Raw genomic sequence first — 55,954 nt, forward strand, 5'->3', positions numbered from 1 at the left:
GCGGACGCCCCTGAGTACTGGCACCGCCTGCGCGAGATGGCTCAACTTGTCGCGGAGTCCCCACATGTAGCCACCAAATGAGATGACCTCTAAGAACCCCTAACGGAAAGCCGCCGTGCCGCCCTCCGCTTCCTGGCGGCTCGGTCCGGCCGCGTATGCCAGCAGAGGGGTGATTGCCTGGGCATCCGCTCCCTCGCCGCCCCATGGAACGGCCAGTGGTCGCCCGTCGAAGACGGGCGGCCGCATGCGCCGTACAAGTCGCGGCCGCCCCGCAGCGGCGGCCCCGGGATCTCCCAGCGGCCGCGCATGCACTCCCGCCCCGCTCGAGGTCCGAGCACACCGCGTCCCAACCGCGGGCCCGGTCTCGCGGGTCGAACCGGTGGTCGCGTAGTCCGCCCGGGGTGTGGTCCACCGCGCTGAGGAACGAAAAGCGAGGGAGGAGTTCGGCGACGTGGTTGTCGTAGAGCGCGTTGCTCTTCACGGTATCGGCCGTCCGCAACACCGGATGGAGCTGAGCTCAAGCTCCGTCCGGTGCAGACGCGGATCATCACGGTGGCCGTCATCTGGGCCGCCTGCCGGCTCTCAGGAAGCTGTCTTCTTACCGCACTTGCTCGCTGCTCCGTCGCCGGGCGCATGGTGCCCGGCGCGTCGTCGGTAGGTCAGCCAGATGCCCAGCACTGCGAGGGCGCTCGCCGGCCAGGTCGAGATGCTCAGTGGGCCGGCGAGCAGCGGGTCGACGAGGTGGCCTGAGACGTCGTGGGTCAGCGGCAGTGCGAACTCGTTGAGTGACAGGTGCGCTGCGACGGCGGCCCACACCGACCCGGTGGACAGCCGGACGGTGGCGATCACTGTTCCGAGCAGCATGGCGGTCACTATGGCGACGGGTATGCCCAGCAGTACCGGGTGGCCGGGGTAGCTTCCGCCGAGCGCGGTCATCGGGACGTGCCACGCCCCCCAGATCGCGCCGCCGATCAGTAGGCCGCGGATCTTGCCATGGCGTAACAGCTGGGGCAGCAGGTAGCCCTGCCAGCCGAGTTCCTCGCCGAAGTACAGGGGAATGGACACCAGCGCGCTCAGCACGAGCGGCGTGATCGTGGCGGGCCCGGGCAGATGCGCGGGGGTGTACCAGCCGGCGAGCGTGGCCACGGTCAGGCCGGCGGCGGTGAGGGCGAGCGGGATCGTGAGCGCGATCGCGACGGAGTGGGCTTCGTGTCGCCATGGTGTGGTCCTGGCGAGTCCGAGGACACGCACGGCCTTGCGGGGCCCTCGGTGGCGCGCGGTGAGAGCGAAGGCGGTCAGCGCCGGCACCAGCATCATGAGGATCATGCACAGCGCCGCGAGCCACGGCGTCCCCTGCGTGGCGCTTGTCCGACGGAAGCCGTCGAGCCAGAGTGGGATCATGGTGATCCACGCACCGGCAAAGCTGATCGCCAGGAAGGGGACGAGACCGGGGGGCGAGCCTTCCGGGGTGTTCGTTGGTTTCATGGCCGTGACGCTACGAACGGCAGGGTCACCGGGGCGATCGTGCACGCTCACCAGCCAATGGTGTAGCGGGCTCCACTGCGCCGGGAAGCCGAGAAGGGGAAGACTGGCCGCCGTGAATGAGTTATCAATGGCGCGAGTGAGCGCGGCACGTTCGGCCCATGCCGCCGCATACTGCGCGATCGCGTTCGTCCGCGGATTGACCCTGGTCGTTCTGGTGCCCGTGCTGATGTACTCGGCCGTGCTCTGCCTGGTCGGTGTGGGTCTGCTCGTACTACCGCTCGAGCTCCGGCTGCTGCGCTGGCTGGCCGACGGCGAACGCGGTCGGCTGCAACGATGGACGGCAAGCACGGCACCGGCCGGACCGCACGCGCGAAGGCGCCTGATGGCAGTGCTGTCGGACCCGGCGACCGGCCGCGACCTGCGCTGGGCGCCCTGCATGATGGTCGCCGGCACCGTGCTCGGGTTCATCGGCGCGGCGCTGTTGCTGTTCCCGGCGGCCGTGCTCGTGCTCGTCGGCCTGTGGTGGCTGTTCCCCGCGGACGAGCCGGTCAGGCTGATGCTGGACGTCCCGGTCGACAGCTGGGGATCCGCGGTCTACGCCGGAGTGCCTCAGTTCTTGCTGAGCGTGCTGCTGGCCCTGTTCGGCCCGCCCCTGCTGGCCAGGCTGGACGCGTCTGTGAGCCGGTGGCTGCTCGCCCCCTCGGACGCCACGATCCTCGCCGAGCGGGTATCGACGCTGGACCGGACGCGCACTGGGGCGATCAACGCGCACGGCAACGAACTGCGCCGCATCGAACGAGACTTGCACGACGGAACCCAGGCGCGGCTGGTGTCCCTTGCCATGCAACTCGGGCTCGCCGAGCGGACGCTCGGCTCCGACCCTGCGGCGGTGGGCCCGCTGCTGGCCCGGGCACGGGAGGGCGCCGAGGAGGCGATGGCCGAGCTGCGCGACGTGCTGCGCTCCGTCTACCCGCCGATCCTCGCCGACCGGGGCCTCGCCGGCGCGGTCTCGGCGGTCGCCGCCCGCTGCCCGATACCCGCCACCGTGGAACTCGGCGAACTCGGCGACGTACCGGCGCAGGCGGAGGTCGCGGTGTACTTCGCCATCACCGAGGCGCTCACCAACGCGGCCAAGCACGGCCACGCCGGTTCCGTGTCGGTCACCCTGGCCAGGGCCGGCGGCACCGTCCGCGCGGAGATCACCGACGACGGCCGAGGCGGAGCAGTCGAGGGCCGCGGCACCGGGTTGCGCGGCATGCGGCAGCGCGTGGAGGCAGTTGACGGCGTATTGCAGGTGCAGAGCCCACCCGGCGGGCCCACAGTGATCACCGTGGAGTGCCCGTGCGAATCCTGATCGCCGAGGACAACGCACTGCTCGCGCAGGGACTTTCCGCGATGCTGGAGGCTCTGGGGAACGAGGTGCTCGCCACGACCGAGAACGCCGAATCCTTCGTGATGGCCGCTGTCGCCCACCGGCCGGACGTGGCCGTAGTGGACGTCCGCCTCCCCCCGTCCTTCACCGACGAGGGCATCAGGGCCGCGCTGCGCGCCAGGGAACGTATCCCTGGCCTCCCGATCCTGGTGCTCTCCCAGTACGTCGAGGACACCTACGCCCGAGAGCTACTCGCTGATGGCACCGGCGTCGGCTACCTGCTCAAGGACCGAGTCGCCCGCGTCGACGATTTTCTTGAGGCGCTGCACCGGGTGGCGGCCGGCGGCACGGCGCTGGACCCTGACGTGGTCCGGCAACTGCTCGTGACGCGCCGCAACCCCCTGGCCCGGCTCACCGAGCGCGAACGCGAAGTGCTCGCGATGATGGCTCAGGGATACGGGAACTCTGAGATCGCCGATCGTCTCGTGGTTACTGAGCGGGCCGTGCACAAGCACGTCGGGAACATTTTCGTGAAGCTCGACCTCCCACCTGAGGACAGCGGCCACCGGCGCGTCCTCGCAGTTCTCACCTACCTCGGCGCCCCTCAGCGCGAATCCTGACGGCCGGGATCAGCAGAGCCGTCTTGTCACCATTCCGTCGAGGGCCGCACTCGTCAGCCTGTTGCGGAGCCGTGCGCGTCGGCTGGAGGAGCGCGCAGGCGGTTGCGCAGGTCGGCGATATTCTCGGCAAGTCGGGCCGCGAGCAGTACGTTCAGACGCTTGAGGCGGGTGAGGGTGATTGCGCGCAGGCGGTCCGGTGGGATGCGGTCGAGGACGTCGAGGGCGCGTTGCGCGGCGGCGCCGGACGGCTGGTCGGAGGCCTCTGTGGACCGAAAGCCGACGGCGTGCCCCACCATCATGTAGGCCTCGGTGAGAATCGTCGGGTGGTAGCTGGAGTTCCGTCGGTGTCTCGGCGAGACGGCTGAGTGCCTGGAGCTGATCCGGTGTAATGGCAGCGAAGGGTTTTCCGGGAGAAGCGGGGCTCCTGTCAGCGTGCATCTTGTCAGCCGCTCACTGCACAGCGTCAGCGTGGGCTTCCGTCTGCCGATTCTCGTCCTCAAGTCGGCGGGCCCGAGAGGATCCCGTGACCAGCGGATTTCCCGATTCGCCGGTCACGAACTTGACCTTGACACGGTGACAAGGTTTTCACTTGGGCGCAGGAGGTGGTCCCGATCAACACGACCGACGTAACCCCGCAGAACACCCGTGTGACCAACGCCCTGGGCGCCGAGGACTCGTCGGTCCGGCTTCAGACGGCCCTGGCGGTCGGCTCGAACCCCGACCCTGGGGTCCTGGGGATGCTCGTCGAGCGGTGCGCGGTCGAGCCGGACTTCTTCGTACGAGACATGCTGTCCTGGGCGCTGACCCGCCTCCCACCGGAGATCACCTTGGCCCGGATCCGCCAGGAGCTCGACTCCGGGCGTACCCAGGCCCGCAGCCAGGCGCTGCACACACTCTCCAAGATCGGCGACAAGAGCGCGTGGGCCTGGATCACCCGCGACATGCTGCGGGACGCCGACGACGAGGTCGCGCGGACCGCGTGGCGCGTCGCGGTCGTCCTCGTGCCCGAGGACGAGGAGAAGGACCTGGCCGACGAACTGGTTCTGCAACTCGGCCGCGGCGACCGCACTGTGCAGCTGAGTCTGAGCCGGGCCTTGGTCGACCTCGGGGACGTGATCAAGCCCGCCCTGGAGAGGGCCGCGGAGAGCTCCGACCCGGCGGTGGCCGCGCACGCCCGTGCCACCGAGCTGCTCCGGCAGAACCCGGAGACCGGTTTCGACGCGGCCCTCGACGAGGCGAAGCGCGTGGTCGCACTCGGCCCTGAACGAGCTGCTGCCGCCGCCGCAGCTGCGTCGGCAGGCACCGAGACCTCGGAGACCGCCGAGCCCGCGGAGACGACCGAGCCGATGGAGGCCGCGAAGGCTGCAGAGGCCTCGGAGGGCACGGATTGCTGATCGGCGATGTGGCCCGCCGCTCCGGGGTGAGCACCCGGATGCTCCGGCACTACGACGCCCTGGGGTTGGTGCGGCCCACGGGCCGCACTGTCGGTGGCTACCGCGAGTACTCCGCCGAGGATGTCCGCAGGATCTTCCACGTGGAGAGCCTGCGGTCCCTCGGGCTCTCGCTCAAGCAGATCGGGCGCGTGCTGGAGGACCCGGCCTTCACGCCGTCCGCCCTGGTCAGCGACCTCATCCGGCGGACGGAGGACCGCCTGGCCCAGGAACAGGAGCTGCTCGAGCGGCTCCGTGCGATCGACGCGTCGGCGCCCACCGACTGGCAGGAAGTGCTGCGCATCGTCGAACTCATGCGGGAACTCAACTCGACCAGCGCCGCGCGCAGACAACAGGCCGTCCTGGCCCGGCCGGAGGACGTGGCGGTACCCGCCGAACTGCTGGCCGGGGCGGTCCTGACCGAATCCGACCCGCACGTCGCAGGCGCCCTTCGCTGGGCGCTCGCCCGATCGGGCGGCGACGGCGTGGCGACGCTGCGCGCCGGCATGCACTCGGAGGACGCCGACATCCGGCGGCGCGCGGTGCTGGCGATCGCCGAGATGCCCGAGGCTCCGGGTGCTACCGCGGTGCTCGCGGACGCCCTCGGGGACCCGGACACGACGGTGCGCAGGCACGCTGCTCTGGTTCTGGGCAGGCAGGGCGTGGCCGCGGCCGTGCCCACACTCGTCAGCATGGTGGTAGAGGGCTCCCACGACGTGGACGCGGCGGAGGTTCTGGGAACGCTGTCCCTGGACCCCGGGTACACGGACCGGATCACGACCGCCCTGATCGGTGAACTGGCCGCGCCCACAGCGGACTCCGCGACGCGGATCCGCATTACCCAGGCGCTGGTCGAACTCGCGGGCACCACCGCGCAGGAGATCCTGCGGCAACTGGCCCACGACGACGACAGCGCTGTCGCCCTCGTCGCCTCGGCCCTTGTCGGAGTTCTCAAGGAGCAGTCCCTAGAAGACCAGGCTGACGAGCATTCCTGAAAGCGCGATCTGAACGAGGCACCAGCCATGGCCTCTCAAGGCGCTTGACGACAGGCTCGCCTGGAAGGCAGACGGTGTCACGGGCACAGCTGGACGGCAGTGTGCGCACACCGCAGGTGCGTCCCTCACAGGCCGGGCCCTGATCGCACGTTGTTGTCGAAGACTTCCTCGACGGCGACTCGGCGGTCCGCCCTTGAGCGAGGACCGGGACCTCGAGGACGAATCGGCGAGAGCGGCACAGGTGAGGTGGTTGTGGTCGCGGATCGAGGGGGGAGACGCAGTTGGCCTGACACCCCAGGCAGAGGGACCGGCGCCCTACAGCAGTCCTCCCAGCGGCAGGACGCGCTCGGTGAGCTGTCCGCGCAACCGGTCTCCGGTGGTGTCGGCTTCGGCGAGCCAGTCGGCGGCGACCAGCAGTTCGGCGTGTTCGGCGATGTGGTCCGCAGGCAGGGCGGTGAACGCGGCGACCTGGTCCAGGAGCAGCCCGCCGTCCTCGGCGTGGCCGAGCCGTCCGTCGGGGCGGGTGTGGGCGGCGGTGTACAGGGCCAGGAGCCGGGCGGCCGCGGTGGCCTTTTTCTTGCGGACCTTCCGGTCACCCACGGCTTTCTGTGCCCAGCCGGAGATCCTCGCCCGGGTGGTCTTGCCGAAGGTGAACGGGCGGGGCTGCTCGGGCAGCAGCGTGGGGACGATGACCGCGACGGGGTCCTCGGAACGGGAGGCCATCACCTCGGCGACGGTGCCGGGCAGGCGCAGCCAGTCGGCCTCGACCAGCTGCTGAAGCACCCGCTCGGCATCGCCTGGGAGCCAGCCGCTGAGGTCCTGGCCGGTGACGTTCCCGCTGCCGGCGCGCGCGGCCCGCAGGGTGAGCATGAGCACCGCCAGGCGCACCTCGGCTTCCGGGTGCGGGGCGTGTGCTTGGACGTAGTCCAGTACGGTGCGGGCGTGCACGGCCTGTTGCCGGGTCAGCAGCCGTTCCACTACCGGCCCGTCGTCGTTCGCCGCGTCGCCGGTGGGCCGGCCACCACGGTTGGCGTGCATCTCGCGGGTGGTCTGCGCGGCCTTCCCGGCCCGGTGCGCCTCGTGACGCAGGGAGCCGTCGCCGCTGACGTCGGCCCACAGGCTGAAGGCGCGGGCCTTGCGCTCGTGGAGGGCGGCGAGGAGGGCGAGGTCGGGTTCGGTGCACTGCTGGTAGGCGCGGAAGGCGTCCCCGAGCTCGATGAGCTCCAGGCGCAGGACGTCGGGCTCGAGGTCGTGCGGCACGATCCGCTGCGCGATCTTCCCCCACCGCTTTGCCCGCCGGGACGGCCCGGCGGGTGAGACGGCGCGGGTTCGAGGGACCGATGCGGGGGCGGTGGCCGGGGAGGATGAAGCACCGGCGGGCGAGGGGCCGTGGTCGGAGAAGACCGCTGTCACACCGTTCCCCGCCGTGCCGCCGACCCGCTCCTGCTCCGTGGCCGGCGTTTGCGTCGCCTGGTCCGTGGCGGCCGGGGTGGTGCGGGCCGGCGGCACAGCGGTGTCCAGGACGCGGCAGTCGGGGGTGGCGGCCGCGCACCGCACGCACATCTCCGCGATCCTCCACAGCCTTCCGGCACGGTCTGCGTACACGGTCAGGGCCACCGGGCCGCCGCACCGCACTGTCCCCGCCGCCGGCCGCGTGCCGCCGTGCGGTCCGGCGGTGGGGTCGGAGGTGTGCCAGGCGCAGTCGGCGGCGCGGCAGGCGCACCACGCCCCGCCGTGTGGCCCACCGCCCGCGCGGATGTGGGCCAGGTGCAGGTTGACGTGTTCGACCGCGGCCTTGCGTCCCGCGGCGGCGCCGCCGGGGAATCGCTGATCGGGGCAGGCGGGGCGGGAGCAGGAGAGCCGGACTGTGCCGGCGGAAGGGCGGCCGTAGGGGTCCAGGCGCACCGTCCACACTCGTCCCGCGACGCGCTCCTGCTGTGTGCCGGCCTCCACCGCCATGTGCGTACCTTCCAGCGTTGCTCGATCCGATACCCCGGGCGGTTCCCATCATCGGGGATGCCGGCCGATCAGCCGCTGCAGAGCGGAAGATTCAGCCCGGCGCGCCCTGCTCGCACCGCAGAAGATCAGGATTCGGCTGGATCCGATTACGCCGGGTGGCTGGCTCGGCTTGGTAGTGCGTCGAGACGAAGCACCGGTCGAAGTGAGCGGGATCGTTCTCGTGGTGTTCAAGCGTTCGGAGAAGGCGGCGCGGCTGCTGTAGGAGGCGGCGGCCACCAGGCCGGCGCGGTTCCTGGGAGCGGAGCGGCATCGCGGCTCGGTCCTGTACCGGTGGGGCACCCAGCTCGGGGAGATCGTGCTCGCGCACACGGTGCGCGGCGAGATGGGGATGACGTTCCCCAGCCATGATCTGCTGCGCGAGCTGGCCGAAGACGCCGCGTCCCTGGCCGTGGTCGAGCCCGACTACTGGCTACCGAAAGACCCGGGACCTCTCCGCATTTTGAACAGCCGTCAATTTCCCTAACTGGCCGTTCTCTATCCGTTCGTGTGCTCGGTGTGGTTCGAACGGCGTCCTGGATCGGGTGAGTTGGTCGACGTGCAGGCATGAAGGAAGGGCCTCTTGGTAGCTCGCGGTTGTCGAATCCAGCGAGAAGCAAGAGGCCCTGTTGTCGAAGTGTCGCGTGGCTGTGGTTGCCGGGTCCAGTGGGTCCACTCCTGGGTGTGACTGTCTCGCCCATCGGTTCGGGAACGCGGCCGACCGGCCGGAGCGTCGGCCCCGGTACGGCTCGGACATGAGCGATGCCGAGTGGGCACTGGTGCGGGATCTGTTGCCGGACTGCTCGTCGCACTGTCACTACATGCGGCGCGGGCACCCGTTGGTGGGACGACCCGTCCAAGACCGTCCCACGCATGCCGCACCCCCGCTACACTCCCCACCATCACGCCGTTGACCAGGGGAAATACAGAAGTCCGGCTGGAGTACTAATGGACGAGTCCTCCCCGCCGACGCGGGGGTGTTCCGCCGTCATCTACGCCCTCACCCCCCTCGCCATGGTCCTCCCCGCCGACGCGGGGGTGTTCCGCGGACGCGGCTGGAATCGACGGCTACCGTGCGGTCCTCCCTGTCGGCGTACTTGTGAAAATGGCTCTGTCCGCAGTTCCGTGAATGATGTTGGAGCCGCGGCAGGCTGCCGCCGAATCGGTCTCACCTCTCGATCGCGCTGCCGAAGTGGCACGTCGTCTGCCTAGCCATCGGCCCGATGTTTCCCCCGTCACGGTGTGCGGTGCAGGCTGCTTGACGCCTTGTGGTGCCGGAGCGGTAGCGCGGGCGGGCGCCGGATTACCGATGAGGCGTTTACCTTCGGCAGGATGGGCGCATGACCGAGATCCGCACACCCCGTCTCCTCCTCCGCAGCTGGCATGACGACGACCTCGTGCCGATGGCGGACATCAACGCGGACCCACGGGTCATGCGCTGGATCGACGACGGCTCGGTGCGCGACCTGGCCCACACGGCCGAGGCCGTCGAGCGATGGGAGGAGGGGTGGGACGACGAGGGCTTCGGGCTCTTCGCGGTCGAGTTGCTGGCCTCGGGCGAACTGATTGGCTTCACGGGACTGTCCGTGCCCGAGTTCCTGCCGGAGGTGATGCCCGCCGTGGCGATCGGCTGGCGGCTCGGCTCACAGTTCTGGGGCCAGGGATATGCGTCCGAAGCCGCGCACGCCACGCTGGAGTTCGCGCTTCAGGACCGCGGCCTGGACCGCGTCATTAGCATCAGCCGGGTGGGGGACAACGCCTCCGAGAACATCATCCGCAAGCTCGGCATGGTGCCCGAGCGGGAGACGGTACACCCGGTGTACGGCTACCCTCTGCGCGTTCACGCCATCGATCTCACTGAGTTCCAGGCGTGAATCGGCCGAACCGTCGATCATCGCAAGACAGCCGACAAATGTCCCTACGTCCCCGAGGGCGTTGATCGCGACGGTACGGACACCGAGGACGGATGGCGTCTTCCCGTCGCTGACCTGCGCCTTCACGGAACTGCGGGTGGGGTTGCCGGTCAGCCCAGCGAGGCGCTCGCCGCACGTAGTTCGTCCAGGGCCGCCAGGGTGTACCCGGCGAGCTCGTCCTTGCCGTCACGGTCGCCCTCGGACCATTGGGCGAACCCCCGTTTGAAGGCGAGGACGCCCAGCTCGCCCGCTAGAGCCGCGGTCGGATCGGGTATGCCTCGGGCCACCAGAGCGGTCGTCATCGCGGCTGCGAGGCTGACGCTCTTGAGGGCGTCACGCTCCTGAAGTTCGGCGCTGGCGGCGACGGCCGCCTTCAGGCGAGGAGCGAGCTCGCGGTTCATGGGACCCATCGCGCTCGCGGCGCGCTCGAGACCGGCGGCGACCGCCTCGAGCGGGCTGGCGTCACCGGGCGCCTCGGCGATCCCCTCGGTCAGCAGTCGGCTCAGCGTCTCCTGTCCGGCCACCAGCAGCTCGCGCTTGTCGGGGAAGTGCCGGAAGAAGGTGCTCTTTGTGACTCCGGCGCGCTCGGCGATCTGCGCGACTGTCGTGGCGTCGTAGCCCTGCTCGGTGAACAGATCGACGGCAGCCACGACGAGGCGTTCGCGTGCGCCTGGTTGGCCCAGGCCGGTGATGACGGTGTGCCGGGAGGTGCGGGGGTCGGGGACGCCGGCGGTGTTGGCGAGGTGCGCCTGGAGTCGGCTGACTCGCTCCAGGGGCGGGCGGATGGCCATCCCGTAGACAAGTTCGTCGGTGCGGTTGCGTTCTTCGAGGCTGTGCAGCAGGGCCAGGCGGGCCTCTTAGAGGCGGCGTTCGGTGAGGGCGTTGAAGTAGCGGGCGGCGCAGGGGATGGCGACGGTGGTGGTCAGGCAGCGGGTGTCGACGCGGGAGCGGGGGTCGATGAGCGCGGCTTCGCCGACCAGTTCGCCGGCCGCCCGGAACCGGGTGATGGTGGGGATGCCGGGGCCGGTGCCCAGCGGGTAGCGGTCCTGGCGTACGACGCCCTCGAGGAGGATGTACACGTAGGGGTTGTCCGCGCCCATGGGCAGCAGTTCGTCGCGGGTGAAGGTGCGGCTGCGCAGGCCGGTCTGCAGCAGCGCGTGCCAGGTCTCGGCCGGCAGGCGGTGCAGGAAGCTTCCCTCGGGCTTGCCTTCGTGGGCGTGCAGGAGGTCGGTGGGCCGGGAGATGTCGAAGGCGGGAGGCATGGTCACTCCCCCGCCGCGGCCCGGCGGGCGGGGCGCGCGTCCGCGTAGGCGCCCTGGAGGGCGCGGTGGTGACGGCCCCTCAGGGTGGGCACGGTGTGGTGGCCGGGAGGGTAGGCCGGCACAGCGCCGTGAGAGCGGGCGATGCTCATCGTCTTCGTCCTTATGCGGTTGATCGGCCTGGGACCCCGCTGTGTCAGCGGGGTCCCAGGTGGTGGGTCCGTCGCCTCTCCGGGAGGTAGTACGTGCCCGGTGGTGTGGGCCGGGCGGGTGGAGATGACGTTGCATCGGCATCACGCTACCGCTCGCCATGAGCCGAGAGCTAGTCGCGTTTCCGAAGGCGCCGCGGGAACGATTCGCGCCACGTTGATCCCCTACCTGCGGGGGATTATGACGACCTGGCCGGGAGCGGAATCTATAAAACTGCTCTATCAATTTTCAGGAATCCCCGCATTTGGCATGCAGATATTCATGCGCAGACCTCAAAGCTACCTCCGGGCAAGGTCCGTGGGGCCTGCATGTAAACCGGCAGCAAAAACGGGAGGCCCCGGGGCACCACCCCCGGAACCTCCCGGAAAGGGTCCGGACCCACCAGGATCAGACCGGTGTCCAGTAAACACTATGGACCGCGTTAAGGTCACTCCCGATCCGGCGCCCTGTGGTCTCTACCGCTCCAACTAGCAGCGGAAACCCCCCACCTGCGGGGTTTTGACAGGGGCAGCACACCCTCGCCCAGCCCGTCAAGGCGGCGCTCCGCGACTCCGGAACCTTCGTCCCTTTTGTGCACCCGAGAGCGAGACGCACCCACCCTCCGAAGGCCGTGAGAGCGCTATCAAATGATAATCAACGCTCAAGAGTCAACAGATCCGGTCAAGGGGCGCCCGACCCGGTGCCGCCCAGTCGGTCACAGGTGCGATCATCGCATGGATACCCTGACCCGCCGTGATTGGCCTCTCAACAATCCACGGGCAGGCATCAGGGGAAATGCAAGGCGCATAGAAAATGAATCTCCCTCTCGCCCGCGACGGGATATCGAACACCAATCGGTGACCCAAGCGGCCATACATCCGAATGTCGACTGATCCACATTGTTGCCCGCCTCCTTCCGTTCGCCGGCAGCCACCCAGAACAGCCCGTGCACCCACAGCTGAAGCTCAGCTTTTGCCACGCCAGTTCCGTTGCACGGCAGACCAGTTGACGTCGGAAACTGCACGAACATGGTTGATCGAGCACAGAGAATGATCATATGAGCACAGCGGGTAACTTGCGTCACACTGCACGCCATCTGACCGCCAGCGTGCGCTCTCCGTGCATCCGGAGCGCCCCATGCCCCACCCCGTGCGCGGACCCTGCAACACGCTCCGGAGCACGCCGCCCCCGCTCCCCGGATCCTGGAACCGCCGCCACCAGGCGCCCGGGCCGTCAGACGTCCGGGACACGGCCGCCACCGCCGGAACATCAGCCCCGGATGTCGCCGTGGCCCGGGCGAAGCGGCGGGCCTCCCCCGCCGAGCCGGTGACCTGCCGCAGCTACAGCACGCCACCGGCTCCATGTGCGTCCGGGCAGGTACAGGCGCCGCCGGCCCGCCCGGTCAAGCACGGCGTCGCGGACCGGCCCCACGAGCCCCTCGGCCGGCACCACCCTCGCCGCCCCAGCCCGCACGAGGACGACATACAGGTGCACCACCGTCATCTGCGACGCAAACAGCTCCACCAGCTGCGTGTCCGCAACCGGTGCGGGCGGCTGGCTCTGTTCATGAGTCATGCCGTCACCTGTGCACGGGGGCGGGGAGGCGCCCAGATCCCCGGTCGGGTGATGTTCACGAGTTCCGGCGTCACCGGGGTGCTTGCCACGGGAGCCTCAGTGTGCGCGCGTCCGCGGACCATGCCTCGCGGGGGAAGTGTCGGTGACCGCGGTCAGGACAGCAGCAACACGGCGCCGGCGGCAGCCATGACCGCGGTGGTGCCGCCGTGGATGCCGTAGTACGCCTTGGCGGGTCCGCCGCTGATCGGCTTGGGCGGACTCGGCATCTCCATCGTCGCCCTGTTCAGCTCATCTGACCCGCAGCGTCTGTCAGGGCGCAACGAGCCTGGTCCGGGTCAGACCTCAATGAGGTGATACTCGGATGGGGTGGGTGGCCGGTCCTGGCCACCCACCCCATCCACCGTCTCAGGCGGCCCCATCACATCTCGACTTCGCACCCCGCGACCTCGATCTGCGGCTCCGGCCGCTCCACCACCGCGGGCTCGTCCCGGCGGGCGCGTTCGGCTTCTTCCATCTGCTGGGTCTGCTCGCGGTCGGCCAGAATCTCCGTCGCCCTGAGCAGCGATCCGGACGGCCTGCTGCAGCTCCTCGCCAGGGTCGACCTGCTGCGGCAGCGCGGCCGGCTGGATCGCCGAGTGCGTCGCGGCGGTCATGTCAGTCGAGCACGGAGAAGTCGAGTCCGACCAGGACGTCGTCGACGGAGGCGTCCTCGCGCTCGTGCAGGTGCTCCCGGAGCTCCCGCCAGAAGCCGGACCAGCCGTGAAAGATGGGGTTAAGCATCTCGTTCATCAGTTCGATGCGATCGGGGACATCGCTGAAGCCTTCGGTGTCGACGGTGGCCAGGCGGAACTGCTCCAGCTCCATGACCAGGTCTAACACCTCCTTGGAGGACTTGCCGCTGCGCCGGGCGACGAGCGGGATGCCGATCTGCACCCGCGAGTCGACCAGCATGGCCAGCAGCTGCCGGGCGGCCTTGGTCACCTGGGCCAGGGTGTCCGCGATCTCGTTGACGACCTGGACGTTCCAGGACTGGCCTTCCGCGTCGTCCATCGGGCAGAAGCGCGCGAGCGTGCGGCAGTGGACCACGGCATTACGCCGCGTCAGGTCCTCGAACTCCTCCTCGGCGGCCTGCCAGGCCCGGCGGAAGCGGTCCTCGTGGTCGCGCTTCATCTGCTCCAGGAACTCCACCGAATACTCGGCGCGGCTTGTCTCGTCGTCGATGCGCCGGTGGTGGTTGCGACACAGCAGCACCAGGTTGCTGAAGTCGCGCAGCTGGTCCTTGTTTTCGGCGAAGACGGCGTCGTAGCGGGCGCTGCCTTCCTCTGCGCCCCGGATATGGGCGATCTCGCCGATCCATGCTCCGTCGTCCGCGGTGAGCCGCTCCCGGCAGCCAGCCCACGCGCACTCGTTGCCGCTGAACAGCAGCAGGTCCCGGGTGGTGCCGGCCCGCGGGTCCCGGCGGTTCTTCTCGGTCGTCTTCTTCGTCGCCACCGGCGGTGTTCCCCCAGCTCTACGACCCGGTGTCATGTCCGGGGTTGTCGCGTCGGATAACGTGAGCTTATCCGAGCGATCACCCGCAGGCCCTGGTCCCGTTAAGGCAACAACCACGTTGATCCCCGGCGGCGCGTGCTACCGGGGCACCATGGGCGGCCGTTACCCCGCCCAGACGATGTCCAGGACGTACAGGTGTCGTGCACGCGGTGATCCAGTACAGGACCGTCAGAGGTCCGACGCTGCCCTGACGCAGGTCCTCGCCCTCGACGTCGGTGGGGTCCCACTGGGGCCAGCTCCACGGCGCTCGGGAGGCGATGTCCAGGACGTCACGCGTCATCTCCTGCACGTCCGGCGGGAGTTCCGCCAGCGTCTTGGAGGCGTGCGAGGAGAGCCGGGCGGACCAGGCGCCGGGAGTCATCCGCGAGCCCCGATGACATCCTCGAGGGAGACGCCGTCGGAAGTATCGCAGCCGCTCGCGAGGAACGCGGCGACGGCGGGCGCGGTGTCCAGGCGGCCGGTCCACTCGCGGACGACCGCGTGCAGCGGGGTGAGGTCGTAGGTCTGCTGGGCCTGCTGCAGGGCGTGGTTCCAGTCGCGCTCGAACGCCGGCGTCCAGTGCTCGGCACGGGCGTGCTGGCGGATGCGCTCACGCAGCTTGGCGGCGGCCGCCGGGGCGGGCGGCGGAGCGGGCTGATGGACGGGCTGTGCGCTCATGGGTGTGGTCCTCCTCGTGGGTTGAGTGTGCTGCCCTGCGGTGGCCCGGGTCGAGAGCGCGGGGCAGGTGGTCTCCGTCCACAGATCGGCTGTACGGGCTTGTGAGGGCCGATTCCTCGCCCGGCTGATCATTTGACGCGGCGTCGGAGGACCGGCCTTGAGGGGGCGCTCAGAGGGTGCGCGGGGCTAGAACAGCGCACCCCCGGTCTCCGCGGCGACCTGTGCGGAGGCTGTTGCGACGTTGCCGTGCCACTCGGCGTCGCGCTGGGCGCGTGCCTGGTCGGCTTGAGTCCGGCAGCGACCGCACAGCCCGAGGGTCTGCACCACGCGCCCGCAGGGCCTGCCTCCGTGGCCCGGGCACGTGCCGTCATCGGTCGGGGCAGCCTCGATCGAGGCCCGGAACATCGTCAGACCGAGGCTGACGTCCGTCGCATTCCAACGGCAGCACAGCAGGTCACAGACCCACCCTGACCGCAAAGGAGCTGCAGCATCGAACAAGATCCGTTTGCAGACGGACCCTGGAGCGGTCCCGGCCAATGGGTAGGATTTCGGCCACCCGCCCCACAACCCTTGTACGTGGTGAGCTCGCGGGCCAAGTGTGAGGACGGGCGATTTTGGCCGAACGGATAATCGCGGGCCGGTACCAACTGAAAAAGTTGCTGGGCCGCGGCGGGATGGGCGAGGTGTGGGCGGCACTCGATACCGTGATCCGGCGTCACGTCGCGGTCAAGGTGCTCCACCCATCCGGAGGTGACGAGGGGACCGACCTGTTTCTCCGCGAGGCACGCACGGCCGGCGGCCTGAACCACCCCGGCGTGGTCACCATTTACGATCTCGGCCAGGATTCCGACGGCACCTTCTATCTCGTCATGGAGTTGCTGCAGGGACGGGATCTGTCGGCCGTCCTGCGTCACGAAGGCCCGCCAGCCCTCACGGACGCGATCGACTGGGCCGCGCAGACCGCTGACGCTCTGGCCGCCGCCCATGCGGCCAGGATCGTGCACCGCGACCTCAAGCCAGCCAACCTCATGCTCACCCTTACCGGCACCATCAAGATCCTCGACTTCGGCATCGCCCGCTACACCTCGACCGTCACCCAGGCCAGCCGCATCATCGGCACCCCCCCACTACATGCCGCCCGAGCGGCTCCTCGGCAAAGCTGGAGACGGCCGCGCCGACCTGTACTCGCTCGGCTGCCTGCTGCACGAACTCCTCACCGGCTCCACCCCTTTCAGCGATCTCGACACGGTTGCGCTGATGTACGCGCACCTGCACCGCGTCCCCGAACCACCTAGCGCCCGAAGCCTCGATGTCCCGGCAGCCCTCGACCAGCTCGTCCTAGACCTGCTCGCCAAAGACCCCGAAAACCGCCCCGCCACCGCCGACCAAGTCCGTGACCGCCTCCGCGCACTCACCACCGCACCCCCCGCAGTGTCGCAGCCGGAACCAACCACGGCGACGGAACGCGCATCTGAAGCGGCACTGCCGGTGCTCTCCGAGCCAGTCGCAACGGCGCACAACAGCACAGCGCGCGAGACCTCACCGGACGCCACTACCGTGACATCACCGGTCTCAGCGAGACGACCGGAGCTGACAGCCACTCTCTCCGAGCCGCTGCCCCCGCACAGCTTGCGTGCCTCGCTACCGTCGTGGACTGCACCATCGCACTCGCCGCCGCCCACAGCTAGGACGGTACGCACCCTCCCACCCACAAAGCGCCTCCCAGGCACCACCAGCACCCCGTGGACCTACGAGGTCAGCGAGGATTTCCTCTCCTCGCCGGTGGTCGCCGACGGCACTGTCTACATCGGCAGTGACCGCGGCCGGGTATACGCCTTGGATGCCGCCACCGGCACCGCGCGGTGGACACACACCACACGTGGCCGCATCAACTCCTGCTCACCGCCCGCAGCCGTCGGCGGAACCGTCTACCTCGGCAGCGATCACGGCCTCGTGTATGCCTTGAATGCCGCCACCGGCACGGAGCAGTGGACCTACACCACCCGCGATGACCGGTTCTCCTCTCCTACAGTCGTCGGCGGAACCGTCTACATCGGCAGCGATGAACGCAAGGTGTACGCCCTGGACGCGGCCACCGGCACCGAGCAGTGGATCCAGACCATACGTGGCAGCGTTCGCTCCTCGCCTGCGGTCGCCGACGGAACCGTGTTCATCAGCAGTAGTGACGGCCGCGTGTATGCCTTGGACGCCATCACCGGCACCGAGCGATGGACGCACCGCGCCGACGCCTATGAAACCTCCTCGCCTGCGGTCGCCGACGGCACCGTCTACCTCAGCAGCGGCGACGGCCTTTTCTATGCGTTGGACGCCTCCACCGGCTCCGAGCGGTGGACCCACCCCGCTGACAGCTCCGGTTATTCCTCGCCCACAGTCATCGACGGAACCGTCTACATTGGCGGCGGCTTGGGAAACTGCCTCTTGTACGCCCTGGATGCCGCCACCGGCACCAAGCGGTGGACCATCGCAGGCCACAACGACTCCTCGACACCCGAGGACGACAACGATGACCTCGTCTACTTCGACGATCTCCCCTCCTCACCCATGGTCGCCGAGGGAATCGTCTACATCACCAGCAATGATGGCGAAACGTTGCATGCCCTGGATGCCACCACCGGCGCCGAGCAGTGGACCCACGCCTCCCGCGATGGTGTCCTCAACACGCCCGCGGTCGCCGACGGGACGATCTACATCACCAGCACACGGGGCAAGGTGTACTCCTTGAACGCCGCCACCGGCACCGGTCCGACCACCTGACGCTGTGATGTCCGCGGCACCAATGTCGACAGACCAGTAAGCCGCCACGTCCGAAAGCGAGTAACGACGTCCGAGGCCGCAGGACGGGCTTGTGGCAAGTCGACAAGAGCGACGCCAACAAGTTCGCGGGCTGGACCTTCGGCAGTCCTCCTCCCGAGCAGACGACCTCATCACGCCACAGGAAACCAGAAACAGGCACTTACGCCGGGCTGGGGGCCTCGGCGTCACTGGATGTGTCGGACAGGGTGATGCGGGCTGTGATGCGCTTACCGACCGGCTCCTGCTCGATGAACAGTGCCTGGGTGACGGCCTTGACGATCTTCAGGCCGGTAAACTCTCCATGGCGGAGCAAGCGATTCGCCAACCGCGTCCGAGCCCGGCACGCCACGGTCCACGCGCTGCTGGAAGCCGGCCACAGCCGCCGCTCCATCGGGCGTCAGCTCCAGATGACCCACCGCAACCGTTAAGAGCCTCGCCGACGCTGCGAAGCCGGAAGACCTCTTTCGCGGCCAGTGGCAGGACAACAGGACCGCCCAGCCTCCACACTCTCGCGGCCGGCAGGCCACCTGATCAACCACCCGGCTCTCGGTGATAGGACTTCCCTCTACGGAAAGACGATGAGAAAGCGACAGCGTGGACGCAGTCAGCCTTTTCCAACCTGAGGTTGCAGGTCACGGGGCTGGCGTGGGACGGGGGCGGGGTGCTCGGGCTGGCCGGGTCCTTGATCGACAGCATGTGATGGTCCGCCAGCGGGCGGACTGCGCCGACACCTGGATCGTGCTGCTCTTTCGAGTGCCCTACCAGAGGGTGGCCGGTCCCGCGATGACCCAGCCGGCTTCGACAGGCTTGACCCAGAAGCTCAATGCCACCTCGATAATCTGCGCGCGGTAGGTGATCTCAACGTAGACGTGACTGCCGGTGTCGCCCCAGTGGAAGTCCGCAAGATTGAGTTCGCCGAGCCAGGACAGATCCTGCTCCCACTCGTCGGCAGCAGGGTTTCTGCTCGCCTCAGCCCCATCGGCGCTTGCTTCGACGGACCCGGTCCACAGCGACTTGAGCACATGACGGACCGGGCTGTGATCGATGAGCTGTTCGGCCTCAGGGATCCTCCCGGCTCGGAGCAGGCTGAAGTAGCGGCGAACGACAGCTTCGACGTCCGCCTTGGCAGGGTGCTCCGTCCAGATCCTCACCGCGAGATCATACGAGTTCCGTGACTGCCTCAGTCTGAGCTGACCAGTTGGAGGGTGAGGACGGCTTGGACGACGTTCGTGATCCGGGTCGTTGAACAGCGGAGTTTGCGGAGGAGCCGCCAGGACTTGAGGGTGGCGATGGCTTGTTCGACCAGTGCCCGGATCTTGGCCTGAGACCGGTTGACGGCCTGCTGGCCGATGGACAAGTTCTCCCAGCGGCCTCGGAAAGGGTGACGCACCGTCCCGCCTGCGCCCTGGTAGCCCTTGTCCGCCAGCAGGTGATGCCGGCCCCGGCGAGGGCGTCGACGATGCCGTGTTCGCGGGCCGCGCGGACATCGTGGACGGCACCAGGCAGGGCCGGTGAGGCCCACAACAACCGGCCGAGGGGATCGGCGAGGACCTGCACGTTCATCCCGTGCTTCTTATGCTTCCCCGAGTAGTAGGGCCGGTCCGCAGCGATCCGGTCGATCGGCAGCAGGGTCCCGTCCAGCAGCACGAACGCCTTCGACGACGCCGTCCGGACTGCCTGCGCAAGACTCGGCGCGAGAGCGGCCAGGACCTCGACTGCCTCGGTGATGTATCGGTACGCAGTCGTGGTCCCGATGCCGAACCCGGCCGCAAGCTGCGCATAGGGGTGGCCGTTGCGGAGATGGGCGAGAGTGAGCAGGGCCTGTCGGCCGACACTCAGGCGCCGCCAGCGGGTACCGAGCTCTCGGCGGCGCTGACGGAGCTTGGCGGACAGGAAGCGCAGGGCAGAACTGGACACGTCGACGCCCGACGGGTAAACAAGCACACGAAGCCTCTGGTGGAGACGGATTTCTTGGTCGAAAACCCATCTACCAGGGGCTTCACCTGTCTCTCAGTCCAACTGGCCTACCCGATCACCAAGTTGGAAAAGGCTCACTGGGAGCAGATGACCACGCAGGAGACGGCCGCCGCCCTCGGCATGGCGCGGAACGGTCAAGAGCACACTGCACCGGGCGCTTACACGGCTCCGTCAGGAGTTGCAGCGCCGCGACCCCGACTGTACTTCGGCGTCAACGGCCGGCCGTGGGTGCCCACCGACTGGCCGCCGGGCACACTGATTCGCGGACCGCACCGCATCCCCGGCGCCAACGGATGCGGGCCCGTCCGCCCCGGGCACCCGTCGCGAACAGAGCGGACGGCACAACTGCAGGCGGCAGCGCGTCGCTGACCTGCTGCAGGCAGGGCCGCCTCAAGGGCCGCGCACAGTGAACGCTGCCTGCAGCACTGGCAATTGACAGCACGGAGACCTTTCATCCATGAGAGCAAGGGAAGTTCGCAGCGAGACAGCTGCCATCCGCGTACAACCCTGCGCTGCCTGCCGGGGTCTGAGATTCCGACCTTCATGATCCGCACGGTTTTCGGAGGCACAAGCGCTCCGAGACCGGCCATCTTCGATACGGACTCGAATGCGTACACATGCCGCAGCGGTTGCTGCAACAGCGACTGCCGCCCTGCTGACCCCCCTCTTCGCCGCCCCCGCCCACGCGGCACCCGGACCGGTCATCACCAAGGTCGTGGTCAACAAGGGCAAGAACATCGTGATCGGCCCCACCACGGTCACCAAGTTCAGCGCCCAGATCACCGCCACCTACACCGCCGGGATATCCGTGGCCGACGTCAACTTGTGGCACGGCAGCACCTACGCCAGTCGCGACCGGGCCCTGTCCTACGACGCTCCGAGGTGCACCACCAGCGGCACCTCCACCACCTGCACCATGAACTTCCAGGTGGAGGCCGACACCCGCGACATGACCAACGTGGTCTCCAACACCCAGGCCGGAACCTGGCACATCGCCGCCTGGGCCAACGGCAAGGACCGCACGCAGACCGCCGTCTACGACTACGCCGTCACCAAGGTGCAGCGCGCCTCCAAGCTCAGCGTGAACGCCTCCCCCGAGCCCGTGCGAAAGGGCCGGACAATCACCGTCACCGGGGCTCTGACGCGCGCGAACTGGAACACGCGCAAATGGGCCGGCTACAGCGGCCAGAAGGTGAAACTGCAGTACCGGCCCGAGAACACCAGCGCCTACACCACCCTCAAGACGATCACGACCAACAGCACCGGCAACCTGAACACCACCGTCAACGCCACCGCCGACGGCTACTACCGCTACGTCTTCGCCGGAACCTCCACCACCCCCGCAGCCACCACCGCCGGTGACTACGTCGACGTCATCTGACCCCGTTCCTCCCCGGCAGGGCCGCTGGCACTGCCCATGACCGCCCTGGGGGCCGTCGTGCGGGTGCACCGACAGTCGCGGTTCGGGCGTTTCCCTTTTCGCCGGCGGTGTCACCGGCTCTGGCGTGTGGGCAACATCGCTTGGAAGGGCTGGGCGTGCTGGTGCAGGGCCGGAGACAGCTGTGGTGCGGGCGGGACGGCGGCCCGCCTGCGGAGCTTGGCGAAGATGTCGGCCATGCGCCGGGCGGCCGCGAGCGGGTCGGGTCGCGGGTGTGTCCACTCGCTTCCGGAAACAGGTGGGCCCCGGCCGAGAAAGGCCTTGAGCAGCTCGAAGGCGGAAGGTGAACAGACAAGACCGTGCCGATGCGGTGGACCGGGAGATGGCCGCACGCCTGCTGCCCGATACCGCCGTGCGAGCGCTGGGCCGCTGGTGGAACGAGAATGCGCCGGCCTGTGCGGACGGCACGCCTGGCGCGCACACGCCCTGTGCAGCGCCTCGTGGACGTGAACCGGCGGCGGCCTGCGACCCCGGCGGCGCCGGTCGTGGGCAGGCAGCGGGCGCCAGGCGCAGTTGTGCCAGCCGGTGGTGCGAGCGGCCGGCTTCAAGCAGCCAGGACGTCCCGCAGCTCTTGTACAGCGCTCTCGTGGTGGTGGGCGGGGATCGAGCGGTACAGGTCCAGCGCGCGACGGTGGACGACGGCATGAAGCTGATGTCGGCCGCGGCGGCATGCAGCCGGATCGGGTTCACGGCCCGTCTGCGGGGGTCGCGATGGCGGCTCACCCGCAGCACGATGAACCGGGCGGAGGATGTGAGCTTCACCAACATCATGCTGGGCACCGAGGAGCGCCATCCGGTCAAGCGAAGGGAGTTGCAAAGGTCCGCCGCTGACGTCTTCCAGGACCTGCTCGGCATCCCCCGGCTCGGCACGGGACGTACGCGCGTCACCCTGGACCTGATGATTCCGTGGATCTATGCACGTCAGCGGGATCTGCCGAACGACTACCTCGGCCGGCAGAGCAAGGAGCAGCGGATTGCGGTGGGCCGGGTCCTGCTGGGTGCCGATGACGAGACGGTCGACGCCCTGCGCCAGGAGTCCGGTAGCAAGACGAAGAAGTGGCGGTCGGCGAGTAACCGGGTGAAGAAGATCCTGCGCGACCGCGAGGAGCGCGAGCTGCCGTCGGTCGAAGATCTTCAGCGCCGTGCCGCCCAGTGGACCGCGCAGCACCACGAGGTGTCCGCCACAGCTCAGCAGGCCGGCGCGGTCCTCAGCCGGCTGCACACCGAACTCGCAGCACTCCAGCAGAAGGTGTCCGCAGCGGCGGAGGTGCGCCAGGCCGCGCGCGCGGCCGCCGACGAGCGGCAACGCACAGCGCGTCACCTGGAGACGGCAGCCGGTGAGGCCCGGGGGCGCCTGGCCGGCCTGCGGGAAGCCGCCACCGACCCGAGCCTGTGCCCCCAGTGCGTGCGGGCGCTCGATCTGACGGGGCTGTCCAAGGACGACTGCCCCGTGTGCCGGCGGTTCGACCCCGAACGTCAGCAGGGTGCCGAGCAGTTCCAGCGGCGGATGTCCGAGGCGCAGCAGGCTGCCGAGCGGGCCCGTGAAGCCGCCTGTCGCGCGGCACAGGCCGCCGATGACGCCCGCGGTCGGGCCAGCGACTCAGATCGGGCAGTGGTAGAGGCTGCGGCCGCCGCCCAGGTCTTCGCCCGGGACGTGATGGAGCCGCAGAAGAAGGCGGTGGTCGAGGCGGAGGCCGCCGCGCGGGAGCTGGCCGCGCGACTGGAACAGAATGCCGAGCACCTTCACGAACTTGCCGAGCTGACCGAGCTTCGCGAGCGGCTGCCGCAGCTGGAGAAGGACAAGGATGCCGCCGAGGCCGCGTACACCGCCGCCCGGCACGACACCGACCTCATGGTCAAACAAGGCACCGACCGGTGGTCCAACCACCTGCTGCAACGCATGCGGGCCTGCGACCCGGAGATCACGACCGCCTCGATCAGCCTGGAAGACTTCACCGTCACCATCAACGGCAGCGCGTTCGACGCACGAGGCGTCGCTGGACACGGCATGATCCGCACCAACGTCAGCATGCTGCTGGCACTGCGCGACACCGCCCGGGAAGTCCCCGCGATGCCCGTGCCGCAGTTCCTGATCGTCGATGGCCCCTTCACAGGCCTCGGTAGCAGCCGAGAGGATCAGCGGACCGGGACCGCTCTGCTCAACGGCCTGACGGATCTGGCAGCCTCTGAAGACCCCTCCGGCAGCGCAGGACAGGTCGTCATCGCTTGCACCGAACCGCATGGATCTCTAGGGTCGGCCGAACGCGAAATCCGCTCCAGCCTGGCAGAAGGCGCAATCCCCGGCCTGCCGCCGCGTCACTCCAGCCCGGCGTAAACAACTCTCGCCCAGCATCACGCGCGGAGGAAGGAGAGCGGCACGAGCGCCAAGCACAGCTTCAGCCGAAAAACGGTCCTCGACTCGGGCACGAAGGCGGGCACCCGATGGGCCGCAGCCGGCTCGGCAACCGGCCACGGCACCACCACAGCCGGGACGCCGAGTCAAAGGAAACTCGCCCCAGCACACATTGCGTGATTGCCGGATCGGCATACCAGCACACGGAGCCGAGCCGGTGATCACCCATGCAGCCGGTCCAGCACCCCTCATCGGGCCGAGCCCCGACCGCGTCAGCATCACGATGTCAGCGCCTGGAAGACGGCCGGCGGGAGCCGGCGTGCGTGCCCTGGCACAGGCGCCGGTGTTCATGACGGAGAGAGCATGAAGCGTCCGGCCAGCCGACGGGTGTAGGAAGCGGACCTGAAGATCCACTAGGCGGCCTCTGCGCCAGGGCAGCTGCGTCTGCACAGCGCAGCCACACTACGGCGGCCACGGCCGACCGGCATCCCGGCCACACTGCGCGGCCTGCACCAAGCCCCCCTTGCGTGCTGCTGCGCAGGCCGTACCCCCAGCGCGTGCAAGGAGAGCAACAGTGCCATTCCAGCTACCCCTGGCGACAGCCGGGTCGGTGGTCGACGGGCACAAGGTCAGCGGAGCTTCCAGGCCGTGGTCGGCGAACAGTGCCTGAAGCGCCGCGCGCCGCTGCTCGTACGGCCAGCCGGTCACGTCCGCGCCCGCGTGCACCAGGTCGAAGACCACGTAGCGCGCCGGCCACTGGCGCGCCGCCTGGGACGCACCGGTCCCGCGCCGGGCGAGCCGCTGCTGCAGCCGCTCGAACGCCAGCCGATTCCCACACCACCAGCTCGCCGTCCAGCCCGGTGTCCGCCGGCAGCTGCGCGAGGGCCGCCGCCCGGATCTCGGGGAACGACGCCGTCATGTCTGCCCCTGCCTGGAGCGCAGCAGCACCCGCCGGTCCGCGTACACGGCGAGCTGGGCGCGGTAGCCATCGTTCTCCAGACTCTGGCGTGTCTCATGAGACATGGGCCCGTCGAGACGACCGGCCTTGGCTCTGGCCGCCAGAAATGGGGCGGCTTCGGCCAGGCCCCTCGTCGAGTTTTGTAGCAGAGCAGCCGTGGCGGCCGCCTCTGCGGGCCAATTGCCGGAGCGTGACTGTGCACGGATTGACGCTCACTGCGGCGATTCCCAAGCTGGTGGGAGGGGCTGGTGGAAGGGACCGCGGTCGTGAGTGGTGGACAGAGTGAACTTCCCCGATTGCTGACGGCAGCGGAGACAGCGGCGCCGGCGGACGCCGTGGACGTGATCGCGGAGGACCTGCGGCGGCGTTTCAACGCCACGAAGGTCTCCTTCCTCATCGTGGACCTGACGGGGAAGGCGGTGGCGCGGCTGTCCACCGCCGCTGCGGAGAGCGAGCGGGAGGTGGAACGGATCCCTCTGTTCGGCAGCGTCTACGAGGAGGTGATCCGTACCCAGCGGCTGTATCAGGACGCGACCGGACAGGGGCGGCGGGTGATTGCCCCGGTCACCAACCGGGGGGATGCGATCGGGCTGCTGGAACTGCTCCTGCCGACCGACCCCGGCGAGGACGTCCTCGATGCGGTCGGGGAAGCCGCCCACATCCTGGCCTACGTCGTGATCGCCAATGGGCGCTTCACCGACCTCTACACCTGGGGCAAACGTTCCAGGCCTCCCACGCTGGCAGCTGAAATCCAGTACCAGCTGTTGCCCCCGTCGCTGTCGTGCGAGGCTGCACAGTTCACCCTGTGCGGGAATCTGGAGCCCTCCGAGGACCTCAGCGGTGACACCTTCGACTACAGCCTGGACCGCGACACCTTGCACGTGTCGGTGACCGACCCCATGGGCCACGACATCGATGCCGCCCTGGCCGCCACGGTCCTGGTGGGCGCCCTGCGCGGCGCCCGCCGGGCGGGCGCCGGCCTGGCCGAACAGGCCCACCGGGCCGACCAGGCACTGATCGACCACGGTCACGGTCATGCCACCGGGCAGTTGCTGCGCATCAATCTCCACACCGGGCGGGCCCGGCTTGTCAACGCGGGGCACCCCTGGCCACTGCGCATGCGCGAGGGGGCTGTGGAGGCGATCACCTGCGAGGCGGACCATCCCTTCGGGCTGTCCGAGCTGACCCCCCACCCGTACCGCCTGCAGGAGCTCGACCTGCGGCCCGGTGACCGTCTGCTCATGTTCACCGACGGCATGCTCGAACGTCACGGCGAGAATGTCGACCTGCCCGCCCTGCTGGAGCGGACCCGGTACCTGCACCCGAGGGAAACCACGCTGGCGTTGACGTCCGCGGTCAGGGACGCCGCTGACGGCCGGCTCGAAGACGATGCCACCGCTGTGTGCCTGGACTGGCACGGCCCCAAGGAGATCCAGCGGCATGTCAGCTCCGGCGCGGACACCCGGCAAGCCTCAGCCGCACGCACGAAGGACCAGCCGTGACCCAGCTAGGTTCTGTCTCCTTGGCCAGCGCCGTGCCCAAATGAAGATCGCGGCGAGGTGGAGTGCGGCTTGGTAGGCGATCGCGAGTTTGTCGGTTCGTGTGGCCAGGCCACGCCGATGTTTGAGGCGGTTGATGCACCGCTCGACGGTGTTGCGCTGCTTGTAGGCATCGGCATCGAAGCCGGGCGGGCGCCCGCCTTGCCGCCTCCGGCGCAGACGGTGGCCGATCTGGTCCGACGGCTGCGGGATGACCGCGCGGATCTGTCGGCGGCGCAGATGGGCACGGATCACGCGGGATGAGTAGGCGCGGTCGGCCAGGACAGCTGTGGGGCGGGTCCGGGGCCGGCCTGGGCCGCTTCTGGGCACCCGGATGCGGGCCATGACCGTTTCGAAGGCGGGTGCGTCACCGGCCTGGCCTGCTGTGACGGCCAGGGCCAGGGGCCGCGCCTGGCCGTCTGCGGCCAGGTGGAAGTTGGTGCTCAGCCCGCCGCGTGAGCGTCCGAGTGCGTGGTCGGCCGGTTCGTTGCAGCCCTCAGCCCCCTTTTGAGTGCTCCGGCGGCGTGTTGGTGGGCGCGGACGACGGTGGAGTCGACCGACACGATCCAGTCGATTTCGTCGTCGGCATCGGCCGCCACGAGGACGGCGGCGAGGATCTCCTCCCAGGTGCCGTCGACGGCCCATCTGATCAGCCGCTTGTGGGCGGTCTGGAACGGGCCGAGCTCGTCGGGGAGGTCCCGCCAGGGCGAGTTGGTGCGGTACTTCCATGCGATGGCCTCGAGTGTGCGGCGGTGGTCGGCCCATCGCCGTCCGCGGACCGGATCGGCCGGCATCAGCGGCTCGATCCGGTCCCACATCGCATCAGTGATCACTCATCGGACAGACACATCCGATCAACTGATGAGCCCACCAAAGAGACACGCTCAGTGCTGTGCCATCTCCCACCCCGGTCCCAGGTGAAGCTTCCCTTGATGTTGGACACCTGGAGACTGGGACGTAAGGTTCCAGAGGAAGTAGTGCCGGGTGGGAAGCAAGAGCAACCGCAGCAGGCGGTACTCGGAGGAGTTCAAGCGCGACGCGGTCTCGCTGGTCCGCTCCTCCGGCAAGACCGTCACCGAGGTGGCCCGGGAGATCGGGGTCAGCGCCGAGGGCCTGCGGAACTGGGTCAAGCGGGACACGATGGCCCCGTAGTCCTAGCTCAGACACCAGGGAGCAAGTAACCCGCCGGTAGCTTTCAGGGCTTCGTGGCCGCGGTCTTCTTCGGCTGGCGGGGCACGGTCTTGGTCTTGTCGAGGTGTCCGTACACCGTCGACCTCGGGACGCCGAACATGTCGGCGATCTGCTGGACGGTCTTCTCCCGTTCGTCGTAGAGCCGCGCCGCGAGCGCGGCCTGGTCCGCGGTGAGGCGTGGCCGGCGCCCACCGACCCGGCCGCGGGCCCGCGCGGAGGCGAGCCCGTCGTTGGTGTTCGCCACGATCAGCTCCCGCTGGAGCTCGGCGAGCACGGACAGCATCCCGAACATCGCGCGGCCCTCCATGGTGGCGGTGTCGATGCCCTGCTCAATGACGTGCAGCCCGATGCCCCGCTCGCGCAGGTCCGCGCCGAGCGTCACCAGGTGGAGCACCGAGCGGGAGAGCCGGTCGAGCCGGGTGACCGTCAGTGTGTCGCCCCCGCGCAGCAGCTGGAGGACGAGGTCGAGCTTCGGACGGGACGACTTCGCGCCGCTCGCGGTGTCGACGTGGATGTTGTCGCGGCCGACGCCGGCCCGCAGCAGGGCGTCGATCTGATGATCGGGGTTCTGGTCGGCGGTCGAGACCCGCGCGTAGCCGATGAGCATGTGTCGGAATCTATCGGTCAGACCGTTCACCGACGTTGATTCTCGACGCGAGTTGCCGACATTGCTCACCTGCGGGTTCGTGATCACTGGTTGGAGTATCGGTAAACGGTCGTTTGCCGACACGCACATCGAGTTCTGCACGGCCGGCGTAACCGACTGAGCCCACCGCCTGCGGAGCAGGCGGCCGGTTCAGCCTGCCAACTGCTGCAACCATTCGCGCAGCAGAGCCGTCTCCGTTTCTCGCAGAGGTACACCGGCGCCCGCAGCCGAGGGCCCGGTGGTGAGCGCGGTCTCCAGTACGGCATCGAGGGCGAGTGCGCGCGAGGCCAGGTCCGACCCGGACGAGGCGGGCGAGTCCGTGGTGACCGAGGCGATGACGGTGTCCCGCAGCCGAGTCGAAGTGGTCAGGTCCCGCTCCGAGGGCTCTTCGCCGATCAGCGCCAGCGTGGCACCCGTCGTCGCCACATGGATGACGCGGGTCGCCTGCGCCACCGGAACCCGAAGGCGCCCGGCCTCGGCCGCCCGGCCCAGCAGTCTCACCAGCAGGGCGTGCGCCTCGTCCGCGGCCGGGGGCCGCCGCCCGGGCCGCACAGTGCCATACATGAGCACGTAGAACGCGGGGTGCCGCACTCCGAAGTCGACGTGCAGGTCCCAGCCGCGGTAGAGGTCGGCCACCGGGTCGTCGGGGGTCAGCGCCAGCGCCTCCCGTTTCTCGGCCAGGTACATCTCGAACCCGTAGGCGGCCAACTCGGCCAGGAGTCCGTCCTTGTCGTCGAACATCCGGTAGAGCGCGGGGGCCGTGATGCCCGCGGCTGCGGCGACAGCGCGCGTGGAGACCGCTTCACTGCCGCCCTCTTCCAAAAGCTTGGCGGCCACCTGCAGTACCTGGCGCCGCGCGGCGCGTCGTCCCTCGTCCATGGAACAACGATATCCCAAGTTGCGTATCGTCGCCTTATCGGTGCTACTGTCTAAACCGGAACGACGATCCACGCTGATGGTGGTCGGCGCCGGCCCGCGAAACCTGGGCATGCGCCGCACCCCGGCCGGGGCCGTCGCTCCCTCAACTCGTGGAGCAGTGCGGCCGACCGCCGCAGCGGGCAGCTCATCGTCCGCCGGCACACCACCGAACACGCCGCCATCGCGGCAGGATAGGAACACCCGTGTCCGATATCTCGATCGTCATCGCGTCGCATTCCGGCTACGGCCACACCGCCCAGATCGCCACGGCCGTGGCCGACGGCGTGCGCTCCATCGCTGGGACGCACGTCCACCGCGTGGACGTCGCCTCCCTCAGCGACGCCGACTGGGAACTGATGGACGCCGCGGACGCCATCATCTTCGGTACCCCCACCTACATGGGCACCGCGTCGGGGGCGTTTCACGCCTTCGCCGAGGCCACAAGCAAGCGGTGGATGACCCGCGCCTGGAGCGACAAGCTCGCGGCGGGATTCACCAACTCCGGCTCCATGAGCGGCGACAAGCTGCACACCTTGCAGTACCTGGCGCTCCTGGCGGCCCAGCACGGGATGCTCTGGGTGAGCCTGAACCTCCTGCCGGGCTGGAACACCACCACATCCGGCCCCCAGGACGACAACCGCCTCGGCTTCTACCTCGGCGCCGGCGCACAGAGCTTCAACGACACCCCCGCCGTCCACGACGCAGACCTGAACACCGCCCGCCACCTCGGCCGGCGCGTCGCCGAGCACACCCGCATCCACCGCGCCGGACTGACCGCCGCAGCGCACTGACACAACGGTCCGCCAAAAATTGCCTTCTAGTTTCTTTCCGAGGAGTGAGTTATGCAGCACCGGACACTCGGAAGCCAGGGCCTTGTGGTCTCGGCGATCGGCTACGGCGCGATGGGCCTGACGATGGCCTACGGATCCACCGACGAGGAGGCCGGCGTTGCCGCCCTCCGCCGCGCGCACGACCTGGGCGTCACCTTCTTCGACACCGCCGAGATGTACGGCTGGGGCACAGGATCCAACGAGATCCTGGTCGGCAACGCGGTCAGGGACTTCCGCGACGACGTGGTCCTGGCCACCAAGTTCGGTGTCGACATGTCCGTGCCTCCCGAGCAGATCGGCGGCACTCTCAACAGCCGGCCCGACAACATCCGCAAGGTCGCCGACAACAGCCTGCGCTACCTCGGTGTGGATCACATCGATGTCTTCTACCAGCACCGCGTCGACCCCGAGGTACCCATCGAGGAGGTCGCGGGCGCCGTCAAGGAACTGATCGACGCGGGCAAGGTGAAGTACTTCGGCCTCAGCGAGGCCGGACCCGAGACGATCCGCAAGGCGCACGCCGTGCAGTCGGTCTCCGTCCTGCAGACCGAGTACTCCCTGTTCGAACGGGACGTCGAGCAGCTCTTCCCCACCCTGGACGAACTCGGCATCGGCTTCGTCGCCTACTCCCCCCTCGGCCGCGGGTTCCTCACCGGCACCGCCAAGCCGGCCGGCCAGTACGAAGCCACCGACATGCGCAACGTCGACCCCCGCTGGCAGCCGGGCAACTTCGAGAAGAACATCGAAGCCGTTGACCGGCTCGCCGAGTTCGCGGTGGCCAAGGGTGCCACCGTCTCCCAGCTAGCCCTGGCCTGGCTCCTGACCCGGGGCGAGCACGTCGTGCCGATCCCCGGCACCCGCAGCCCGAAGCGCATCCAGGAAAACGTCGGCGCCGCCGACCTGACCCTCACCGACACCGACCTCAAGGCCATCGCCGAGATCCTGCCTCAGGGCGGCTTCGGCGCCCGCTACACCGAGGGGCACGTGCCCACCTGGATCTGAGACCCACCCTGGGACATATGCACTCGGACACCGACGCACGGGCCCGGTGAGGCCCGGATCACCGAAGCCTTGGAACGCCGGCCACGCGAGAGTGCCCGAAGCCGTTGGAGCTGGCTTCGGGCACTCTCTTCGACGGCGCCGAACACTCAGCTGGGCATCGTCGCGGTGGGCTCAGGGAAACGCGGCCGGGGCACTGTGATCGATAGCTCCAAGTCGAGCCGCTTGTCCATGTCGAGGCGGAAGGTGCCGTAGGGGTTGACGTTCGACCAGAACAGCGCGGTCAGCCCGCGCCGGTCCTCGCCGCTGAGCCGCTTCGCCCACTCCTGCTCGGCCAGGACCTGTTGCAGCAGCAGCGTATTGATGTGGACGAGACTTGACTGGAGAAGGTGCAGGGCGAGCATCGAGGTCTCGGCGTGCTCCTTGTCCGGGCCGGTCAGGGCGCCGTCCTTGCCGTAGTACAGCACGGTGTTCGCCGAGTTCCAGTTCTCAACGACCTGAAGGCCGCCGTGGATCTCGCGGCGCAGGTTGGGGCTGGCGAGATAGTCGCACGCAAAGATCGTGCGGACGGCACGGCCGAGTTCTTCGAGCGCGGCGTAGGTGGGGTGCTTGGGGCCACCGCGGGTGAAGCGGCGCAGCACCTGCTCGGCCTCTGCTGTCCCCAGACGCAGCGCGGTGGCGTACTTGACCATCTGGTCGTACTGCTGAGCGATCAGGTCCCAGCGGATCGCGCGAGTCAGCGAGCCTCCGAGCGCTGGCCAGCCGGGCGGGTCGTCGTCGGGCCGGTACAGGCGGATGCTGCCGATGTTCTTCAGCCTGGGCAACAGGCGGAAGTTGAGCAGCTCGGTGAAAGCGAACCCGACGACGCTCGCGCCGTGGGTGTCGACGTAGTTGGACTCGATCTCAGCGTCGGTGCAGTGGCGGAGCAGGCCCTCGATCATCGCCGCGGCCTCGGACGACGAACAGCTCTTGAGCTGGGAGTAGATGCAGACGTTCTTCCGCTCGACGTGCCAGTAGATCATCACGCCGTTGCCACCGTATCGGGCGTGATACTCGGTCATGAAGTTCGAGGACCAGGACCCGAACTTCTTCGAGTCCGACGCGCATGCGGTGCCCTGGCCCCACCACGCGGTGTCGCGGGTGGCCAAGGTGGCGTTCACCAGCTTGGTCACGGCGGCCCGGAGGTTGTCGACAGTGATGAAGTGCCGGCGGACGTGCCTCAGAGCGGCCTCCGTCTCGCCGTGCTCTCCGGTGGCCACGATCGCCCGGATGCCCATGTTCGTGCCCAGGGCGAAGAGCGCAAGCAGTAGGCGGCGCTGGAGGGTGGCACGGTCGATGCGCTCGTAGACGGCGACGGAGGCGAACTCGTCGGTGAAGCCGGTGACGAAGTAGGCGTTCTTCAGCACGTCCAGGAGGTCGAGGACCCCCCAGCGGCGCACGACCTCGTCCTTGAGTGCCTGGAGACCGGTGGGCTCGTCCAGCTTCTCCAGCTTGGGCACGGTGATCCACGGCTCGCCACGCCGGGTGGTCACCTTCACCCCGTCGGCCGAGCCGTCCGCGAGCGCGGCCGACAACCGGTCCAGCCCGCTGGCCATGCGCTGCTTCAGGTCGGTGATGAACACCTGCGGGTCCATCGGCTGGCGGATCGCGGCGTAGTGCACGGCGCGGGTGGCCTCGAAGTCGCCGGGCAGGTCATCTCACTGGTGAAGCGTCGGTATTCGAGGGTTGCAGTATTCGCCCACACGGCGACCACTCACACACCCGGCCCGGTCGCGGTGACAAGGCGTACAGCTCTCACCGCAGCGGGCGCTGTTTGCGCGAAGACGCCGGATCAGGAAGGAGAGACGGACCTCTTGCGGTGAACCCGCTTGGGCGCCCGCGCTCCGGTGGAGGCCTTCGTCCTCTGCTGCCGCGCCGTACGGACCCCTCTCAGCAGCGGCAATCCCGCACGACAGAAGGCTCACCCGGCGCTACGAGGTTCACCACGCCGGTACAGCACCGATGTGCTGCATAACCCCGCGGAGGCCGGGCTGGCCCCGTTCGCCGACGATCCGGCCGTCGGCCATGTAGTAGAAGCTCATGGCCTGCACCGAGTCTTGTTGCCGAAGTGTCACCTGATGACCACCGGCTGACCGCCACCTGCCGGGCGCTCTGTCGGATCCCGGGAAACGATGGGAGACGTCACCGCGAGCAACCAGCAGCCGAAGCACCGCGCGAACACCCGAACCGCGCTGGAAGGACACGTCATGACCGCGACCGCTCCCAAGGCTCCGACTGCACCAGGGGTGCGGTCCTGGTGGGGAATCCCGTACGCCACTGCCGAGCGGTATCGCCGACCCGTGGTCGCGGAGTTCGATCCGGACCTCCCCTATGACCGCAAGGGCGTCGTCTCCATCCAGCCCGACAGCGGCGACTGGCTCGAAGCGGACAGCGGGATGGGCGAGGACTGCCTGAACCTGAACGTGTGGGCTCCCGAGCAGCCCGCCGACAAGGCGCTGCCGGTGGCCGTGTACATCCACGGTGGCGGATTCGAGTACGGCGCGAACACCCAGATCACCTCCAACGCCTCCGGTCTCGCGGCGACAGGGCGTGTGGTGGGCGTGTCGATCAACTACCGGCTCGGCGCGCTGGGTGCGCTCTCGCTGTCGCAGTACGGCGGGCGGCTGGCGGAGGCCAGCAACCTCTTCCTGCAGGACGTCATCGCCGCGCTCACCTGGATCAAGCGGAATATCGCCCACTTCGGCGGCGACCCCGACAATGTCACCGTCTACGGCCACAGCGGTGGCGCCTACTCCACCTTCGGGCTGCTGGGTGCCTCCTCCGCCGACGGCCTGTACCGGCGTCTGGCCGGTTTCTCCGGCGGGCCCGCTCGTAGCATCCCGGCCTGGTGGGCAGAGGAACTCGCGCACCGGTTCGCCACCGAACTCGGCGTCGCGGACAACCCTGAGAAGCTGCTCGACCTCGACGCGACCTCCCTTAGGGACGCCCTGCGCAAGGTCGCCCCGACGGATCTCGGCGTCCGCGGCGGGGTGGACAACAAGGCCACCGGCGTCGTCCTGGACATCGGGCAGCCCGGCGCAATGGTGCACGCCCACCCCATGGATGTCCTGGCCTCGGGCGCACACCGCGATGTCGACGTGCTGCTGAGCATGGCCAGCGACGACATGGGCTGGTGGGTGGCGAACGACCTCGACCGGTTCGACCCGCACACTCTCGACGCCGTCACCGACGAGGTCGCGACGTGGCGCATTTCCCGCTCGCGCGCCAAGAAGCTCGTCGATGCCTACGACCAGGGTGGCCGTAAGCCGGTCGAGGTCCGCGCCGCCCTCATGGCGGACTACCTCTTCGCGCTGCCCGCGGCCCGCGGTGCCCTGGCGCACGCCGCCGCGGGCGGCAATGCCCATCTCCTGATGATCGGGCCCGCCGAGGGTGCGCCCGCGTACCACGGCACTGAGATGTACGGCCTGGTCGGCCAGGAACAACCGGGTCGCAGCGCGGAGCAGGCCGAGCGTGACACGCGTATCCGCGACATCGTGCTCGACTTCGCCACCGGCGAGCAGTCCCGTCTGTGGCCCGCCGTCACGGACCGGCCCACCTCGGAAAGCGTCGGCAACCCTCCCTTCGAGGCCACTGCCCACTACGAGGCGGCCCTCGACCTGTGGGAGGGCATCGACCGCCCCTGACAGACGGCGGGCGATCCGGAACAACGCAGGGCACAGACAGAGTAAGGAAGTCGGCATGAGCCAACCAACAGCAGCCGGCTCCGCACCAGCAACCATGCGGGCCGTCGTCGTCACCCACCCCGGCGGCCTCGACGCACTGGAGATCAAGGACGTGCCGGTGCCCGCCCGTAAGCCCGGCTGGGTACGGATCAAGGTCAAGGCGTTCGGCGTCAACGAGTCCGAGGTCACCACCCGCAAGGGCGAGTCGGACGCGGAGGTCACCTACCCGCGTATCCCCGGCATCGAGGGCGTCGGCGTGGTCGACGAGGCAGACGAGGACAGCGGGCTGCGGCCGGGCCAGCAGGTCGCGACCATGATGGGCAACATGGGCCGCTCCTACGACGGCGCCTACGCCCAGTACGTGACCGTCCCCGCCGGGCAGATCATCCCGTTCGAGACGGACCTGCCGTGGGACGTTGTCGGCGCACTGCCGGAGATGTTCCAGACCGCCTACGGATCCCTGACCCACGGCCTGGACCTCAAGGCCGGGCAGACGCTGCTGATCCGCGGCGGCACCTCCACGGTCGGGCTGAGCGCGGCGACGATAGCCAAGGAGATCGGCGCCACCGTCATCTCCACCACCCGCAACTCCGACCGCGGCGACGAGCTGCGGGCGATGGGCGTCGACCACCCGGTCGTGGACGACGGGCGGATCGCCGAGAAGGTCCGCGACCTGGTACCGCAGGGTGTCGACGCGGCGCTGGAACTGGTGGGCTGCACAGCTCTGCCGGACACCTTCGGATGCGTACGGGTGCACGGCGCCGTCTGCTTCACCGGCGCTCTGGCCGGCGGCTGGTCCATTCCCGACTTCAGCCCGTTCATGATCCCCAGCGGGGTGCGGCTGACCAGCTACGCGGGCGAGGCCGCCGACCTGCCGCCCCAGGTATTCCAGCAACAGCTCCAGGCGATCGCCGACGGCCAGCTCAAGACCCCGGTCGCCAAGACCTACCGCGGTCTTGAGCAGGTACGTGACGCCCAGGCTGACGTCGAGTCCGGTACGACGCCCGGCAAGCACGTGGTGCTCCTCGACGACTGAAGAAGCACCGACCATCCCGCACCGGGTTCGTGGCCGTTCCGCGTTTCCAGATCGCCCGCCCCCCGGAGGGAAGATCTGATTGCAGGGCTGGCAAACCGAACAGTTGACTACAACGAACGCGTGTGGAATCCGCCCATGCCGCTGCTGTTCCAGTACGACCGCAGCGGCGAGATCTCCGCCATGAACGGCGAGTTCCTCCGCAAATGCCTCAACGACGTCCTCGACGCCACCGGCCTGACCGACGCCGACGGCTGCCCCCTGGACTTCGACCCGCACGACTTCCGGCGCATCTTCATCACCGACGCCATCCGCAGCGGACTACCGCCCCACATTGCGCAAGTCATCGCCGGGCACGCCGACATCAACACCACCATGGGCTACAACGCGATCTACCCGGCCGAAGCCATCGAAGCCCACCGCGCGTTCATCGCCCGCCGCCGCTTCCTGCGCCCCAGCGAGGAATACCGCACCCCCACCGCAGAGGAGTGGGATGCCTTCCTCAGCCACTTCGAGCGCCGCAAGCTCTCCATCGGCATCTGCGCTCGCGCGTTCGGTACCTCGTGCATCCACGAACACGCCTGCGTCCGCTGCTCGATGCTCCGTCCCGAGCCCGACCAGCGCGGCCGCCTGGTCGAGATCCGCGACAACCTCCTGGCCCGCATCATCGAGGCCGAACGCGAGGGCTGGCTGGGCGAGCTGGAAGGGCTCGAGGTCAGTCTTGCCGGAGCCCAGGACAAGCTAGCCCAGCTGGATGCCCAACAAGTCCGCCGAAACACCGTCGTGGAGCTAGGCATCCCGACCTTCCACGACATCGCCGGCCGGAACGGCACCCCACCCCCGCGGCCCGAGTGATCAGGCCTCTTGCCGGCACAGTTCAGTTGGGAATGGTCACCAGGACGCGACCTCGGCCGCCGGTATCAACACGGTCTTGGGCCTGGGCGATCTTCTCCAGCGGGTACACGTCGCCGATGGCGACGGTGAGCATGCCGACTGCGGCTGCGGCGGTGAGGTCGCGGGCAGCCTGCCGTTTCGCCGTTTCGGCGAAGTCGTCGCTGCCGAGCATGCGCAGCGTGACGTTGTTGAACAGCATGGGCCAAAAGGGAAGTCGGGGCCGGTCGTCCCGGGTGGCGTAGGCGGCGATCACCGCGCCGTTCGCGGCGACGAGGTGGTCCAGGTCCGCATTATCGGACAGGGCCACCTCGACGATTCGGTGCACGCCGTCGGGAGCGTGCGTGCGGATCGCGGCGGCGGGGTCGTCCTCGTCGAGCGCCACGGCGTGGGAGACGACGGCGGGGTCGACGCCGTTCAGGTCGCTGCCATGGCGCACGGTCCCGATCACCGTCGCGCCGCCCCACCGGGCGAGCTGCGCGGCCAGGGAGCCGACGCCGCCGAGCACCCCATGCACGAGCACGAGCTGTCCGTCGACGGGGCCGTCGCTGAAAACGGTGCGGTGGGCGGTGATCCCAGGGATGCCCAGGCCGGCGCCGAGTTCGTCGCTGAGGTGGTCAGGTAGCGCGACGGCCAGATCCGCAGGCACGACGGTGTACTGGGCTGCGGTGCCGAAGGGGCGATAGGACTGGGCGCCGTACACCCATACCCGCTGTCCCACCCGGTGGGCGCCGACTCCGCCGCCCACCGCGTCGATGACTCCGGCGGCATCGCTGTGCGGGATCACCCGCGGGTAGGGCATCGAGGAGCCGAGCCAGCCGCGCCGCTTCTTGGTGTCGCCGGGGTTGACGCCCGAAACGGTGACGCGGACGCGGACCTCGCCGGGGCCGACGGTGGGGTCGGGCAGTTCACCGACGCGCAGGACATCGGCGGCAGGGCCCTGTTCGTCGTACCACGATGCAAGCATGGACATACCTCCAGGGCCGGTCAGCTCGCGGGTTCGTCGAGCGGAAATGGAGTGCTCTCGGTGGGCTCGTCACCGTCCAGAACAGCGTGTAGCCAGGCGCGTTCGGCGCTGCTGATGGCACGGGCGGTGAGCAGCATGCCGCGCCGGTAGGGGTCGGCCACCTCCTCGGCCCGCAATGGCCTGTCACCGTCGTAGAAGAAGCTCGCCGGCTCCTCCAGGAACTCAAGCCGTCTGCGCAGCACCGCGTGCTGTTCGGGCACCTCGGGCAGGTGCGAGAGGAACGCCAGAACAGTGAAGAAGCGGGTGAAGTCGGTGATCTCATGGTCGGCCGGCTCGCGCAGCCGCTTCAGCAGTTCGGTGCGCCCGGCGCCGGTCAGGCTCAGCACGTACCGCGCTGGGCCCGCCCCCGCGTCGGCGCGCCGCTCCAGCAGGCCAGCCTTGGTCAGACGGTTGATCGCCGGATACAGACTGCCGTCGCTGACCGGCCGCGTGTACCCGGTCAGCTGCGAAACCCGCCGGCGCAGCTCGTGCCCGGGCAGAGCACCCCCGGCCAGGAAGCCCAGTATCGCTAGTTCCAGCATGCCCTCACTATCCCACAAACACATCGAAACGATGTACACATCGAATCGATGTTACCTTGAGTCGGAATATCACCGCCGCGAGGAGAGAAGCATGCCGCTTGAAGCCGTGAAGTCCGTGATGAACCGCTTCGTCGAGTTCATCAACACAGCCAATGAGGATCTTGGCCGCGAGGTCATCTCTCCCGACGCGGTGTTCCACGCACCGAGTCATCCGGAGCCGCTTCGAGGTCCCGAGGGCTACATGGAGGTCATCGGGATGATGCGCAGTGGATTCCCGGACGTGCAGTGGGCCCTGGAGGAGATGGTCAGCGAGGGCGACACAGTGGCCGCACGGTTCACCATGCGCGGTACTCATGACGGTGACTTCTTCGGCATCCCCGCCAGCGGCAGCAAGATCTCGGTACAGGCCATGAACTTCTACTACCTGGCCGACGGCCGGATTGTCGGCGAACGAGGTCAGCCCGACCTCCTTGGAGTCATGCAGCAGATCGGTGCCGTGCCGGCACCATGAAGCAGGCAAGGAGCGCATACGTTCGATGCGGGATGAGAGCAGTCGGGCTGCCCACTTAGTGGTCGGCGCTCGCAGTCCTTCGGGGGTTGATCAGGCGGCCGGGGCGGCGGAGGATTCTTCTGGATGATCGGCGGTGTGTCGGGCAACAGCCAGCAGATCGTCCAGGTCGGAGGTGGTGAATTTCCACTGGAACGGCTGTGCCGTGGCGTTGTAGCGGCCTTCGAAGGCTCGGAGTCGGTCTCGGACCTGGTCGAGGTTCGTGAAGTCGTTGGGTGAGACGACCTTGCGTTGGACGATGGAGAAGAAGATCTCGGTCTGGTTCATCCAAGAGGCGTGGACCGGGGTGTGGACCAGGACGGCGTTCGGGAACCTGGCGGCCAGGCGGTCGACGGACGTCTTTCCCCGGTGCGAGGACCCGTTGTCCACGATCCAGAAGACACGGTTCGCGCTGGCGTAAGGCTCCTGGGTCATGACCTGCTCGACCAAGGTCATGAACGGCGCGATGCCGGTCGTCGGCTCGCAGCGGCCGAAGACCCGTGCGCGGTGGATGTCGTAGGCGGCCAGGTAGGCCAGGGCTCCGCCGCGGCCGTATTCGTGGTTGACGCGCATGGCCCCGGCCTGTCCGGGTGTCAGGGTGGGGTGGCAGCGGCAGCGGGCCTGGATCGAGGTCTTCTCGTCGGCGCCGAGGACGTACTCGTCCTCGCCCAGCGGGACGCCTTCGAAGGTGCGGGCGTACAGGTCCAGGACCCGTTGTGCTTTGGGACGGAAGTCGGGGTCGCGGATGAAGATCCAGGACCGGTACTGCCAGGGCTTGAGGGCGTCCTCGCGCAGCCAGCGGCGCACTGTGGACGCGGAGACGGTGTCGGTGATCCCACGCGCGGTCAGTTCGGCGGCCAGTTCCGGGCACGACCAGCGCGCCAGCGGTACGCCGGTCTCGGCGGGTAACTGGCAGGCCAGCGCCTTGGCTTCGGTGACCTGCACGGGAGTGAAGCGGGCGGGGCGCCCGCTGCGCTTGCGGTCGGCCAGGGCCGGCAGGCCGCCGTCGGCGAACCGGCCGCGCCAGGTTCGCACGGTGTCCACATGCAGGTGAGTCTCGGCTGCGATCCACGCGTTGCTGCGTCCGCGTGCCGCCAGCAGCACGACCGTCGCCCGTTGCCGGGCTTGATGGGGAGTCTTATGGCCGTAGGCCATCTTCTTCAGCCGGTGGCGCTCGGCGGCGGTCAGCACCACGGGGCGGGCGCAGGGTATGCGCATGGCAGGAGGAACGGCCGATCTCGTGAAGTGGATCGCTGGCGGTTGCGCGGCCTGCCGTGCCGCGGTGGCGTCGCGGCGGGCCGCACAACGGTGCGCGGGACTGCTCCTGCGGCCTGCGCTGCGGTGGTCCGGTCCTGCGGCCCAGGCCGTGTGCGGGGTGGAAGCGGCAGGCGGTCAGGCGTTCTTGGCCGTCTGCTTCCCTTGCGGTTCCTCCAGGTCGGCCAGCAGCGCGTCGAGGACGTTCAGGGCGCGCCAGGTCCGGGTCATCCCGAATGTCGCGGTGGCGCGGACGGCGGCGCGGACCTCGTCGGGCGTCGCTCCCGCGCCCAGCGCGCGGCCGACATGGGCACGGAAGCTCTCCTGGAGCGTCTGGTAGAGGACGTCGACCGTCATGGTGGCGAACGCCCGCTCACGGACGCTGATCCGGGCCATGTCGGCGCGCATCCGTGACTGCAGGTCCATGTAATCGGCGAAGCCCGGGTCAAGGGCACACACCTCAGCGCGCATCGCCGCGGGAATGGGGCTACCCGTACCGTCCGCGTTCACTCGATGGCTCTGGCCTGTCGGGCCGGGCAGACCGTGCTCGCGTTCGATCTCGGCCAGCCGCTCCAAGGCGGCCAGCGCCGCCGGGTAACCGCTGTCGTAGGAGATGAAGCGGAGCAGCTCGCGCAGGTCATCGGCGTCGAGGCCGCTGTCCAGGGCGGCACGCACATGCAGTTCAAACGGCATCCCGAGCATCTGTTCGCAGACATCGGCGACAAGGCTGAGCAGGGCGAGCTCGCGCGGCGTCAGCCGCGCTCCCGTTCCCGGCCCGATGGGCCGGAAGCTCGCCGCGGCCATTTCCGCGAACACCGGGTCGAGTTCCCTCACCGCGGTCTGGGTCGGCAGTGTCATGGTGACTCACTCCTTAAGCGAACGCCTGTAGGGCTACAACTGTAGCCCTACAGGCGTGTCCCATACAATGGGTGATCATGGACGCGACCACTCCGGCCCGAACGACCGCCCGCGCCACGCCGCGAGGCCGCAACCCGCGCGGCCAGGGCGAACGGCTGCGCGCCGAGATCGTCGACGCGGCGCTGCGGCTGCTGGCGGACCTCGCCGACGACCAGGCGCTGTCGCTGCGGGCGGTCGCCCGCGAGGTCGGCATCGCCGCGACCTCGGTCTACATCCACTTCGCCGACCGCGACACACTGGTGCTGGCCGCGCTGGAGCACTGCTATGCGGACCTATTGCGCACGGTGGACGACGCGGAGTCGGGCGCCGCCGACCCGGTGGCCGCGCTGCGCGCCCGAACGGCGCTGCTCGGCGCGTGGTCCCGCGAACACCCGGGTCTGTACAAGGTGCTGCACGAGAGCACGCTCAACCGGCGCGCGGACATGCCCTTCAAGGAGGAGATGGCCCAGCGCACGACCATGGCGATCCGCCGCTGCATGGACGCCGGGCTGGCCCCGCAGGGCGACGCGGAGACCGTCTGCCTGGATCTGCGCACGGCCGTCCACGGTGCGGTCTCGCTGCGTGTCAACCAACCCGACCTGCCCTGGCCCCCGCTGGAAGAACAGGTGGACCGGTTCCTGGTGAAACTGGTCGGCGTTCCGCCCGAGGAAGGGTGACGCGTGTGACGCGCGGCAAAACGGCACAGTGCCGCGCCACGGTAGCCGATCCCGGAAAGCCGGCTCCCCCGCACCCCGCATACGGCCCGACCTCACGTCAACCCCCGAAGGACTTCGAGCGCCGACCACTTAGACGGCCGGGGCAACCAGGGGGGCGGCGCCAGCCGCGCCCAGTGCGGCCAGGCCGTCGCCGCCGCCCTCGAGAAACCCCGGCGGGCCTGCGGATACCGGCGCGGCATCGCCGCGCAGCTGACGCACGAACACGGAAACGACGAGCGCGGCTGGCGGCGCGCCGTGACCGAAGCCCGCGCCCTGTACGAGCACGGCCAGGGTCACGACGACTGACGCCTGTGCCCCAAAGCTGCCCCCGGCTGGCGCCCGGGTCCTCCTGGTCGCCCACCTGGTGCTGAGCGCGGAGGCCCGCCGACGCGCAACACCCCTTGAAGACCGCCCGATCCCCTGACGCTCCTCCACCACGCCCGCCCTCCCCTCCCCGTTCTTCTTCCTTGGTGGGGTCGTTGTGGAGGTGCAGAGGGGGATGTCGGGCTTCCCGACCAGCCTTAAGGGCGTGGTGACCTGCGGATACGTCGTCAGGTGTCCGGTGGGTGCGGGCAGTTGTCGGCGGGGTTTTCGGAGGGGACGTAGGAGGGGTTGCTGGCGTGGTCGGGGGCGTGGTTATCGCATCGTGACGCTGGTCGGGCCTTCACGGTCGGGGCTCTGGTCGGGGCCGACTGCTGGCCTAGGCGTACGCGCGGCGCCGGACAAAGAGCGGCGATGCACCGTACTTGGAGGACAGCAGTGAGGATGCTGAACGTGGACGCCGGCGGCGGGGACCGGCTGGCGCTGGCGCAGTACCGGATGGCGACGACGGAACAGGTGCATCTGGTGATCGCGCCGGGGGTGCGGATCGAGCAGACACGGCGTCGCCTGGCCAAGCTGCGCGGCGAGGGGCTCATCGACCGTGTCACTCTGCCGCAGGCCAGCCGCACCCGGGTGTGGTTCGCCACGCAGTACGGCGTGGACGTCGCCTCCGAGTGGCCCGAGCTACGGGAGCGGCGGCCGCCGAGGCTGGTCGCGGACCGCACCGCGGCCCGGCTGCGGGCGGGGCATGCGCTGACGGTGACGGAGACCGGGCTTGCCTTCCTGCAGGATGCCCGCCGTCGCGGCGACGAGTGCCGGCCGCTGGACTGGATCCCCGAGGTCCACCACCCCCCTCGGCAGCGGCGAGGCCGTCATCCCCGACGGCCTGCTGTACTACCGCACCTCCGCCGACGGAGGATCGATTCTGCGGGCCTTCGCCGAAGTCGACCGGGCCACCATGGGGCCCGAACGCCTCGCCGCGAAACTCACCGCCTACGCCCGCCTCCACGACTACGTACCCGCGCCCGTGCCCGGCCGCCCGAAGCCGGCCGCCGGGCAGCAGCTCCCAGAGGAGGACTGGAGACGCCGCTACCCACTGTTTCCGCGGCTGCTGTTCGTCCTCGACGGCACCGGCCCCACCGGCATCGAGACGCGCATCCGCGCCCTGCACGCGGCCGCCTCGGAACTGACGCTGTCCGGCTTCCTGCGCAAGGTTCCCGTCCTGGCCACGCCCCTGGTCGACCTGCTCCGCAACGGCCCCTCCGCACCCGTGTGGCGGCCCATTCACGACCCCGACCGGCGCGTCCCCTGGAGCCAGACCCGACACCCGTAGACACCCTGCGCAACCGCAGCGCATCAGCTACCGCGCAGCGATTGCGCACCACCACACCGCCCGTACGACGATGCGCACCACCCGACCACGAGCCCAATCATGAGCCCGCGCTACCCCGACCACAGCAGGTCACAGCGTTGCGCAGCCGGCACCCAGTGACGGTGGGCGGCATGGAACCCCGACCACAGGGGCCGGACGGCCGTACCTTGGGTCCGCCCAAGGCCCGCAATCCCCGCCGCGAGGGCGACGGTGCCGTCAAAGACACCGACTGAAGCACTCAGTCGAGGCAGCAGCGGACCTGAGCGCGCGGATCGCTCTTTGGCCGTCCTCGGCTGGCAGCAAAATTTCACCCTTCCACTCTCAGTGACTGATTGGCATCTCTTTGTATTGTTATGCCCGGCTGGATGCTTGAGCACTTACAACCGGTTCCAGGCCCTACGAGCTCGGCCCAGGTTGTTTCCCCTGACATTCGAGGAGCACGTATGCCCGACTCTTCCGCTCCCAGCGGCACGCGCCTGATCAGCGGCGTCGGTACGTCGACCCCTGCGTTCCTCGGAGAACTGCCGGGGGGCCCGTCCGGACCGACCCGGATCAGCAGCTGGCGCGAGTTTCGCGAGGGCTTCCTCGCCGCCGAGAAGGACGGCGCCAAGGCGCTCAAGGATTCGTTTCTGCCTGCCGCGGTCGAAGGGTTCTTCGCCAATGGCGGCAAGACCTGCTTCATCGTCGGTACCGCCCCGGGCCGGGACCGTGTCGCGGCCTATCGAGGCAGCGAGAGCGACAGCACCGGGCTTGCCGGGCTGGAGTACTGCCCTGAGGTGAAGATCGTGGTCGTCCCGGACCTGTGGGACTCGGACGACGCCCCCGCGATCGCTCAAGCGGTCGCCCAGCACTGCGTCAAGATGGGCAACCGCATGGCCCTGCTGCATACCGACCAGGGACTGTCGCCTACGGAGACGGACGAAGCTGCGGCTGCCCTCGGGATCACCGACCTGTTGGAGCAGCAGTACACCGCCGTCTACTACCCGTGGGTCACCGTGAAGAGGGACGATGGCGACCCTGTTCTCGCGCCGCCGTCCGGGCATGTCGCCGGCGCCTGGGCCCGCGTCGATGCCGAACGCGGCGTGCACAAGGCCCCCACCAACGAAGCCCTCCGAGGCGGCGTATCACTTGAGCGTGAGCTCACAGACGACGAGCAGGGGTCTCTGAACTCGGCGGGTGTCAACTGCCTTCGGGGGTTCCCCGGCAGCGGCCTCCTGGTCTGGGGCGCGCGGACGCTCTCCGAGGAGTGCGACTGGAAGTACCTCAACGTCCGGCGCCTCGTCAACTACCTGGGTGACTCCATCAGGCAGAGCACGACCTGGGCGGTCTTCGAGCCGAACGACGACCGCCTGTGGGCAACCATCAGGAGCAGCGTCTCCCAGTTCCTGACAGATCAATGGCGGCAAGGTGCGCTGCTCGGCCGCACGCCCGACGAAGCCTTCTACGTGATCTGCGACGAGTCCAACAACCCGCCGGAGAGCGTGGCCGGCGGCCACGTGATCTGTGACATCGGCGTGGCTCCCGTACGTCCCGCCGAGTTCGTCCACTTCACGATCACCCAGATTGCCGGCCAGCGCAGGAAGCGGTAGTCACCGGCTCTGTGCGCCTGGTGCCCCGGCCATGACTGGCCAGGGCACCGGAGGCCTCGTGAGGCTCGGCCATACCTCTGGTGCTGGTGCCCGGCCGCCCACTGGCGCTGATCACGGTCCCAGAACATGGGCGGCCGAGTCCAGGAACCTCAGTGCCCGGTGGGGTCCACGTAGTTAACGGGGTCTGCCAGGCAGTATGCGTAGGGATTGAGTCCGCTCCCATCGAAGGGAGACAAGCTGTCCGGGGAGTTGAACCGCATGAGCACGGGGTTGGAGGCCCGGTAGCCGTTCCCCAGGAGATACCACCCCGTCACCGGGTCGGGCCGTTCCCCGTTGAAGCCCAGGACACTCACGAGGCTTGCTTCAGGGGAGGCCACCGTGGAGTAAGCGCGGGTGAGTTCCGCCAGTGCCGCGGATGCCTGGCCCGCGGACGTGGCCGCGACGTGCTGGGCTTCGGTGCCGATGGCCGCCAGCAGCTTGTCGCGGGCATCCGCGGCGGTGGGTACCTCCGACACCATGATGTGCACCGGGATCTGCCGTTGCGAACTGTCGGCAGAACCTTCCACGTCGGTTGATTCCGATCCCTCCGAGGTGGGCGCACGGCGCGGCAGTCGGAGGATGCCCTGGGGAAGCTGGTTGGTCTGGGCGAGCATCGCCTGCGAGGCTTGGGTGAGGACGTTGTTCCTGGCCGCCAGGGTGTAGGCGTCGGCGAGTTGTGCCAGCGCCGCCGATGCCTGGCCCGGGGACCACTTCGCAACGTGCTCGGCCTCGGTGCCGATGGCTGCCAGCAACTTGTCGCGGGCATCCGTGACGTTCGCGGCGCGGATCGCGGATTCCAGGCGGTTGCTGAACGCGCCCAGGTTCGATCGCTGGTCCGTGACGGCCTTGATCGCGACATCAATCTTCGCGATGGACGAGTTGGCGTCGATCGCCGTCATGACATTCACCGGACCTGCCACGGCGGCCCCGCCCTGGGCTCCTGCGCCGTGCTGTTGGTCGGCCGGGGCGGCCGCCTCACCGGCGAAGAGGTGCTGGATGTTGGCGGCGTAGATGTTCACGGCCAGCGCCTCGTTGGTGTTCGCGCCCACGTGGACGCGCAGGGTCCAGGATGCCTGGGCGTTGGCGAGCGACGCGGGAGTGTTGATCTTTGCGGGCGTCATGCCCAGCTCATCAGCCGCCCTCACGTTGGCCTCTGCGGAGGCGTCGCTGAGCATCCGCATCTTCGTGAAGTCGGCCTGGTCGGCGATGCGGTCGATCTCGTCGGTCAGCTGGTCGACCTCGATCTGGATGGCCGAGCGGTCTTCCTCGCTGTAGGTGCCGTTCGCCGACTGGATCGACAGCACACGCATCCGCTGAAGAACGTTGGTCAGCTCGTTGAGGTGGCCCTCGGTGGTTCGGATGAAGTCGAGGCCGGCGACGGCTGAACGGACATCGACCGTCTTCTCCAAGGGCTCGGCCGGCAAGGTGGCCCAGGCCGGGCTCCATCCCGCACTGCCCCTCTCGACGGGGGGCTCTGGTTCGCTACTGGTCACAGGCACATCCTTCGAACGTGGCGAGGTGCTGTCCGGCCTGGCCGGACGCGGGAGTCACGCACAGTAAGCGCACTCGACCCCACATAATCACACTCCGTGAAAGATCGTTTACAGACGGCATCAACACCGCCCTGGACACGCCCGGACACCGTGAGTGTGACGAAGCAGCCTTGTCGTCAACTGCGGCACAGGCGCGTACGGACTGTGTGTCAGGTACGCAATGGGCCGGACGCTGAAGCCGGTGCACGTCCAGCCTGCGCATGCGAAACGCCGCGTCCCCGGCAGCTGCAATGCCGGTGTGAATGAGCGGGGTACTTGACCACTCTGGCCACGTACCGCGCTCATGTGTCGATGTGCACCCGGGGTTAGTCGCAACGGCGGAGCGAGCCGAGAGAACGTCCGTCCGGCGCATAGGCCAAAAGGGTGCTGTCCAAATAGTTGGACAGCAGCCAGCCAGCTACAGGCGTCTCGTCGGTCACCATGGAGTAGGCACGGGCGAGTCCCACCAGGGCCTCCACCGCCTGGCCGGGCCGCTACTCCGCGACGCGCACCTTCGCCGCCCTGGAAACCGCAGCCGAGAGCTACAAGTACGGCCACCACGGCGAGCAGCCCACCCGCGCCCTCGCAGACCCGGCCGCCGACTTCACGACTCTGCACCCGCTGCTCACCATCCCGCAGCCCGCTCCGGTGCCACACGGCTGTGCCGCACGACCGGACAGACGGCCTCGATGACCGCGATCGTCTGACACGACCCGGGCAGCCACCGCGCATCCCACGCCTGGTTTGCCACAACCCGCCCGGGCCACCGCCGAATCCAGCGACAGCCAAGCGGCGCCCATGCCAGCGGACCGTCCGTTGTCTGTGCAGAGGGCCGGAGTTCGTGATGGTCTGACTTACCGTCCCGGCGCCGCGACCGGGATCGCGGTGACGGCTTCGGTCAGGGGCAGGGTGTAGGCGGCGGGGGCGGCAGCGTGTGCGGCGGGCGCGGTCGCGCGTGGGCCGTCGATGAAGGTGTTGTCGTACCAGGAGTACCAGCGGCCGCCGGACAGAGTGCACCGGCCGGTCACGGTCGGCGGTTCGACGGCCTCGTCGCCGCAGCCGCGGGAGAGACGAGGCGCGGTGCCCGGCGCCTGCTGATCGAGGCCGGCGGCACCGTGCGCACCACCCAGCAGACCCTGAGGGTGCGCGCGGCAGCCCGGGCCGCCGAACGGTACAAGGTCGCGCTGTCCCTACGCGCACGGTACGAGAACGGCGCCACGGTGCCGGACCTCGCCCAGGAGCACAGCTACTCCGTCGCCACCGTCTACCGGCTCCTGCACCAGGCAGGCACCCCCATGCGGCCCCAACACCGCCACGGCCCTACTCGCCGTGAAAGGGAACGGCCGTGAGCGCACCCGACGGAACTCTCCATCGCTCCGCCCACCGCATTCCTCAGCTGCGCCACCTGTCCGAAAGCCATCCCGGCTGCAGCCACGGCGCGCGGGCACCTCCCCTGTCCGCACGCAGACGCACCTACCGATCAACACCGCACGAGACAACACCCCTTCCCCTTTCAGGAGATCAAGCACACGTGAACGAGAACACCCGTCACAAGACCCTGGCCGCAGCCACAGAACACGTCTGGGACGCGTTCGTGATCGTCGTCGGCATGCTCAAGGGCGGCACCGGCAAGACCACCTCCGCCTGGTTCATCGCCCTCTACTACGCCGTCGTCCTCGGCCTGCCCACGTTGCTGCTGGACGCCGACGCGACCAGCCAGTCCGCCTACGACTGGTTCAAGGTCGCCCAGGCCGCCGGCTTCGAGGTCCCGGCCAACCTGGTCGTCGAGCGGTACCCGTTCGACGATATCGCCGAATACATCCGTACCAGGCGCGCCGAGTTCGGCGCGATCGTGGTCGACGCCGGTGGCGGCAGCGCCCGGATCTTCCGCGAGGCTGTTACCGAGGTGAACCTGCTGCTCGTGCCGGTCGCCCCCACCAAGATCGAGGGCCGCAAGCTCGTGGCCACCTTCGACGAGGCTGAGCGCGCCGCCGCCCGCAACGAGCACGGCGTCACCGCCCACGTCGTGATGGTCAAGGCCGACGACCGCACCAGCCTGCCCAGCCGGGCAAAGGACCAGCTCCTCGACCCCGCCGAGGGCGAGGGCATCGGCCCGGACCGCGACGAGGCGTTCCCGCTGGCCGCGACCACCATCCACTCCTGGGTGCACTACATGGAGGCCTTCGGCGAGATCCCGACCGAGCTGAGCGAGTACGCCGAGCTGATGAAGGAGCTGACCGCAGCATGACCGAACGTATGAAGCCCCCGGCCCGCCGCACGGGCGGCCGTACCTTGGGCGGAACCAAGAAGACCGCCCCTCCACCTCCTCCCCCGACCGCCGAGCTCACCCACGAGCAGTACGCCGCCGAACAGGCCGCCGTCCGAGGCCAGGTCCGTCCCGCTGCCCGTGAGCCGCACCGTTCAGCCCGCACCTTCCGCCGTTCCCAACCCCGAGGGGTCGGCACAGGGGCCGGGCCGAGGCGATGCCCGAAGTGGCACAGACCATCGCCCAGCCGACTGCCGAGGCACCGAGCGGCCCCGTCCCGGAGCCGGCCGCCAGTCAGCCAGTTCACCCGGCCGTCGCCGCCACCGAGGCGGGGACAGAATTCCCCGGTCAGCCGATGGAGCGGCAGGTATCGCCTGCACTCCCGGCTGCCGAGCCCACAGCACCTGCCATCCAGCCCACGCAGCCGGCCAGACCCGTTGTGCAGCCCAGCCGGTCCGCGGCTCCTGGCGCAGCCTGGGGCGCCGAGGTGGCGCTTCGCCCTGCAGATTCTCCGACGGCAGGCGGCAACGGGTTCCCGGTGAGGACCGATGTAGCGCGTTGCCGCAGGGCCAAAAGGGCACCGGCGTGAAGCGACCACGTGGGCCACGGGACGCGTCGCTGGCGAGGTCGCTTCATGGGAGTTCCACCTGGAGGGGCTGCAAAAGACGCTTGGGCCTGAGCAGTGCCCGGCTGACCGCGTCGGCGGGAATTCGGATCGAGGCCGGGCCCCGGCGCCATCTCGACCTCCCCCACCGGCACGACGCCACCGCAGGCGGGGCATTCGCCGTAGGAGCCGAGTCCGGTGCCGCAGGCGGCGTGCCGGAACGTGCGCAGTTCGGGGCCGGAAAGGTGCGCGTTGCCCCAGGAACCGAGCGACCTCACGGTCGGCCACAACTCGACGCCTCGGTCGGTGAGGACGTACTCGTCGCGAGGCGGCGACTGCTGGTAGCGGCACTTTTCGAGGATGCCGGCGTCGGTGAGGGTCTGCAGGCGGGCCGCCAGAACGGCTCTCGGGATGCCGAGGTGGACGAGGAAGTCCTTGTAGCGCCGTACGCCGTAGAACGCGTCGCGGATGACGAGCAGGGTCCACCGCTCGCCGACGATCTCCAGCGTGCGGGCGATGGAACACTCCTGCGCCGTGTAGTCCTTGCCCAGTGCCATGACCGTCACTGTAGCTCTTTTTGCCGCCGTTGGTTCAATAACTGAATCTACTGATGCTAGGGTCTGACCATCTAGGTTCAATGAACGAACTGACATTTCGCCGAAAGGGTGGGCCATGACCCGGCTCGACCAGAACCCCACCGCGGACCCGGCCCGGCCAACGGCCCCGTCTGGTACGTCCGCGCCGCCGGGGACACAGCCGTCGCGGAAGGCCCGGTCCACCCTGGCCGTGACCAGCGCGGCCACCGCAGTGGCGCTCATGATCTACACGGCGCCGATGGTGACGCTCCCTCAGACCGCCGCCGACCTGCACACCCCCCTTTCCGCGCAGGCCTGGCTGCTGAACGGCACCCCTCTGGGGCTCGCCGCCCTGCTCCTGGTGGCCGGCAGCCTCGCCGACGACTACGGCCGGCGCCGGCTGTTCCTGGCCGGCACGGCCGCCCTCGGCCTGACCACGGCGCTGGGCGCGCTGTCCACGTCGACCTGCCTGTTCACGGCGGCCAGGATCGCGCAGGGCGCGGCGAGCGCGGCCATCCTGGCCAGCAGCCTGGGGCTGATCGTCCAGGCGTTCCCGACGCCAAGGGGCCGCCTGCACGCGACGGGCGTGTGGGGCGCGTGCGTCAGCGGTGGCATCGCGGTGGGCCCGCTGGTCGCCGGAGCGATGCCCAGTTGGCGCATCGCCTATGCCGTGCTGGGCGCGGCGGCGCTGGTCGTTGCGGCGTCCGGCATCCGTGCGCTGACGGAATCGCGCGCATCCGACCGCGGTCGCCCCGACATCGCCGGCGCCCTGGTGTTCAGCCTGGCCCTGGGAGCTCTGGTGGCCGCGCTGGCACTCGGCCGTGACGGATGGCTGCGGGCGCCGGTCGGTGTCCTGCTCGCCGTGGCCGTGCTGCTCACTGCCGCTTTCGCGGTGGTCGAACGCCGTAACCGGACACCGATGATCGACCTCGGTCTGCTGCGGCGCCCCCGATTCCTGGCCTCCTCCGTGGCCGGTCTGTTCACCGGGCTGGCCGTCATCGGCCTGTTCAGCTACCTGCCCTCGCTGCTGCAGAAGGCCCTCGGGATGTCGGCGATCGACACGGCGTGGCTCCTCATGCTGTGGTCCGGCATCTCCTTCGCGGTGGCGCTGCAGGCCCGGCGGCTGGCCGGCCGGATCTCGCCGCGCCACCAGCTGGCACTGGGATTCGTCCTGCACGCAGGCGGCGCACTGGCCCTGCTCGGCTCGATCGCCGCGGACTCCTGGCCGCGGCTGCTGCCGGGCCTGGTCGTGGCCGGCATCGGCAGCGGCCTGCTCAACGCCGCCCTTCCGCTGCTGTCCGTCGAGTCGGTCCCGGCCGGCCGGGCGGCCATGGGGTCCGGGGCCCAGCAGACCTTCCGCTACATCGGCTCGTGTGCCGGAGTGGCGCTGACCATCGCGATCGTGACCTCCGCGGGATCCGCGGCGCAGGGAGCGGACATCGCCGTGATCGTCTCGGCGGGGCTGGCCGTGCTGGCGGCCGTCGGTGTGGTCGTCCTGCGGGAACGGGCCTGAGCCACACCAGGGCACCGAGCCAGCTGCCGGCTCACCCGAGGGGAAGCTCAAGCCCCACCGTCTTGCCCCGGCCACTCCCGGCCTGGTCCTCGCCAGGGGTGGTACCGACGTTGATCACGGATTGCGGGGTCGCTGCCCCCTGTGCCTTCACCTGCGGGCGGCCGGGGTAGCGGCGGACCCCGAGGTCCACGTCGCTGCCGACGTGGACGAGCGTACCGACGTGTCGGGGTCCCTGCCGTTCAGCTCCCGACCCCATCGGGCCATCGCATTGCCCGCGGCGTACACCCGGTGGTCAGGGGGCCGGTCGGAGTGCGTCGCGCGCCGTCAGCACCCTCCCTTGGCACTCGCTGCTCCCCCAGCACGTTCGTCGCGAACGGCGGCGGCCGTCATCTCCACCTGAGACGCCTGTGCCTCACACAGTTGCGAGTGAGATGCCGCCGAGCCAGCACCAGTTCGATACTCAAACCGAGGGTGCGCTCGAACCTGCCGGCCGAGAGCGATCGAGTCAGCCTGCCGGCGCTCGGCCGCCGCACCGTGCGGGGCATACGGCACTCCGCAGCGGGAGCGTTCCGCCTCCGCACGTGGAGCATCATGTGCACACACGCCTCGAAGGGCCGGACGTCACCGGCGGACATCGGCCGACGAGTTCAGCTGAAGGAGCGGGTCGCCTTGGCCGGAGCGGAGGAACTGTAGAAGACCGACCGGCCCTGCTTCGTCCGCCTGGCTCGGCCCTGCGCCACGAGCGCCTCCAGGGTGGAACGCACCACGGCGGCCTTGACTCGCCGGTCAGGATGAGCCTGGGCGATGTCCGTGGAGACCTCCGCGGCCGAGCGGGGTTCGGACTGACCGGCCAGGTGACCGCACACCAGGTCCACCAAGGTGAGCTGGGAGATCTTGTGTGCCTTGTGCGTCTGTGGGGTTCCCGGCTTTCCCGAAGCATCAGCCTGCTCCCCGTGCACCGTTTCCTCTGACGCCGCGGCCTGCATGGAGGGCAGGGACTGATCCGTACCCTGGCCGCCCAGCGCCTGCCTCACGCCCAGCAGCACGCCGCGATCCCGTTGCAGGGCATCCAAGCGCTGCTGCAGCGCCTCCATCTCCCGCCCGATGCGTTCCTGTTCCTCGGCATTGTGTGCCAGGTCCTGTTCCACCCGGGCGATGTACTGCGACACCAAGCCGTCGGCCTGAGCGGCACCATCAGACACGTCCACTTGCCCTCTCATCCATCACGTCGCTGCGGCGGCTCGCCCCTTTCGGGAACACGGCCCTGTCCGCCGCCGCCCAACACACCGACAGGGTCCTCCTTGATACAGCGTAGGTGGTGAGGGCAGCTGTCCTGGTCAGAACGGTTGTCAGCGCCGGACGCGAGCATCGGGGAACGCTTACGGGCCCTGCGCTCGCCGCGTGCGAGCCGGGCCGGCCTGGCAGGGCGTTCTGTAAGCTATGGCCGTGCCCCGACCCGCCAACCCCCTGGTCCGCGAGAATCTCCTCAACGCGGGACTGGCCCTTTTCCACGCACAGGGATTCAACGCGGTAGGCATCAAGGAGATCACGGACACGGCGGGCGTGCCCAAGGGGTCGTTCTACAGCTACTACGACAGCAAGAACGCCTTCGCCGCCGCCGTCCTCGGCCGCTACTGGACCGGCATCGTCCACACTCACGGCGCCATACTGAGCGACGCGTCCCTCCCCCCGGCACAACGCGTCGTCCGCTTCTTCGAGGCCCTGACCCAGGACCACGCCCAGCAGGGGTTCGCACTGGGCTGCCTGATCGGCAACCTCGCCCTCGAACTGTCCGCCGAGCACGAGGAGGCGCGCGAGGAGTTGGCCTCCATCATGGCCCGGTGGTCGGTCCTCGTCGCGTCCTGCCTCACGGAAGCCAGGAACCAGGGTGGGATGGCCGAAACGCCCGAGGCCGGCGAGTTGGCGTCCATGGTCATCGAGGCGTGGGAGGGCGCGGCCATGCGCGGTCGCGTCGACCGCAGCCGGGCCCCCTACGACCGCTTCCTCACTGTGTCCCTGCCGCGGCTGATCGGCATCGCGCACGCTCGAGTCTGAGGCGCCGCGCCACCCAAGTACCTACAAATGCCCGGCTGGTGAACGCGGTTGGGCTCCACTCCCCTCATGGGTTACAGGTTCCCCTTCATTTATAGATGACTGGTCATTTATAGTGGCTGAACTCTCTGCACTCCCAGACCTCACTTCTGCCCGGAGTCCACCATGACCTCACCCAAGACCGACCTGTACGGGGAGCCGTCCCAGCCCGCACTCCCCGGAAGCGGCTTCCAGCTCGAACCGGCGCTTACGGCGCTGGTGGTCACTGACCCTCAGATCGACTTCCTCAGCCCGGACGGTGCCACGTGGGAGATCTTCGGCGCCAGCATCACCGACAATGACACCGTTCTCCACATCGGCCAGCTCCTGGAGGCCGCGAAGGCCGCCGATGTGACCGTGGCGATCTCACCCCATTACTACTACCCGTCCGACGACTCCTGGCGGTTCGGCGGCCCACTGGAGCAGTACATGCACAACGTGGGCATGTTCGGCCGTCGCGGGCCCCTCACCCTCGACGGATTCGAGGACTCCGGGGCGGACTTCCTGCCCGCCTACCGTGAGCACATCCTCGACGGGCGCACCGTCGTCGTCTCCCCTCACAAGATCGTGGGACCCGAGTCCAACGATCTCGTTCTCCAACTGCGCAAGCGCGGCGTCTCGCAGGTGCTTCTGGCCGGGATGGCCGCCAACCTGTGCGTCGAGGGCCACCTGCGCGAACTCGTCGAGCAGGGCTTCGAGGTGGTCGTCGTCCGGGACGCCACGGCCGGCCCCCGGCTCCCCGAAGGCGACGGCTATCTCTCCGCCCTCATCAACTTCCGCTACCTGGCCGCCGCGACGTGGACGACGGCCGAGGCCGTCGAGGCACTGACAGGGTCACTGGCACCCTCAACCCACCTCAAGGACACCATTTCATGAACAGGATGACCCTGACCGAACAGATCATTGAGACGAGGATCAGGAAGGGCATCAGCTGGGCTGACGTCGCCCGCGAACTGGGTGCGAGCAAGGAATGGGTGACCGCCGCCTGTCTCGGCCAGATGACCTTCTCGAAGGACCAGGCGGAGAAGATCGTCGCGATCTTCGAGCTGTCCGCCGAGGCCGTCGCCGTCCTCGAGGCCCCTCCCCACGCGCGGGCTGGAGGCAGCGGCGGTGGCCTCGGATCCGGTGATCCACCGTCTGCGTGAGATCGTCACGGTCTACGGTCCCGCGATCAAGGAGCTGATCCACGAGGAGTTCGGTGACGGGACGGCATCATGAGCGCCATCGACTTCCGGCTGAGGCTCGACCGCCGCACGGACCCTAGGAGCGACCGGGTCGAACTCGTCCTCAGCGGAAAGTACCTGCCCTACCCGACCGCGTGAACCGAGGCCCGTTGAGCGCGGCGTGCGCGGGGCGCTCACGCCGCACTCGCCATGCCCCGTCGAATCATGCAAGTGCCGCAGGGTCAGCGCCAGTTCAAGGCGCAGTGGACCGGCAGTGGCGCACAGGTGTCTGCGGTCTGATCGCGGGCTCAGCCACCTGGCTGTCTTTGCGAGTCAGGCGCTGACGGCCGAAGGAGAACGCGTGCGCAGCGACCTGTCGCTCGTCGGTGGCCGCAGACCGCACGCGTCCATGTATCGGATGAAGACGTGCGGCAGTCCGGCCCGGCTGGACAGCCACAGGCCGGTGGACCGAATGGCCCACCGGCCTGTCGTTCTCCCCGGCCGATCCGGCCGCCGTCCGACCCCTTACTCGTCCGCCTGGCCGGGGAGCTTGGCGGCGAGCAGGTTCACCGGGGTGATCGTGGGGAAGGCGCTGAACAGCTCGTCGGCACGGGCCTCGATCTGCTCGCGCACCTTGCCCTGCAGGTGCGCCTCTCGGTCCCCCTCGGTCTCGAAGGCGTCGAAGATCCGGAAGGAGCTGGGGCCGAGCGGGAAGGAGAACCAGGCCAGGGTGCCAGGCTCCGCGTCGACCAGTGTCTTGGCGTCGACGAGGAACTGGGCCACGTCGTCCTCCTTGCCCGGCTTGGCTTCGAACTCCACGAAGAATCCGTATGCAGGCATGGTCACTTCTCCTGTCGGTTGAGGAAGTCCAGCACCACACCGCCGAACTCCTCGGGGTGCTGGAAGAGGAAGGCATGGCCGGCGCCGCTGTAGAACACGGTCCTGGCGTTCGGCAGCTTCTGGGCCATGGCGAAGGAGTTGCCGGAGTCGACCATGACGTCGTGCGAGCCGTTGGCCACCAGAACGGGCAGCTTCAGCTCCGCAAGCCGCGCCCAGGCCGAGCCCGTACCGCCGCTCCAGCGCTGGATGGCCTGGAGCTGGTTGGTCCACTGCTCGGGCGGGACGTCCGCCTTGGAGTGCTGAAGACGGGTCTCGAGACGGGCGAGCGACTCCTTGCCGAGCCGCACGCCCTCGTCGGTGAGCCCGAAGAAGAGATACAGGAAGGCCTCCTCCGAGGGAACCGGTGAGGTCATGTACTCCACGACGCGCTGCTCCAGCTCCGGTGTGCCGGGCACGCCGCCCGGACCACTGCCGGCCACGATCAGCTTGCGGACCAGCCCGGGGTGGTCGAGCGTCACCAGCTGCGCCACGAAGCCGCCGACCGACCAGCCGAGCAGGTCGACCTCGTCGAGGCCGAGAGCCGTCAGGAAGTCGAACGCCGACTCGGCCATGCCCTCCATGGTCGTCGGCACGTCGCCGGTGCTCTCGCTGACGCCGGCGTTGTCGAAGATGATGATCCGCCGGTCCCGGGCGAGGACTTCGAGGAAGGCGGGGTCCCAGTGGTCGAGGGTGCCGCGG

General features: G+C 69.0%; 51 protein-coding genes and 5 pseudogenes (1 of these 56 cut by a window edge). 30 read left to right on the top strand and 26 right to left on the bottom strand.

Annotated elements, in window-relative coordinates:
• Positions 1-582: 582 nt before the first annotated feature.
• Positions 583-1,485 (bottom strand): type II CAAX endopeptidase family protein, encoded by a 903-nt coding sequence (locus ACH45E_RS43855; RefSeq protein WP_361458145.1) that lies wholly within the window; start codon positions 1,483-1,485, stop codon positions 583-585.
• 136 nt (positions 1,486-1,621) lie between these two features.
• Here ACH45E_RS43855 and ACH45E_RS43860 point away from each other — a divergent pair, with 136 nt between their 5' ends.
• Positions 1,622-2,839, top strand: coding sequence for a sensor histidine kinase (locus ACH45E_RS43860; RefSeq protein WP_361458148.1), 1,218 nt, complete (start codon positions 1,622-1,624; stop codon positions 2,837-2,839).
• Positions 2,827-3,477 (top strand): response regulator transcription factor, encoded by a 651-nt coding sequence (locus tag ACH45E_RS43865; protein WP_361458151.1) that lies wholly within the window; start codon positions 2,827-2,829, stop codon positions 3,475-3,477. Before ACH45E_RS43860 ends, ACH45E_RS43865 begins: the two co-directional genes overlap by 13 nt.
• 53 nt (positions 3,478-3,530) lie before the next feature.
• On the opposite strand, the gene ACH45E_RS43870 is transcribed toward ACH45E_RS43865, so the two are convergent.
• The gene (locus tag ACH45E_RS43870) at positions 3,531-3,776 is read right to left on the bottom strand and encodes a hypothetical protein (RefSeq protein WP_361458154.1); all 246 of its coding nucleotides are present in this window, start codon (positions 3,774-3,776) and stop codon (positions 3,531-3,533) included.
• 348 nt (positions 3,777-4,124) lie between these two features.
• On the opposite strand from ACH45E_RS43870, the gene ACH45E_RS43875 reads away from it, so the two are divergent.
• Together ACH45E_RS43875 and ACH45E_RS43880 are read left to right on the top strand one after the other, a co-directional pair.
• Positions 4,125-4,871: a HEAT repeat domain-containing protein gene (locus tag ACH45E_RS43875; RefSeq protein ID WP_361458157.1), complete on the top strand. Its 747-nt coding sequence runs from the start codon at positions 4,125-4,127 to the stop codon at positions 4,869-4,871.
• Positions 4,865-5,902 carry a MerR family transcriptional regulator gene (locus ACH45E_RS43880; RefSeq protein WP_361458160.1) on the top strand — a complete coding sequence of 346 codons (1,038 nt, stop codon included), beginning with the start codon at positions 4,865-4,867 and terminating at the stop codon, positions 5,900-5,902. The genes ACH45E_RS43875 and ACH45E_RS43880 overlap by 7 nt, the downstream gene beginning before the upstream one ends.
• A 315-nt stretch (positions 5,903-6,217) precedes the next feature.
• Here the strand turns inward: ACH45E_RS43880 and ACH45E_RS43885 are convergent, their stop codons facing one another.
• Complete coding sequence (locus tag ACH45E_RS43885) at positions 6,218-7,861, bottom strand: hypothetical protein (protein WP_361458163.1); 1,644 nt, start codon at positions 7,859-7,861, stop codon at positions 6,218-6,220.
• A 355-nt stretch (positions 7,862-8,216) separates the two neighbouring features.
• Here ACH45E_RS43885 and ACH45E_RS43890 point away from each other — a divergent pair, with 355 nt between their 5' ends.
• The gene (locus ACH45E_RS43890) at positions 8,217-8,384 is read left to right on the top strand and encodes a hypothetical protein (RefSeq protein WP_361458166.1); all 168 of its coding nucleotides are present in this window, start codon (positions 8,217-8,219) and stop codon (positions 8,382-8,384) included.
• An 853-nt stretch (positions 8,385-9,237) separates the two neighbouring features.
• Complete coding sequence (locus tag ACH45E_RS43895; protein WP_361458169.1) at positions 9,238-9,771, top strand: GNAT family N-acetyltransferase; 534 nt, start codon at positions 9,238-9,240, stop codon at positions 9,769-9,771.
• Positions 9,772-9,920: 149 nt separating this feature from the next.
• On the opposite strand, the gene ACH45E_RS43900 is transcribed toward ACH45E_RS43895, so the two are convergent.
• From ACH45E_RS43900 to ACH45E_RS43920, 5 genes are all read right to left on the bottom strand, one after another.
• Complete coding sequence (locus ACH45E_RS43900; protein ID WP_361458172.1) at positions 9,921-10,601, bottom strand: helix-turn-helix domain-containing protein; 681 nt, start codon at positions 10,599-10,601, stop codon at positions 9,921-9,923.
• 66 nt (positions 10,602-10,667) lie between these two features.
• Positions 10,668-11,072 (bottom strand): hypothetical protein, encoded by a 405-nt coding sequence (locus ACH45E_RS43905; protein WP_361458175.1) that lies wholly within the window; start codon positions 11,070-11,072, stop codon positions 10,668-10,670.
• Positions 11,073-11,074: 2 nt separating this feature from the next.
• Positions 11,075-11,221: a hypothetical protein gene (locus ACH45E_RS43910; RefSeq protein WP_361458178.1), complete on the bottom strand. Its 147-nt coding sequence runs from the start codon at positions 11,219-11,221 to the stop codon at positions 11,075-11,077.
• Between the two features lie 2,266 nt (positions 11,222-13,487).
• On the bottom strand, positions 13,488-14,324 hold the full coding sequence (locus ACH45E_RS43915) for an HNH endonuclease (RefSeq protein ID WP_361458296.1): 837 nt from the start codon (positions 14,322-14,324) through the stop codon (positions 13,488-13,490).
• Between the two features lie 417 nt (positions 14,325-14,741).
• A complete protein-coding gene (locus ACH45E_RS43920) occupies positions 14,742-15,041 on the bottom strand; it encodes a DUF6247 family protein (protein WP_399042780.1) in 300 nt (99 codons plus the stop codon).
• 614 nt (positions 15,042-15,655) lie between these two features.
• Between ACH45E_RS43920 and ACH45E_RS43925 the strand changes: the two are divergent.
• Together ACH45E_RS43925 and ACH45E_RS43930 are read left to right on the top strand one after the other, a co-directional pair.
• Positions 15,656-16,150 (top strand): annotated as a pseudogene (locus ACH45E_RS43925) (serine/threonine-protein kinase); the annotation flags it as partial.
• Positions 16,151-16,172: 22 nt separating this feature from the next.
• Positions 16,173-17,816, top strand: a complete 1,644-nt coding sequence (locus ACH45E_RS43930) for a PQQ-binding-like beta-propeller repeat protein (RefSeq protein ID WP_361456779.1) — start codon at positions 16,173-16,175, stop codon at positions 17,814-17,816.
• A gap of 199 nt (positions 17,817-18,015) precedes the next feature.
• Here the strand turns inward: ACH45E_RS43930 and ACH45E_RS43935 are convergent, their stop codons facing one another.
• From ACH45E_RS43935 to ACH45E_RS43945, 3 genes and pseudogenes are all read right to left on the bottom strand, one after another.
• Positions 18,016-18,168 carry a hypothetical protein gene (locus tag ACH45E_RS43935; RefSeq protein ID WP_361456782.1) on the bottom strand — a complete coding sequence of 51 codons (153 nt, stop codon included), beginning with the start codon at positions 18,166-18,168 and terminating at the stop codon, positions 18,016-18,018.
• Positions 18,169-18,613: 445 nt separating this feature from the next.
• Positions 18,614-19,006: a hypothetical protein gene (locus ACH45E_RS43940; RefSeq protein ID WP_361456785.1), complete on the bottom strand. Its 393-nt coding sequence runs from the start codon at positions 19,004-19,006 to the stop codon at positions 18,614-18,616.
• Positions 19,007-19,035: 29 nt separating this feature from the next.
• A pseudogene (locus ACH45E_RS43945) lies at positions 19,036-19,694 on the bottom strand (transposase family protein).
• A 213-nt stretch (positions 19,695-19,907) separates the two neighbouring features.
• Here ACH45E_RS43945 and ACH45E_RS43950 point away from each other — a divergent pair.
• The 4 genes and pseudogenes from ACH45E_RS43950 to ACH45E_RS43965 all read left to right on the top strand — a co-directional run.
• A pseudogene (locus ACH45E_RS43950) lies at positions 19,908-20,091 on the top strand (RNA polymerase sigma factor); the annotation flags it as partial.
• 348 nt (positions 20,092-20,439) lie between these two features.
• Entirely contained in the window at positions 20,440-21,213 is a 774-nt protein-coding gene (locus ACH45E_RS43955) for a calcium-binding protein (RefSeq protein WP_361456788.1), read from the top strand.
• A gap of 379 nt (positions 21,214-21,592) precedes the next feature.
• Positions 21,593-23,605 (top strand): hypothetical protein, encoded by a 2,013-nt coding sequence (locus tag ACH45E_RS43960; RefSeq protein WP_361456791.1) that lies wholly within the window; start codon positions 21,593-21,595, stop codon positions 23,603-23,605.
• 1,242 nt (positions 23,606-24,847) lie between these two features.
• Complete coding sequence (locus tag ACH45E_RS43965; protein ID WP_361456794.1) at positions 24,848-26,083, top strand: PP2C family protein-serine/threonine phosphatase; 1,236 nt, start codon at positions 24,848-24,850, stop codon at positions 26,081-26,083.
• Here the strand turns inward: ACH45E_RS43965 and ACH45E_RS43970 are convergent.
• Positions 26,054-26,937, bottom strand: a protein-coding gene (locus tag ACH45E_RS43970) for an IS5 family transposase (protein ID WP_361456901.1) whose coding sequence is annotated in 2 segments (ribosomal slippage) — positions 26,054-26,607 and positions 26,607-26,937 — 885 coding nt in all. Because the reading frame shifts where the segments join, the coding sequence is not laid out codon by codon here. The genes ACH45E_RS43965 and ACH45E_RS43970 overlap by 30 nt on opposite strands.
• 166 nt (positions 26,938-27,103) lie before the next feature.
• Here ACH45E_RS43970 and ACH45E_RS43975 point away from each other — a divergent pair.
• The gene (locus tag ACH45E_RS43975) at positions 27,104-27,271 is read left to right on the top strand and encodes a transposase (RefSeq protein WP_361456797.1); all 168 of its coding nucleotides are present in this window, start codon (positions 27,104-27,106) and stop codon (positions 27,269-27,271) included.
• Between the two features lie 43 nt (positions 27,272-27,314).
• On the opposite strand, the gene ACH45E_RS43980 is transcribed toward ACH45E_RS43975, so the two are convergent.
• On the bottom strand, positions 27,315-27,917 hold the full coding sequence (locus ACH45E_RS43980; RefSeq protein ID WP_361456800.1) for a recombinase family protein: 603 nt from the start codon (positions 27,915-27,917) through the stop codon (positions 27,315-27,317).
• A 189-nt stretch (positions 27,918-28,106) separates the two neighbouring features.
• A complete protein-coding gene (locus tag ACH45E_RS43985) occupies positions 28,107-28,835 on the bottom strand; it encodes a TetR/AcrR family transcriptional regulator (protein WP_361456803.1) in 729 nt (242 codons plus the stop codon).
• 242 nt (positions 28,836-29,077) lie between these two features.
• On the opposite strand from ACH45E_RS43985, the gene ACH45E_RS43990 reads away from it, so the two are divergent.
• Positions 29,078-29,665: a flavodoxin family protein gene (locus ACH45E_RS43990; protein WP_361456806.1), complete on the top strand. Its 588-nt coding sequence runs from the start codon at positions 29,078-29,080 to the stop codon at positions 29,663-29,665.
• Positions 29,666-29,716: 51 nt separating this feature from the next.
• Positions 29,717-30,706, top strand: coding sequence for an aldo/keto reductase (locus ACH45E_RS43995; protein ID WP_361456809.1), 990 nt, complete (start codon positions 29,717-29,719; stop codon positions 30,704-30,706).
• A gap of 146 nt (positions 30,707-30,852) precedes the next feature.
• Here ACH45E_RS43995 and ACH45E_RS44000 read toward each other — a convergent pair whose 3' ends face one another.
• On the bottom strand, positions 30,853-32,364 hold the full coding sequence (locus ACH45E_RS44000) for a transposase (protein ID WP_361456812.1): 1,512 nt from the start codon (positions 32,362-32,364) through the stop codon (positions 30,853-30,855).
• Between the two features lie 585 nt (positions 32,365-32,949).
• Between ACH45E_RS44000 and ACH45E_RS44005 the strand changes: the two genes are divergently transcribed.
• The 3 genes from ACH45E_RS44005 to ACH45E_RS44015 all read left to right on the top strand — a co-directional run bounded on the left by ACH45E_RS44005 (position 32,950) and on the right by ACH45E_RS44015 (position 36,313).
• Entirely contained in the window at positions 32,950-34,386 is a 1,437-nt protein-coding gene (locus ACH45E_RS44005; RefSeq protein ID WP_361456815.1) for a carboxylesterase family protein, read from the top strand.
• Between the two features lie 55 nt (positions 34,387-34,441).
• Entirely contained in the window at positions 34,442-35,461 is a 1,020-nt protein-coding gene (locus tag ACH45E_RS44010; RefSeq protein ID WP_361456818.1) for an alcohol dehydrogenase catalytic domain-containing protein, read from the top strand.
• Positions 35,462-35,596: 135 nt separating this feature from the next.
• The gene (locus ACH45E_RS44015; protein WP_361456821.1) at positions 35,597-36,313 is read left to right on the top strand and encodes a site-specific integrase; all 717 of its coding nucleotides are present in this window, start codon (positions 35,597-35,599) and stop codon (positions 36,311-36,313) included.
• A gap of 22 nt (positions 36,314-36,335) precedes the next feature.
• On the opposite strand, the gene ACH45E_RS44020 is transcribed toward ACH45E_RS44015, so the two are convergent.
• Both ACH45E_RS44020 and ACH45E_RS44025 read right to left on the bottom strand, forming a co-directional pair.
• A complete protein-coding gene (locus ACH45E_RS44020; RefSeq protein WP_361456824.1) occupies positions 36,336-37,316 on the bottom strand; it encodes an NADPH:quinone reductase in 981 nt (326 codons plus the stop codon).
• Positions 37,317-37,336: 20 nt separating this feature from the next.
• On the bottom strand, positions 37,337-37,897 hold the full coding sequence (locus ACH45E_RS44025; RefSeq protein WP_361456827.1) for a PadR family transcriptional regulator: 561 nt from the start codon (positions 37,895-37,897) through the stop codon (positions 37,337-37,339).
• Between the two features lie 91 nt (positions 37,898-37,988).
• Between ACH45E_RS44025 and ACH45E_RS44030 the strand changes: the two genes are divergently transcribed.
• Positions 37,989-38,408 carry an ester cyclase gene (locus ACH45E_RS44030; protein WP_361456829.1) on the top strand — a complete coding sequence of 140 codons (420 nt, stop codon included), beginning with the start codon at positions 37,989-37,991 and terminating at the stop codon, positions 38,406-38,408.
• A gap of 90 nt (positions 38,409-38,498) precedes the next feature.
• Here the strand turns inward: ACH45E_RS44030 and ACH45E_RS44035 are convergent, their stop codons facing one another.
• Together ACH45E_RS44035 and ACH45E_RS44040 are read right to left on the bottom strand one after the other, a co-directional pair.
• Entirely contained in the window at positions 38,499-39,662 is a 1,164-nt protein-coding gene (locus tag ACH45E_RS44035) for an IS630 family transposase (RefSeq protein WP_361456832.1), read from the bottom strand.
• A gap of 174 nt (positions 39,663-39,836) precedes the next feature.
• Complete coding sequence (locus ACH45E_RS44040; RefSeq protein WP_361456835.1) at positions 39,837-40,556, bottom strand: carboxymuconolactone decarboxylase family protein; 720 nt, start codon at positions 40,554-40,556, stop codon at positions 39,837-39,839.
• A gap of 77 nt (positions 40,557-40,633) precedes the next feature.
• Here ACH45E_RS44040 and ACH45E_RS44045 point away from each other — a divergent pair, with 77 nt between their 5' ends.
• On the top strand, positions 40,634-41,272 hold the full coding sequence (locus tag ACH45E_RS44045) for a TetR/AcrR family transcriptional regulator (RefSeq protein ID WP_361456838.1): 639 nt from the start codon (positions 40,634-40,636) through the stop codon (positions 41,270-41,272).
• Between the two features lie 129 nt (positions 41,273-41,401).
• Here the strand turns inward: ACH45E_RS44045 and ACH45E_RS44050 are convergent, their stop codons facing one another.
• Positions 41,402-41,608, bottom strand: coding sequence for a hypothetical protein (locus ACH45E_RS44050; protein WP_361456841.1), 207 nt, complete (start codon positions 41,606-41,608; stop codon positions 41,402-41,404).
• Between the two features lie 522 nt (positions 41,609-42,130).
• Here ACH45E_RS44050 and ACH45E_RS44055 point away from each other — a divergent pair.
• Both ACH45E_RS44055 and ACH45E_RS44060 read left to right on the top strand, forming a co-directional pair.
• A pseudogene (locus ACH45E_RS44055) lies at positions 42,131-42,965 on the top strand (replication-relaxation family protein).
• A 482-nt stretch (positions 42,966-43,447) separates the two neighbouring features.
• Positions 43,448-44,593, top strand: coding sequence for a phage tail sheath subtilisin-like domain-containing protein (locus ACH45E_RS44060; RefSeq protein ID WP_361456844.1), 1,146 nt, complete (start codon positions 43,448-43,450; stop codon positions 44,591-44,593).
• 149 nt (positions 44,594-44,742) lie between these two features.
• Here ACH45E_RS44060 and ACH45E_RS44065 read toward each other — a convergent pair whose 3' ends face one another.
• Together ACH45E_RS44065 and ACH45E_RS44070 are read right to left on the bottom strand one after the other, a co-directional pair.
• Positions 44,743-46,041, bottom strand: coding sequence for an RHS repeat-associated core domain-containing protein (locus tag ACH45E_RS44065; protein ID WP_361456847.1), 1,299 nt, complete (start codon positions 46,039-46,041; stop codon positions 44,743-44,745).
• A 977-nt stretch (positions 46,042-47,018) separates the two neighbouring features.
• A complete protein-coding gene (locus ACH45E_RS44070; RefSeq protein ID WP_361456850.1) occupies positions 47,019-47,192 on the bottom strand; it encodes a hypothetical protein in 174 nt (57 codons plus the stop codon).
• An 87-nt stretch (positions 47,193-47,279) separates the two neighbouring features.
• Between ACH45E_RS44070 and ACH45E_RS44075 the strand changes: the two genes are divergently transcribed.
• Together ACH45E_RS44075 and ACH45E_RS44080 are read left to right on the top strand one after the other, a co-directional pair.
• Positions 47,280-47,513: a helix-turn-helix domain-containing protein gene (locus ACH45E_RS44075; RefSeq protein WP_361456853.1), complete on the top strand. Its 234-nt coding sequence runs from the start codon at positions 47,280-47,282 to the stop codon at positions 47,511-47,513.
• 182 nt (positions 47,514-47,695) lie between these two features.
• Positions 47,696-48,412 (top strand): ParA family protein, encoded by a 717-nt coding sequence (locus tag ACH45E_RS44080; RefSeq protein ID WP_361456856.1) that lies wholly within the window; start codon positions 47,696-47,698, stop codon positions 48,410-48,412.
• A 650-nt stretch (positions 48,413-49,062) separates the two neighbouring features.
• Here the strand turns inward: ACH45E_RS44080 and ACH45E_RS44085 are convergent.
• A pseudogene (locus tag ACH45E_RS44085) lies at positions 49,063-49,591 on the bottom strand (winged helix-turn-helix transcriptional regulator).
• A 115-nt stretch (positions 49,592-49,706) separates the two neighbouring features.
• Here ACH45E_RS44085 and ACH45E_RS44090 point away from each other — a divergent pair.
• The gene (locus ACH45E_RS44090) at positions 49,707-51,122 is read left to right on the top strand and encodes an MFS transporter (protein ID WP_361456859.1); all 1,416 of its coding nucleotides are present in this window, start codon (positions 49,707-49,709) and stop codon (positions 51,120-51,122) included.
• 647 nt (positions 51,123-51,769) lie between these two features.
• Here the strand turns inward: ACH45E_RS44090 and ACH45E_RS44095 are convergent.
• Entirely contained in the window at positions 51,770-52,330 is a 561-nt protein-coding gene (locus ACH45E_RS44095; protein ID WP_361456862.1) for a hypothetical protein, read from the bottom strand.
• Positions 52,331-52,568: 238 nt separating this feature from the next.
• Here ACH45E_RS44095 and ACH45E_RS44100 point away from each other — a divergent pair, with 238 nt between their 5' ends.
• From ACH45E_RS44100 to ACH45E_RS44120, 5 genes are all read left to right on the top strand, one after another.
• Entirely contained in the window at positions 52,569-53,177 is a 609-nt protein-coding gene (locus ACH45E_RS44100; protein ID WP_361456865.1) for a TetR family transcriptional regulator C-terminal domain-containing protein, read from the top strand.
• Positions 53,178-53,339: 162 nt separating this feature from the next.
• Positions 53,340-54,089, top strand: a complete 750-nt coding sequence (locus ACH45E_RS44105; RefSeq protein ID WP_361456868.1) for a cysteine hydrolase — start codon at positions 53,340-53,342, stop codon at positions 54,087-54,089.
• Entirely contained in the window at positions 54,086-54,358 is a 273-nt protein-coding gene (locus tag ACH45E_RS44110; protein ID WP_361456871.1) for a hypothetical protein, read from the top strand. The genes ACH45E_RS44105 and ACH45E_RS44110 overlap by 4 nt, the downstream gene beginning before the upstream one ends.
• The gene (locus tag ACH45E_RS44115) at positions 54,339-54,431 is read left to right on the top strand and encodes a hypothetical protein (RefSeq protein WP_361456874.1); all 93 of its coding nucleotides are present in this window, start codon (positions 54,339-54,341) and stop codon (positions 54,429-54,431) included. Before ACH45E_RS44110 ends, ACH45E_RS44115 begins: the two co-directional genes overlap by 20 nt.
• Positions 54,428-54,535 carry a hypothetical protein gene (locus ACH45E_RS44120; protein ID WP_361456877.1) on the top strand — a complete coding sequence of 36 codons (108 nt, stop codon included), beginning with the start codon at positions 54,428-54,430 and terminating at the stop codon, positions 54,533-54,535. Before ACH45E_RS44115 ends, ACH45E_RS44120 begins: the two co-directional genes overlap by 4 nt.
• A 366-nt stretch (positions 54,536-54,901) precedes the next feature.
• Here ACH45E_RS44120 and ACH45E_RS44125 read toward each other — a convergent pair whose 3' ends face one another.
• Complete coding sequence (locus ACH45E_RS44125) at positions 54,902-55,216, bottom strand: antibiotic biosynthesis monooxygenase (protein WP_361456880.1); 315 nt, start codon at positions 55,214-55,216, stop codon at positions 54,902-54,904.
• Between the two features lie 2 nt (positions 55,217-55,218).
• A protein-coding gene (locus tag ACH45E_RS44130) for an alpha/beta hydrolase (RefSeq protein ID WP_361456883.1) crosses the window boundary here: on the bottom strand, positions 55,219-55,954 show its 3' portion. It continues 119 nt past the right edge of the window; only the last 736 of its 855 coding nucleotides appear in the window; its start codon lies beyond the right edge, outside the window; its stop codon occupies positions 55,219-55,221.

Source organism: Streptomyces sp. NPDC020299, assembly GCF_044387825.1.
Taxonomy (GTDB): domain Bacteria; phylum Actinomycetota; class Actinomycetes; order Streptomycetales; family Streptomycetaceae; genus Streptomyces.

What these genes read in the sequence shown, in the direction of transcription:
- ACH45E_RS44015 (WP_361456821.1), top strand. Translation starts at nt 35,597, where the DNA reads ATGCCGCTGCTGTTCCAGTACGACCGCAGCGGCGAGATCTCCGCCATG.
- ACH45E_RS43995 (WP_361456809.1), top strand. Translation starts at nt 29,717, where the DNA reads ATGCAGCACCGGACACTCGGAAGCCAGGGCCTTGTGGTCTCGGCGATC.
- ACH45E_RS44020 (WP_361456824.1), bottom strand. Translation starts at nt 37,316, where the DNA reads ATGCTTGCATCGTGGTACGACGAACAGGGCCCTGCCGCCGATGTCCTG.
- ACH45E_RS43920 (WP_399042780.1), bottom strand. Translation starts at nt 15,041, where the DNA reads ATGAGCGCACAGCCCGTCCATCAGCCCGCTCCGCCGCCCGCCCCGGCG.
- ACH45E_RS43985 (WP_361456803.1), bottom strand. Translation starts at nt 28,835, where the DNA reads ATGGACGAGGGACGACGCGCCGCGCGGCGCCAGGTACTGCAGGTGGCC.
- ACH45E_RS43980 (WP_361456800.1), bottom strand. Translation starts at nt 27,917, where the DNA reads ATGCTCATCGGCTACGCGCGGGTCTCGACCGCCGACCAGAACCCCGAT.
- ACH45E_RS44110 (WP_361456871.1), top strand. Translation starts at nt 54,086, where the DNA reads ATGAACAGGATGACCCTGACCGAACAGATCATTGAGACGAGGATCAGG.
- ACH45E_RS43960 (WP_361456791.1), top strand. Translation starts at nt 21,593, where the DNA reads ATGGCCGCACGCCTGCTGCCCGATACCGCCGTGCGAGCGCTGGGCCGC.
- ACH45E_RS44120 (WP_361456877.1), top strand. Translation starts at nt 54,428, where the DNA reads ATGAGCGCCATCGACTTCCGGCTGAGGCTCGACCGCCGCACGGACCCT.
- ACH45E_RS44045 (WP_361456838.1), top strand. Translation starts at nt 40,634, where the DNA reads ATGGACGCGACCACTCCGGCCCGAACGACCGCCCGCGCCACGCCGCGA.
- ACH45E_RS43905 (WP_361458175.1), bottom strand. Translation starts at nt 11,072, where the DNA reads ATGCCTCCCGCCTTCGACATCTCCCGGCCCACCGACCTCCTGCACGCC.
- ACH45E_RS44060 (WP_361456844.1), top strand. Translation starts at nt 43,448, where the DNA reads ATGCCCGACTCTTCCGCTCCCAGCGGCACGCGCCTGATCAGCGGCGTC.
- ACH45E_RS44010 (WP_361456818.1), top strand. Translation starts at nt 34,442, where the DNA reads ATGAGCCAACCAACAGCAGCCGGCTCCGCACCAGCAACCATGCGGGCC.
- ACH45E_RS43885 (WP_361458163.1), bottom strand. Translation starts at nt 7,861, where the DNA reads ATGGCGGTGGAGGCCGGCACACAGCAGGAGCGCGTCGCGGGACGAGTG.
- ACH45E_RS44105 (WP_361456868.1), top strand. Translation starts at nt 53,340, where the DNA reads ATGACCTCACCCAAGACCGACCTGTACGGGGAGCCGTCCCAGCCCGCA.
- ACH45E_RS44090 (WP_361456859.1), top strand. Translation starts at nt 49,707, where the DNA reads ATGACCCGGCTCGACCAGAACCCCACCGCGGACCCGGCCCGGCCAACG.
- ACH45E_RS43855 (WP_361458145.1), bottom strand. Translation starts at nt 1,485, where the DNA reads ATGAAACCAACGAACACCCCGGAAGGCTCGCCCCCCGGTCTCGTCCCC.
- ACH45E_RS44035 (WP_361456832.1), bottom strand. Translation starts at nt 39,662, where the DNA reads ATGCGCATACCCTGCGCCCGCCCCGTGGTGCTGACCGCCGCCGAGCGC.
- ACH45E_RS44025 (WP_361456827.1), bottom strand. Translation starts at nt 37,897, where the DNA reads ATGCTGGAACTAGCGATACTGGGCTTCCTGGCCGGGGGTGCTCTGCCC.
- ACH45E_RS43955 (WP_361456788.1), top strand. Translation starts at nt 20,440, where the DNA reads ATGCGTACACATGCCGCAGCGGTTGCTGCAACAGCGACTGCCGCCCTG.
- ACH45E_RS43895 (WP_361458169.1), top strand. Translation starts at nt 9,238, where the DNA reads ATGACCGAGATCCGCACACCCCGTCTCCTCCTCCGCAGCTGGCATGAC.
- ACH45E_RS43870 (WP_361458154.1), bottom strand. Translation starts at nt 3,776, where the DNA reads ATGATGGTGGGGCACGCCGTCGGCTTTCGGTCCACAGAGGCCTCCGAC.
- ACH45E_RS44030 (WP_361456829.1), top strand. Translation starts at nt 37,989, where the DNA reads ATGCCGCTTGAAGCCGTGAAGTCCGTGATGAACCGCTTCGTCGAGTTC.
- ACH45E_RS43930 (WP_361456779.1), top strand. Translation starts at nt 16,173, where the DNA reads ATGCCGCCCGAGCGGCTCCTCGGCAAAGCTGGAGACGGCCGCGCCGAC.
- ACH45E_RS44040 (WP_361456835.1), bottom strand. Translation starts at nt 40,556, where the DNA reads ATGACACTGCCGACCCAGACCGCGGTGAGGGAACTCGACCCGGTGTTC.
- ACH45E_RS43900 (WP_361458172.1), bottom strand. Translation starts at nt 10,601, where the DNA reads ATGGCCATCCGCCCGCCCCTGGAGCGAGTCAGCCGACTCCAGGCGCAC.
- ACH45E_RS44005 (WP_361456815.1), top strand. Translation starts at nt 32,950, where the DNA reads ATGACCGCGACCGCTCCCAAGGCTCCGACTGCACCAGGGGTGCGGTCC.
- ACH45E_RS43910 (WP_361458178.1), bottom strand. Translation starts at nt 11,221, where the DNA reads ATGAGCATCGCCCGCTCTCACGGCGCTGTGCCGGCCTACCCTCCCGGC.
- ACH45E_RS44125 (WP_361456880.1), bottom strand. Translation starts at nt 55,216, where the DNA reads ATGCCTGCATACGGATTCTTCGTGGAGTTCGAAGCCAAGCCGGGCAAG.